Here is a 56,613-nt window from a genome sequence, read left to right on the forward strand (position 1 = left end):
GAGACCGTCACCGATCAGGTGCAGGTCGACGAGACCGTCCGCAAGGAGGAGATCGAGGTCGACGGCCCCGGCACCACGGACCGCCGCAGCTGAGCTCCCCGCCCGGCAGGCCCGGGCACCTGACGGCGGTGGCCGGCCGAGGAGACCGCTCCCGGCCGGCCATCTGCCGTCCCGGGAGCCGGCCCCGATCCGGGCGCCGCCCGACCGGGCAGGGCCGTTCCGCCGGCCCGGGTGGGATGCTCGGGACGTGAGCGAGACCACGGTGCTGCCGGTGCCCGGAGCGGACGGCGCGTTCGGCGGGCCGGACGAGCTGGCCGCGGCGCTCGAGACGACCGGCTACCTGCCCGACGAGGGGCTGGCCACCGCCGCCTTCCTGGCGCTGGCGATGCACCGCCCGCTGTTCCTCGAGGGCGAGGCGGGCGTCGGCAAGACCGCGCTGGCCCGCGCCCTGGCCGAGGTCACGGGGAGGCCGCTGTACCGGCTGCAGTGCTACGAGGGGCTGGAGGCCAGCCAGGCGCTCTACGACTGGGACTTCGGCCGGCAGCTGCTGCACCTGCGCGCCGCCGAGGCCGCGCACGCCACCGCCGACACCGAGACGCTCGAGGCCTCCCTCTACGACCGCCGCTTCCTGCTCGCCCGCCCGCTGCTGCAGGCGCTGGAGGACTCCCCGAGCGTGCTGCTCGTCGACGAGGTCGACCGCGCCGACGACGAGTTCGAGGCCTTCCTGCTCGAGGTCCTCTCCGACTTCACCATCTCCATCCCCGAGCTCGGCACCGTCCGCGCGCAGACACCCCCGCTGGTGGTGCTCACCTCCAACCGCACCCGCGAGGTGCACGACGCGCTCAAGCGGCGCTGCCTGTACCACTGGCTGGCCCACCCCGACTTCGACCGCGAGGTGGCGATCCTGCGTCGCCGGCTGCCCGACGTGACCGAGCGGCTGACCCGCGAGGTGGCCCGCGCGACGGCGAAGCTGCGCACCCTGGACCTGCTCAAGCCCCCCGGCGTGGCCGAGGCGATGGACTGGGCCACCGCGCTGCACACCCTCGGCGCCCGGGACCTGGACCCGGACGTCGCCGCCCGCACGCTGGGTGCGGTCCTCAAGTACCGGGAGGACACCGACCGCGTGCACGCGATGGCGAGGGGGGCGCTGTTCGGTGGCGGCTGAAGCCCCCGGCACAGGAGGCAACACCCACGTCTCGAGGGCCCACAACGTGGGTGTCGCCTCCCATGCCTCACGGCGGCGGGACGTCGTCGACACCGTGCTCGGCTTCGCGCGCACGCTGCGCGTCGCCGGGGTGGGCGCCTCCCCGGACCGGGTCGAGGCGATGCTGGCCGCCGTCGCCGCCCTCGACGTCCTCGACGCCACCGACGTCTACTGGTCCGGCCGGCTGACCCTCTGCGCCGGCCCGGACGACCTGGAGCGCTACGACTCCGCCTTCGCCGCGTACTTCGGCGGCGAGTCGCCGCGGCCGGTGCCCCCCGCGCCGCGGGAGGTCCAGCGGACGGTCACCACCGCCCCGCTGGACCCCGGCCCCGGCGAGGGGGACGGCGACACGCCTCCGGAGATGTCCGGGCAGGCCAGCGCGGACGAGGTGCTGCGGCACCGGGACGTCGCGGAGCTCACCGGCGCCGAGCGCGAGCAGCTGCGCCGGCTGTTCGCGCTGCTCACCCCGGCCGCGCCGATGCGGCTGTCCCGCCGCCGGCGGCCCGGGCCGCACGGCGCCGTCCACGCCTCCCGCACCGTGCGGCGCGCGCTGCGCGACGGTGGCGAGGTCACCCGGCTGCTGCACCGGCGGGCCCGCCCGCGCCCCCGCCGGGTGGTCCTGCTGGTCGACGTGTCCGGCTCGATGAGCCCCTACGCCGACGCGCTGCTGCGCTTCGCGCACGCCGCCGTCCGGGCGCACCCGGCGGTGACCGAGGTGTTCACGGTGGGCACCCGGCTGACCCGGGTGACCCGGGAACTGCGGCTGCGCGACCCGGACAAGGCGCTCGCGGCCAGCGGCTCGGCGATCCCGGACTGGTCCGGCGGCACCCGGCTCGGCGAGGTGCTCAAGGCGTTCCTCGACCGCTGGGGCCAGCGCGGCACGGCCCGCGGCGCGATCGTCGTGGTCTGCAGCGACGGCTGGGAGCGGGGCGGCACCGACGTCCTGGCCGGGCAGATGGAGCGGCTGCAGCGGCTGGCGCACGCGGTCGTGTGGGTCAACCCGCACAAGGGGCGCGAGGGCTACCAGCCGCTCACCGGCGGGATGCAGGCGGCGCTGCCGTCGGTCGACCACTTCGTGGCCGGGCACAGCCTGGCCGCGTTCCAGGAACTGGCAGGGGTGATCCAGCGTGCGTGACGTGCTCGAGGACCTGGTCGGCTGGTGGCAGGCGGGCGAGACCGTCGGGATGGGCACGGTGGTGGCCACCTGGCGCTCGGCCCCTCGCCCGGCCGGCGCGTCGATGCTGGTCGGGCCGGACGGCACCGCGGTCGGCAGCGTGTCCGGCGGCTGCGTCGAGGGCGCGGTGTACGAGGAGGCCAGGGACGTCGTCGAGAGCGGCGTCCCGACCCTCGAGCGGTACGGCGTCAGCGACGACGACGCCTTCGCCGTCGGGCTGACCTGCGGCGGGATCCTCGACGTCTTCGTCGAGTCGGTGTCGCGCGAGTCCTTCCCCGAGCTCGGCGAGGTCGCCGAGTCGGTGGAGTCGCACGAGCCGGTCGCCGTCGTCACCTGCGTCGCCGGCCCGGAGGACCGGGTGGGACGGCGGCTCGTGGTCTGGCCCGACCGCAGCTCCGGCACCCTCGGCCTGCAGCGTCTGGACGACGCCGTGGCCGACGACGCCCGAGGCATGCTGGCCGCCGGCCGCACCGGGATGCTGCACGTCGGGCACGACGGCGAGCGCCGCGGCGACGACCTGTCGCTGTTCGTCAACGCCTTCGCCCCGGCCGCCCGGATGGTCGTGTTCGGCGCCATCGACTTCGCCGCCGCCGTCGCCCGGGTCGGCGCCTTCCTCGGCTACCGCGTGACCGTGTGCGACGCGCGGCCGGTGTTCGCCACGCCCAAGCGCTTCCCCGACGCGCACGAGGTCGTCGTCGAGTGGCCGCACCGCTACCTGCAGGCCGAGGTCGACGCCGGCCGGATCGACGAGCGCACGGTGCTGTGCGTGCTCACCCACGACCCGAAGTTCGACGTCCCGCTGCTGGAGGTCGCGCTGCGGCTGCCGGTCGCCTACGTGGGCGCGATGGGCTCGCGGCGCACGCACGAGGAGCGGCTGGTGCGGCTGGAGGAGGCGGGCCTGACCAAGGAGGAGCTGACCCGGCTGTCCTCGCCGATCGGCCTGGACCTCGGCGCCCGCACCCCGGAGGAGACGGCGGTCTCGATCGCCGCGGAGATCATCGCCGGGCGCTGGGGCGGCTCGGGGGAGCGGCTGACCGGCACCGACGGCCCGATCCACCGGACGGCCGACCGTTAGGCCCCGTCCCGGGCCCCGCCGCGAGCGTGCGAGGGGTGGGGAGGACGGGGTCCTCCTGCGGTACGAGGTGGAGGTCGTCGCGCTGCTCGCCTCGCCGGTGCACCGCTACGACGGGCGGCCCGCCGGGCCGGTGCCCCCGCAGGACGGCGACCGCCGCACGGCGGTCGAGGTGCGCGCCGGGTACGGCGTCGTCGGCGACCGCTACGCCGGCCGTCCCGCCCACCGCGACGCGCAGCTGACCGTGCTCGCCGTCGAGGCGCTGGAGGCGGTGGCCGCCGCGGTCGGTGCCGCGCCGTTCGACCCGCACCTGGCCCGGCGCACCGTCGTCCTGCGCGGTGCGGAGGTCGAGGCGCTGCGCGCGCAGCGGTTCGCCCTGGACTGCGGCGACGGGCCGGTGGTGCTCGGCGGCGGGCGGCCGGCCCACCCGTGCGCCTGGCTGGACGTCGTCCTCGCCCCGGGCGCGCACGCGGCGGCGCGCGGCCGCGGCGGGGTGCGCTGCGCCGCGCTCTCGGACGGCGTGCTGCGGCTCGGACCCGCGGTGCTCAGCAGCGCCGTCCCGCTGGACCCGGCGCGGGCCGGGGACGCCGTGCGGCCGGCCCGGCGGCCCGCCCCGGCCTGACTCGCGGCTCAGCCCAGGACGGTGCGGACGGCGGCCGGCGCGTCGGTGGCCCGCCGCAGCGCCGCCACCCGGCCACCCCCGGCGGTGGCCAGGGCGGCGCAGCCGGCCACCGACTCCAGGTCCTCGGCCAGGGACAGCACGTGCAGCCGGGCGCCCGCGCGGGCCAGGGCCGCGGCCGCCGGCAGCGGGTCGGGGCTCTCGGTGGCCAGCCCGTCGGAGAGCAGCAGCACGTCGCGGGCGGCCGCCCGCGCCCGGGCCAGCTGGGCGGCTGCCGTCCGCAGGCCCAGGTCGAGGTCGGTCGTCCCGCCGCCGCGCAGGTCGAACAGCCGGTCGACGGCGACGTCGGCGCGCGGGTCGGCCGACAGCGGGCGCAGCACCACCGCCTTCGACCAGAACGCGACGACGGCGAGCTCGTCGCCCGGCCGCATCCGCTGCGCCAGCGCCGCGGCGGTCAGCACGGCGACGGCGAGCTCGTCCCCGGCCACCGACCCGGAGGCGTCGACCAGCAGCACGCAGGCCCGGCCGGTGGCCCGCCAGCCGCGGGTGTGCAGGTGGTCGGCGCGCCAGTGCGGCTCGGCGCCGCGGGCGGCCAGCGTGGCGTCCAGGTCGACGTCGCTGCCGGTGTCGTCCCGGCGGGTCACCACCCGGCGGGTGCCCGGCCGGTCGGGGACGCCGGTGCGCGGGGCGGCCACCGGCAGCCGGGCGGCCAGGGCGCGCGCGGCGGCGCGCAGCCCGGGGTCGAACGCGCGGCCCAGCGCGGTGAGCAGCCGGGTGGCGGCCTCCGGGTCCCGCTCGGCGAGGTCGCGCAGCGCCTGCTCGTCCAGCTGGCCGGCCTGCGGGGAGACCTGGTGGAACTCCGGGTGCGCGCGGCTGAGCTCGTCGCGGCCGGCCCGGCGGGCGGCGTGCCGGCGCAGCAGCTGCTCGACGTCGGCGGGGTCCTCGACCGCGGCCGGCTGCGGCGGGCGCCCGCCCGGCGGCGGGGGCGCCGGTGCACCGGGGGAGGGCGGGTCCGCCGCGTCGGCGGTCAGCCTTTTCCCAGCTCCTCACCCGCCCGGCGCCAGATGTCGGCGACGACGTCCTCGACCGGGCGGGCCGCGCCGTCGGCGAGGGTGACCTTGCCGGTGAGCGCGGCGAGGGCGGCGTCCAGGCCGGTGGTGTCCCCGCCGGCGCCCTCCTGCCCCCGGACGACGGCCAGCTCCACCGCGATCAGCACGGTGTCGATCGCGCCGCGCACCGAGGCGCCGATCCGCAGCTCCGGGTGGTCGCGGGTGATCCGCACCGTGCGCACCGCGCGGGCGACCAGCGGCGCGGGGCCCCCGGTCGCGGCGGCCACGACCGCCAGCTCGGCGTCCTCGTCCTGGTAGCCCATGGCGACCCGGCAGGACCGGTCGTACAGGGCGGGGGTGACCCGCGCGGTGCCCACCGCGTCGAACGGGTTCATCGCCGCGACCAGCCGGAAGGTGGGCCGGGCGGCGACCCGGCCGTAGCGGGGCACGTGCATCTCCCGCTCGGACAGCACGCCGAGCAGGACGTTCATCGTCTCCTCGGGCACCCGGTTGAGCTCCTCGACGTAGAGGACGGCGCCGTCGGTCATCGCCCGGGTCAGCGGGCCGGGGACGAAGTTCTCCGGTCGGTAGTCCTCGGTGAGCACCCGGGAGGCGTCGTGGTGTCCGACCAGCCGGGTCGGGGTGAGCTCGGCGTTGCCCTCGACCAGCACGAGCGGCACGCCGGCGCCGTCGGCCAGCGCGCGCAGCAGCGTGGTCTTGCCGGTGCCCGGCGGGCCCTCGAGCAGCACGTTGCGGCCGGCCGACAGGGCGGCGGCGACCACCTCGGCCTCCCGGACGCGCGCGACCACCCGCTCGCGGGCCACCCGGACCATGCCGGTGACGTCCAGCCGCCGTGCGGGGGTGGTGGTCACGCTGCTCCTCGGTGGACACGCGGCCGGGGCGCCCCGGGAAGGGACGCCCCGGCCGCGAGGGGGCTACGAGTGGATGAGCACGCCGCGGATGTTCCTGCCCGCGTGCATGTCCTCGTAGCCCTCGTTGATCGTGTCGAGCGTGTACTGCTTGGTGACCAGCTCGTCGAGCTTGAGCCGCCCCTCCTGGTAGAGCCGCAGCATCTTGAGGATGTCGGCGCTGGGGTTCTGGTCGCCGAACATGGCGCCCTTGATCTCCTTGGCGAAGAGGGTCAGCTCCCCGATGGAGATGGGCAGGCCGACCTGGGTGATGTCGCCGAGCCCGGTGACGACGACGACGCCGGCCTTGCGCACCGACGAGAACGCCTGGGCCACGTGCTCGCCCTTGGTGACGCCGATCGTCACGATGGCCTTGTCCGCGCCCTGGCCGTCGGTGACGCTGCGGGCGAAGTCCGCGGCCTCCTCGACGCCCTCGAACGCGTGGGTCGCCCCGAGCTCCTGGGCCTTCTCCCGCTTGAAGGCCACCGGGTCGACGGCGATGACGTGGCTGGCGCCGGCGAAGGCAGCGCCCTGCACCGCGTTGATGCCGATGCCGCCGATGCCCATGATGATGACCGTCTCACCGGGCTGGACCTCCGCCGCGGTCACCGCCGAGCCCCAGCCGGTGCCGACGCCGCAGCCGGTGAGGCAGGCGACCTCCAGCGGGATGTCCTGGGGGATCTTCACCGTGGAGCGCACGTCGACGGTGGTGACCGCGGCGAAGGTGCCCAGGCCGCACATCTGGGAGACGGGCGTGCCGTCGGGGAGGGCGAACCGGTAGCTCTCCTGGTCGTCCCAGCGGGACCCGTAGAGGAGGTTGGCGCCGGAGTCGCACAGGTACTGCATGCCGCCGGCGCACCAGCGGCACCGGCCGCAGCCGGGCAGGAAGGAGAAGACGACGTGGTCGCCCTCGGCGAAGCCCGGGGTGTTCGGGCCGACCGCGGTGACCACGCCGGAGCCCTCGTGGCCGCCGCACATGGGGTAGTGGCCGGCGGGGATGTCGCCGGTGGCCACGTGGTCGTCGGAGTGGCACAGGCCGGAGGCGGCGAGCTCCACCTGCAACTCGCCCTGCCGCGGGTCGTCGACCACCAGGTCGGTGACCTCGTACTGGCCGGGGGCGGAGCGGATGATCGCCCCGCGGGTGTTGACGGGCACGGAGACCTCCTGTCTCTGGCATGCACCAGCGCATGACCGTGAGCCGCACCGTATGGCGTCTGTCACACCTTGGGTAGGCCGGTGCAACGTCGGGGGCACCTGCGACGCTGTCCGGGTGCCCGGCAGCGCGGTGGTCGTCGTCGGCGCCGGCCCGGTCGGGCTCACCGCGGCGCTGCTGCTCGCCCGCCGCGGGCTCGCCGTCGTCGTCCTCGAGCGGCAGCCGGGGCCCTACGGCCTGCCGCGCGCGGTGCACCTGGACGACGAGGCGCTGCGCGCGCTGTCCGACGCCGGCGTCGCCGAGGACTTCCTGCGGGTCAGCCGGCCGGTGCGCGGGCTGCGCCTGGTCGACGGGGTCGGGCGGGTGCTCGCCGAGTTCGCCCGCGCGCCGTCGTCCGGGCCGCACGGCTGGCCGCAGGCGTCGATGTTCTCCCAGCCGGATCTGGAGGAGCTGCTGCTGGCCGCCGTCCGCCGGGAGCCGCTCGTGGAGCTGCGCGCCGGCTGCGAGGTCGTGGACCTGACGGCGGACGGCGTCGTCACCCTCGACCGGTCGTCCGGGGCGCGGACGCGGGTGCCCGCCGCGGCGGTGCTCGGCTGCGACGGGGCGAACTCCACGGTGCGGCGGCTGGTCGGCGCCCGGATGCGCGACCTCGGCCGGCCCGACCGCTGGCTGGTCGCCGACCTGCGCTCGGCGCGGCCGCTGCCGCTGTGGCCCGGGGTGCAGCAGGTGTGCGACCCGCACCGGCCGGCGACGCTGATGCCGGTGGCCGGCGACCGCTACCGGGCGGAGTTCCGCCTGCTGCCCGGCGAGACGGGGGAGCAGCTGGCCGCCCGGCTGCCGGAGCTGCTGGCCCCGCACGGCGCGGCGGGTGCAGAGGTGGTGCGGGTCGCCGAGTACGCCTACCGGGCGCAGGTGGCCGACCGCTGGCGCTCGGGGCGGGTGCTGCTCGCCGGGGACGCCGCGCACCTCACCCCGCCGTTCATCGGGCAGGGGCTCGGGCTGGGCCTGCGCGACGTGCACCAGCTGGCCTGGAAGCTGGCCGCCGTCCTGGCCGGGACCGCGCCCGAGCGGCTGCTGGACACCCACCGCGCCGAGCGGGCGCCGCACGCGCGGTCGCTGGTGCGGCTCGCGCTGCTCGTCGGCGGGCTGATGACCGGCGGCGGCCGGCCTGCGGCGGTGCTGCGCCGCGCGGTGCTGGCCGGGGTGGACCGGCTGCCCGCCGTCGCCCGGTTCGCCGCCGGCAGCCGCACGCCGCCGCTGCGCCGCGGCCCGCTGGTGGTGCGCCGCGGGCGGGCCGGGCGGCGGCTGGCCGGGACGCTGCTGCCCCGCGCCCCGGTGAGCCTGGACGGCCAGGAGGTGCCGGTGGACGACGTCCTCGGGCCCGGGACCGCGCGGCTGCGGCTGCTCGCCCCCGGGCGGCTGGCGGTCCGGCCGGAGGGCTGCGGGGAGGTCGAGGTGGCCGACGTCTCCGGCGCGCTCACCGGGTGGCTGCGCGGCGGGCGCGCGGCGAGCGTCGTCGTCCGGCCCGACCGGATCGTGCTGGCCGCGTCCTGAGCGGGTGGCGGGCCCGGCTCGGGGTAGGGCCGGGTGCATGCAGATCGACAAGAACCAGATCCTCGACCTCCTCCGCTCCCAGGGCGACGACGCGAAGGCGCAGCAGGCCGACCAGGAGCTGCCCGGCACCGTCGACACCGACCAGCACGCCGGCCTGCTGGAGAAGCTGGGCCTGTCCCCGATGGACCTGGTCACCAAGCTCGGCGGCGGGGGTGGCGGCCTGGGCGGCCTGCTCGGCCGCTGACCTGCCGCGACTGCGCGCTCACCGTGGTCTCGGGCGACCCGGGACCACGATGGGCGGGCACTCGGCGGCGCCGGTCGCCCGACCGGGTGACCGGCCGGCCGGTCCCTGACGCCCCGCCGACCATGGCGCGGTGCGCGAACGCCTGCTGAGGGCCCCGGCCTGGCAGCGTCCTCTACGGAGCCGTGTCCGGTCCACTCCTCGCTCGGGACAGCCGCCGCCTCGTCGAGGCGGCCGGGTACCTCCCGTCCGGCCGGCTCGGTCGGGTCGTCCGGCTGGCGCGTCGCGGTGTGGTGCCCGAGGACCGGGAGCTGCGCCGCGCGGCAGGGGTCCTGATGTCCGGTCCCTGCCGTCGGCCGAGGGCGGAGCCTCCCGGTTGCCGTGGTGGTGGACGCCGCCGGGCTGACCGACACCTCGTGCACGAACCGCGGACCAGGCCGGCCGGAGACCGCAGTTCGTGCACATCCTGCGAAGCGGCATGCTGACGCGGTGAGCTACGACGTCGCCGCCGTCCGCGCCTGCTTCCCCGCCCTGCGCGAGGGAGCCGCCCACTTCGACGGGCCGGGCGGCTCGCAGGTCCCCGAGTCGGTGGCCGCCGCCGTCGCCGCGACCATGACCGCGCCGATGGCCAACCGCGGCCGGACGACGCAGGCCGAGCGGAACGCCGACGACGTCGTCCTCGCCGCCCGCCGGGCGGTCGCCGACCTCGTCGCCGGCGAGCCCGGCGGCGTGGTGTTCGGGCGCAGCATGACCCAGCTGACCCACGACCTCTCCCGCACGCTGGCCGCCGGCTGGGGCCCCGGCGACGAGGTGGTGGTGACCCGGCTGGACCACGACGCCAACGTCCGCCCGTGGGTGCAGGCCGCGCAGGCCCGCGGCGCGACCGTGCGCTGGGCGGACTTCGACCCGGCCACCGGCGAGCTCACCCCCGAGGCGGTGGCCGCCGTCCTGTCCGACCGCACCCGGCTGGTCGCGGTCACCGGCGCCTCCAACCTCATCGGCACCCGGCCGGACGTCGCCGCGATCAGCGCGCTGGCCCACGATGCCGGCGCCCTCGTGCACGTCGACGGGGTGCACCTCACCGCGCACGCCGCGGTCGACGTCGCCGCGCTGGGTGCGGACCTCTACGCCTGCTCGCCGTACAAGTTCCTCGGCCCGCACCTCGGCTGCCTGGTCGCGGCGCCGGCGCTGCTCGAGACGCTGCACCCGGACAAGCTGCTGCCCTCCACCGACGCCGTCCCCGAGCGGTTCGAGCTGGGCACGCTGCCCTACGAGCTGCTCGCCGGCACCACCGCCGCGGTCGACTTCCTCGCCGGGCTGGGCGGTCCGGAGGGGGACCGCCGCGCCCGGCTGGCCGCGGGCATGGCGGGGCTGGAGGCGCACGAGGACCGGCTGCGGGAGCGCGTCGAGGACGGCGTCCGCGCGCTGCCCGGCGTCACGGTGTGGTCCCGGGCCGGGCGCCGGACGCCGACCCTGCTGCTCACCTTCGCCGGCCGGGACGCCGCCGACGCGTACCGGTCCCTGGCCGGCCGCGGGGTGAACGCGCCGGCCGGGTCCTTCTACGCGATCGAGGCGTCCCGCCACCTGGGCCTCGGGGACACCGGCGGCCTGCGCGTCGGGCTGGCGCCGTACAACGACGACGAGGACGTCGACCGCCTGCTGGCCGGCCTGGGGGAGTGGCTCGACACCTGACGAGGAGAAGGACGTCGACGCCGTGGCGCTGGTGGCCGCCATCCGGGCCGTGCGCCGCGGGGAGAGCGCCTTCGGCAGCCACAGCGCCACGATGGTGGTGCGCTCGCTGTCCGCGCCGCCGCCCGCGGCCCGCAGCGGCCCGGACCTCACCGCCCGCGAGCGCCAGGTCCTCACCCTGCTGGCCCGCGGGCTGTCCGACGAGGCGATCGGCCGGGAGCGGTGCATCTCGGCGACCACGGCGGAGTTCCCCGTCGGCAACGTCATGCGCACGCTGGCGGTCAGCCGCCGCGCCGAGGCGGTGTACGTGAGGTCGGAGCTCGGGCTCATCCAGCCGCCGCCTGGCGTGTCGCGGCCCGGCCTGCCTAGCGTGGGTGAGCCGCACCACACCGAGGAGGCAGCCGGTGAGCCGCTCGCGCAGAGGACCGCTGGCGGGGGGCGCGGTGCTGGCCGGGCTGCTCGTCCTCGGCGCCGTCGTCCCCGCCGCCGCTCAGGCGGCGCCTGCCGCACCCGGGTCGCCCGGGCAGGCTGCGGACTGGGTGCCCGGCGACAAGGACGGCTTCGGGACGGCGATCGGCGCCCTGGACAGCACCGTCTGGTACACGCTGCGCGACGGCGTGCTCAGCGAGGTGTTCGCCCCGCGCATCGACACGCCGAGCTCGCGCAGCACCGAGCTGGTCGTCAGCGACGGGCGGACCTTCGCCGAGCGGGAGAGCGAGGCCACCGACTCCGTGGTCGAGCTGCTCGACCCGCGGGCGCTGGTGTACCGGCAGGTCAACACGGCCACCAGCGGCCGGTACCGGGTCACCAAGACCTACACGACCGACCCCGACCGCCCCGCGGTGCTCGTCGACGTCCGGGTGGAGTCCCTCGACGGGCAGCCCTACCAGGTGTACGTGCTGCACGACGTGGGGCTGGGCCTCAACGCCAACGACGACACCGGCCGCTCGGTCGACGGCCGGCTGCTGGCCACCGACGGGGCGCTGAGCAGCGCCGTGGTCGCCTCCGGCGGCCTCACCGACACCTCCAGCGGCTACCTCGAGCGCAGCGACGGCTGGGCCGACCTGCGGGAGGACTCCGTCCTCGACGACACCTGGGACGCCCCCACGCCGGGCAACGTCGTGCAGGTGGGCCGCACCGGGCTCACCGGGCTGGCCGGCGCCCAGCAGCTCACCCTGGCCCTCGGCTTCGGCACGGGCGAGGACGACGCGGCGCGCGCCGCGGACGCCGCGCTGGAGCGGGGCTTCGGGCCGGCGCTGGCCGCCTACACCGAGGGCTGGCACGGCTACCTGGACACGCTCGCCCCGGTGCCGGCCAGCGCGGAGCGGTGGCGCACCGAGTACGACGTCTCGGCGATGGTGCTGGCCGCGGCCGAGGACAAGACCTTCCGCGGCGGGTTCGTCGCCGCCCCCGGCAAGCCGTGGGCCTGGGCGAACGACCTGCAGCACTTCCCCGTCTACCACCAGGTGTGGTCGCGCGACCTCTACCAGATCGCCAGCGGCCTGCGGGCCATGGGCGACGTCGCGGCCGCCGAGCGGGCCCTGGACCACCTGTGGGAGGTGCAGCAGCGCCCCGACGGGTCCTTCCCGCAGAACGCCCGGCTGGACGGGGAGCCGGTGTTCGGCGGGCTGCAGATGGACGAGGTCGCGCTGCCGATCGTGCTGGCCTGGCAGCTGGGCCGCACCGGGCCGGCGGACTGGGAGCGGGTGCGGCTGTCGGCGGACTTCATCGTCGCCGAGGGCCCCGCGAGCGAGCAGGAGCGGTGGGAGAACCTCGGCGGGTACTCGCCGAACACCATCGCCACCGAGATCGCCGGGCTGGTCACCGCCGCCGACATCGCCCGCGCCAACGGCGACACCGGCCGGGCCGACACCTACCTGGCCACCGCCGACAGCTGGCGGGAGCAGCTCGCCGCCTGGACGGTGACCACCACCGGGCCGCTCTCCCCGGAGCCCTACCACCTCCGCATCACCGCCGACGGGGACGCCGACGCCGGCACCGAGATCCAGATCGCCGACGGCGGCCCGCTGGTCGACCAGCGCCGGGTGCTCGACCCGAGCTTCCTGGACCTCGTCCGGCTCGGCGTGGTCGACGCCGCCGACCCGGTGGTGCGGCACACCCTGGAGCTGGTGGACGCGCAGCTGGCCTACGACACCGCCAACGGCCGGTTCTGGCACCGGTCGAGCTTCGACGGCTACGGCGAGCAGGCCGACGGCAGCCAGTGGGAGTCCGTCGACGCCGGCACCGGGCTGACCATCGGCCGGGGCTGGCCGCTGCTGACCGGCGAGCGCGGCGAGTACGAGCTGGCCGCCGGGCTGGCCCCGGCCGAGGGCCCGCAGGAGCGGCTGGACACGATGGCCCGCTCGGCCGACGACCGGTCGCACTTCCTCGCCGAGCAGGTCTGGGACGACCGGCCGCCGTCCGCGCCCGGGTCGGACTACGAGCCCGGCGAGCCGACGGCCGCGGCCACGCCGCTGACCTGGAGCCACGCCGGGTTCATCCGGCTGGCCCACGCGATCGACGCCGGCCGGCCGATCGACACGCCGTCCGTCGTCGCCTGCCGCTACGGGACGTCGCTCTGCCCGGGGTGACCCGGGCCGGACCCGGCGATCCGCGCGATCGCGGCCAGGGTGGCCGGGATGCCCTCGTGCGCGGCGCGGGTGCGGTCGGCCACCTGGCGTTCGGCGTCGTCCCCGTAGCGCTCGGCGAAGCGGGCCAGCCCTGCGGGCAGGAACTCCCAGGACTCGGTCAGCCGGGTGCCGCCCTCGGCCGGCTCCATGCGGAACGCCCAGCGGACCAGCGACTCGCCGACCACCCAGGCGAACTGCCGGCCGCGGTCGGCGGCGACCACCTGGCTGCGGGTCTCCCAGGTGCGGTCCGGCGTCTCGTTGCGCCCGGTGAACCGGGCGCCCACCCGCGGCCCGTCACCGTCGTCCCACCAGCAGGCGCGGCAGACGGGACTCCACTCCCCGGTGCGGGTGACGTCGGACACCAGGTCGTACACCTCCTCGGGGGAGGCGGCGACGACGATCGAGTCCGAGAAGGTCAGGTCCGGGGTCACCGGGGCAGTGTGCGCCACGGTCAGCGCGCCGACGCCCGCGTGACCCGTCGGTCGCCCAGCCCTCCAGCCCCGAGTGGTCGCGGATGACCTCCACCCGGCTGCAGCTCTCGGCGTAGGCGGGCAGGTCGCAGCCGCCCAGCGCCCATGAGTACCGCGGCACCGGGGTCAGCCAGATGGTCTCGCGCACCCGCCGGGCGAGGTCGGCGAACACGTCCAGCCGCGGCGCGTTGCCGTTGCCGTCACGGCAGGGGGAGCGGGGCGGGACCGGCCGACCGGAGGTGCAGGTCGGCCCGGCCGGTGAGGTGCACCTGCCCGACCGGACGGGCGGCCCGCCTGCGGTCAGGAGCCCGGCGGGGGGCGCAGGGCCGGGAAGCCCAGGGCGAGCTGGTCGAAGGCGGCGTGCAGGGCGTGCCCGAGGGTCGTCGTCCCGCCGGCCAGCCACACCTCGAAGGCCGTCGTCGCGGCCGCCCGCGTGCTGGTGGCCACCAGGCGGGGGAGCAGGTCGCCGGGGGCCTGGCCGGTGCGGCGGGCCACGTGCCCGGCCACCACCCGGTCGACGTCGGCGTAGCGCACCTGCGAGTGCGCCTGCAGCGCCGGCTCGCCCAGGATGAGCGCCATGCGCTGGCGCAGGGTCGGCAGGTCCGCGGCCGCGTAGTCGTTGACCTCGACGTAGGCCGCGCAGATGGAGGCCAGCACCGGCTGGTCGCCGTGGGTCGCGGCCAGCAGCCGGTCGAGCCGGGCGACGTGCGCGCCGAACTCGCCCCACACCGCGTCGGCCTTGGTGGGGAAGCAGCGGAAGAACGTGCGCCGGCTGGTGCCCGCGGCGTCGGCGATGTCGTCGGCGGTGACCTGCTCGAACCCGTCCCGGGTGAACAGCTCCAGGGCCGCCCGCTGGAGGCGGGCGCGGGTGTCGGCGCGCACGTCCACGGGCCCCTCGGTCACCGGCCCATCCTGCGCCATCGGCGGGTGGCCGACGGCGCGCCGCGGGGTCCCGGGCCGCTGTTGCCGGGTGGCACTGGGTGTCACTAACGTGCCCGCCACCGCATGACCCGGATCACAGGAGGCGCCGTGCCCGAGACCGTCGACCCCCAGGCCGACCGCAGCCCCGAGGCCGCCCCCGCGGTCGAGGAGACCCTGGTCGAGGAGTCCCTCGTCGAGGAGGTCTCCATCGACGGCATGTGCGGGGTGTACTGATCGACGCCCCCGTCGCGGCGCCGGCCGGGCCCACCGGCGGGGCCGGCGCCGCCTCCCCGTCGGGCTCCGGCGTCCCCGCGCCCGCCCCGTCCCCCGGCTTCGACCCGTCCCTGCCGTGGCGGCGGGCCCGGTCGGTGGCCCTGCGCCCGGAGCCGTTCGGCGCGCTGGTCTACCACTTCGGCAACCGGAAGCTGTCCTTCCTCAAGTCGAAGGCGCTGGTCACCGTCGTCGAGACGCTGGCCGAGCACCCCAGCGCCGACGCCGCCCTGGTCGCGTGCGGCGTCCCCGCGGCGCAGCACGCGGCCTACCGCCGGGCGCTGGCCGACCTCGCCCGTTCCCAGATGATCGAGCCCCGGGAGACCCCGTGACCGCCGTCGTGCCCGAGCGCCCCGTGGGCGGCCGGCTGATCGACCAGTTCGAGTACGGGCTGGACGCGCCGATCTGCCTGACCTGGGAGCTCACCTACGCGTGCAACCTCGCCTGCGCGCACTGCCTGTCCTCCTCCGGACGGCGGGACCCGCGCGAGCTGTCCACCGCCGAGGCCGAGGCGGTCATCGACGAGCTGCAGCGGATGCAGGTCTTCTACGTCAACGTCGGAGGCGGCGAGCCGACCGTCCGGCCGGACTTCTGGCACCTGCTGGACTACGCCATCGGCCACGACGTCGGCGTCAAGTTCTCCACCAACGGCGTGAAGCTGGACCGGGCGCGCGCGCAGCAGCTGGCCGCCACCGACTACGTCGACGTCCAGATCTCCCTGGACGGCGCGACCGCCGAGGTCAACGACCGCGTCCGTGGCACCGGCTCGTACGCCACCGCCGTCCGCGCGCTGGAGAACCTCGCCGAGGCCGGCATGCGCGACTTCAAGGTTTCCGTCGTGGTGACCCGGGAGAACGCCGGGCAGCTCGACGAGTTCCGGGCGCTCACCGACCGCTACGGCGCCCAGCTGCGGATCACCCGGCTGCGCCCCTCCGGCCGCGGCGCCGACGTCTGGGACCAGTTGCACCCCACCCAGGCCCAGCAGCGGGAGCTGTACGCCTGGCTGCTGGCCAACGGCGACCGGGTGCTCACCGGCGACTCGTTCTTCCACCTGTCGGCGTACGGGCAGGCGCTGCCCGGCCTGAACCTCTGCGGCGCCGGCCGGGTGGTCTGCCTGATCGACCCGGTGGGCGACGTCTACGCCTGCCCGTTCGCCATCCACGAGCAGTTCCTCGCCGGCAACGTCCGCTCACCCGGCGGGTTCCAGCGGGTGTGGCAGCACTCCGAGCTCTTCGCCGACCTGCGCAGCCCGCAGACCGGCGGCGCCTGCACGAAGTGCGCGCACTTCGACGCCTGCCGCGGCGGCTGCATGGCCGCGAAGTTCTTCACCGGCCTGCCGCTGGACGGCCCCGACCCGGAGTGCGTGCAGGGCTACGGCGAGACCGCGCTGGCCGCCCGCGACGCGATGACGGTCACCCCGCGCAGCTCCGTCGACCACTCGCACACCGGCCCGGTCCGCGGCCAGCCCACGCTGCTCGGCATGCCGGCCATCCCGGCTCGGCCCACACCCGCACCACCCGCCCGGCCCTGTGACGAGTCGCCGCTGGCCGGCATGCGCTGACCAGGCTCACCGACCCGCTGCCCCTCGCGGACCGGACGGCGCCCTCGCGGGTGCTGTTCGGCCCGCACGAGACCAACCTCGGTCGCGGCCGGGCGCTGTCGGCCCGGCACGTCGCCCACTACGCCCGCCGGGCCGCCGGGGGCTGCGGGGTCGTGGTCACCGAGACGGCGTCGGTGCACGTCTCCGACCACCCCTACGAGCGGGCGCCGCTGGCCGCCGACTGCGGCCCCGGCTGGGCCGACGTCGTCGCCGCGTGCCGCCCGCACGGCTCCCTGGTCCTCGCCGCGCTGGGGCACACCGGGGCCCAGGGCACGTCGGCGCACGCGCAGACCGCACTGTGGGCGCCGTCCGCGGTGCCGGACGTCGTCACCCGCGAGGTGCCCGTGGCCATGGAGCAGCCGGACGTCGACGCGCTGGTCGCCGGCTTCGCGGCCGGCACCCGGGTCGCCGTGGCCGCCGGCGTCGACGGCGTGGAGGTCGACGCCGGCGCGCGCTCGCTGCTGCGCCAGTTCCTCTCCGGCCTGACCAACGCCCGCGCCGACGGGTACGGCGCCGACCGGGCCCGGCTGCTGCGCGAGGTGCTGGCCGCGGTGCGGGGGTCGCTCGGCCCCGGGCGGGTGCTCGCGCTGCGGCTGTCCTGCGACGAGGAGGCGCCGTGGGCCGGCATCACCCCGGCGCTCGCCGTCCGGCACGTGCGCGAGCTCGCGCCGCTGGTCGACCTGCTGGTCGTCGTCCGCGGCAGCGGGCTGGCGCCCTCGGCGTACCGGCCCGACGGGCACGTGCCGCCCGGCTTCAACACCGACCTCACCCGGTCGGTGCGCGCGGCCGCCGGCGGGACGCCGGTCGTGCTCCAGGGCTCGGTCGTGGACGCCGCCGCCGCGCAGCGGGCCCTGGACGGCGGGGTCGCCGACGCCGTGGAGATGACCCGCGCACAGCTCGCCGACGCGGGCCTGGTGCGCGCGGTCCGGGCCGGGAGGCCGGTGCGGCCGTGCACCCTGTGCAACCAGGCCTGCCAGGTGCGCGACGTCCGCAACTCGCCGGTCAGCTGCGTGGCCGACCCGTCCGACGAGGAGCCGCTCCCCGACGGCGCCGGGCGGCGGGTCACGGTGGCCGGCGGCGGCCCGGCCGGGCTGGAGGCGGCGCGGCTGCTGGCGTCCGCGGGGGCCGACGTCCGGCTGGTCGAGCGCGCCGGCCGGCTCGGCGGCGGGTTGCACACGGTCGCCGCGCTGCCCGGCCGGGCGCGGTTCGCCGACCTGGCGGGCTGGCTGGCGGGGGAGGTGGCCCGGCTGGGGGTGCGGGTCGACCTGGGGACCGCCGCCGACGGCGGGGACGTGGTGACCACGGGTGCGCGGGCCCGCGCGGGCGTGACCGCCGCCGCCGTGCTGGCCGGCGCGGAGCTGCCGCCCGGCCCGGTGCTGGTGCACGACCCGGCCGGTGCGCCGGCCGGCGTCGGGGTGGCCGAACTGCTCGCGGCGGCGGGGCGGGAGGTCGTGCTGGTGACCCCGGACGCGGTGGCCGGCGAGCGGCTCGGCGGCGACCTGGGGCCGGCGAACGCCCGGCTGGCGCGGGCGGGGGTGCGCCGGGAGACGTCGTCGGTGCTGCTGTCGGCGGGCGAGGGGGTGGCGGTGCTGGCCGACCGCTGGACCGGGACGGAGCGGTCCGTCCCGTGCGCCGTCGTCGTGGACGCCGGCCCGCCGCTGCCCGGGGACGTCCCGCCGGGAGCGGTCGGGGCGGGCGACGCCGTCGCGCCGCGCACCGTGCTCGAGGCGGTGCTCGAGGGGCGGCGCGCGGCGCGGGCGGTGCTCGCCCGGGCCGCTCCCTGAGGGAGCGGCCCGGCCGTCAGAGGTCGACGACCTTCTTCTCCCCGGTGTCGGGCTTGTCGCCGGTCGCCCGGAACTTGATGAAGCTGAACGCGGTGGCCAGCCGGTTGCCGGGGCTGTCCCAGTACTCCGCGCTGTCCCCGTGGACCTTGACCAGCACCACGGACGGGTCCTCGGGCCCCTGCGGCAGCCAGGCCTCGACCCCGCTGTTCCACAGGTCCTTCTTCTTGGCGACGTCGTCGACGATCGACGCGTGCCCGCTCAGGGAGACCCAGGTGCCGCCGGAGCCGACCCCGACGTTGACCTGCGGCGACTGCGCGATGTGGCCCAGCCAGTCCGAGCTCCGCTCGGTGATGAACCACAGGTCGCCGTCGAACTCCACCTCCTGCAGCGCCATGGGCCGGCTGGTCAGCTTGCCCTCGGGCGACGTCGTCGTCAGGAAGCCGAACTTCTGGCCCTTGAGCAGCTCGGCGACCTTGTGGGTGTCCTCGGCGGTCATGTCGTCCTCTCCGCAGTGCACGATCGGGTGTCGCCCGACTCCTGCCCAGGCCCGCCGATCCCGACACGCGCCTGATCGGCGGTCCGCGACGCCGACCCCCGCCGTGCGGTGCCCGTCCTCGTGCTGCAGCGTGAGGTCGGGCACCCGCCGGTGCGGACGGTGCGCCGAGGTGTGCGGCGGAGGGGCGGGTCAGTCGCCGTCGAGGTACCGCCATGCTCCGTCGACCCGGGTGAAGCGGCTGACCTCGTGCTGGTGGCCGGTCGTCCCGTCGTGCCGGTACCAGGCCCGGAACTCCACCGTGCCGTCGGTGTCGAGCAGCCCGCCGCGCGAGGTGGCGAGCACGTCGAGGCCGGTCCAGCGGACGGCCGGGTCGAGCTCCAGCGCCGGCGGCCGCGTCGAGGGGTGCCAGGTGGCGAGCAGGTACGCGGCGTCGCCCACGGCGAAGGCGCTGTACCGCGAGCGCATCAGCTGCTCCGCGGTCGCCGCCGCCGACGTCCCCCCGTGCAGCCGGCCGCAGCACTCGCCGTGGGGCAGCCCGCTGCCGCAGGGGCAGCGTCGCGGGGCCATGCCTGCCAGTCTCTACGTCCGCAGCACCGGCCCGGCGGGAGGAGGCACGTGCGACACCTCGCCACGCCGCTGCGGGTCGGGCCGGTCACGCTGCCCAACCGCCTCGTGCTGCCCGCGCACCTGACCAACTACGCCGTCGACGGCGCCTTCACCGAGCGGCACGCGGCCTACTACGCGGCCCGGGCCGCCGGCGGCGCCGGGCTGGTCGTCACCGAGGAGGTCTCCACCGACCCCGCCGACCGCCCCTACGAGAAGCTCGTCCACGGCCACGACCCCGCCGTCCTGCCGGGCATGCGGCGGGTCGTGGACGCCGTCCACGCGCACGGCGTGCCGGTGGTCGCCCAGGTCAACCACAACGGCGGGCAGTCGGACTCGCTGCACACGCGGACGCCCGTCCTCGCGCCGTCGCCGGTGCCCGACCCGCTGTTCCGCGAGGTGCCCCGCGAGGCCACCGCCGCCGACCTGGCCCGGCTGGTCGCCGGCTACGCCGACGTCGCCGCCCGCTGCGCCGCGGCCGGCTTCGACGGCGTGGAGGTGCAGGCCGCGCAGTCCTCGCTGGTCCGCCAGTTCCTGTCCGGCGCCACCAACCGGCGCACCGACCGCTACGGCGGCCCGCTGGAGCACCGCGCCCGCTTCCTCGTCGAGGTGCTGGCCGCCGTCCGCGAGGCCCTCGGCCCCGGCCGCGCCCTCGGCGTCCGGCTGGCCGACGAGGAGGGCGGCGGCGGCGGGACGACGCTCGCCGAGGCCGTGGCCACCGCCGGGCTGGTGGCCGGCCTGGTCGACTACGTCAGCACCACCGTCGGCGTCGCGACGGCGACCCTCGACCGCGTCGTCCCGCCCATGACCACCCCGCCCGGCTACGCCCGCCCCGTGTCCGCGGCCGTCCGGGCCGCCGTCGGCGTGCCGGTCGTCGGCGTCGGCCGCTTCCTCACCCCCGCCCAGGCCGAGCGCGCGCTCGCCGACGGCGACTGCGACCTGGTCGGCGCGGTCCGCGCGCAGATCGCCGACCCGGAGTTCGCCGCCAAGGCGCTGGGCGGGCGGGCCGGCGAGGTCCGCCGCTGCCTGGGCTGCAACCAGGACTGCGTGGGCCGGGTGGGCCGCAACCTGCCGCTGGGCTGCGTGGCCAACCCGCGGGCCGGCCGCGAGGCGCCGCTCCCGGTCCCGCGGCGGCGGCGCCGGGTGCTCGTCGTCGGCGGCGGGCCGGCCGGGCTGCGCGCCGCCGCCACCGCCGCCGCCCGCGGCCACGCGGTCACCGTCTGGGAGCAGGCGCCGTGCACCGGCGGCGCGGTCCGGCTCGCGGCGTCCGCCCCCGGCCGGGACGGGCTGCGGCCGCTGGTCGACGACCTCGCCGCCGAGTGCGCGCGGGCCGGCGTCACCGTCCGCACCGGCGTGCGCGCCACCGCCCGGGCCGTGCTCGCCGCGGCCCCGGACGCCGTCGTCCTCGCCACCGGCGCCCGCCCGGCGCGGCCGGCCTGGGCGGGGGGGAGCGGGCTGGTGGTCGACGTCCGGGAGGTGCTCGCCGGGGCGGTCGCGCCGGACGGCGACGTGCTCGTCGTCGACGACCTCGGCACCGCCGCGGCGACCTCGGTCGCCGAGCTGCTCGCCGGCCGCGGCTGCACCGTCGAGGTGGTCACCGCGGCGCTGGTCGTCGGCCAGGACCTGGGCCTCACCCTCGACCGGCCGGCCTGGGAGCGGCGCGCGGTGGCCCTGGGCATCCGCCGGACGACGGAGCGGCTGGTCACCGCCGTCGACGGCCGCACCGTGCGGCTGCTGCACCACCCGACCGGCGCCACCGAGGAGCGCACCGTCGACCGGGTGGTCGCGGTGACCCCGCCGCGCGCCGACGACGCGCTGTGGGCGGCGCTGCGGGACAGCGGCCTGGAGGTGCACCGGGTCGGCGACTGCCTCGCCCCGCGGCGGGCCGGCGACGCCACCCGGGACGGCGACCGGGCCGGCCTCGCGGTCTGACTACCGTGCCCCGGGTGACCACCTTCGCCGGCGCCACCTGGCCGGAGCTGCCCGAGCGCCCGCTGCTGCTCGTGCCGCTCGGCGCGGTCGAGCAGCACGGCCACCACCTGCCGCTGGCCACCGACACCACGGTGGCCTGCGCGGTCGCCGAGGCGGCCGTCGACGCCCTGGACGGCGCACTGCTGGCCCCCGCCCTGGCCTACGGCGCCAGCGGCGAGCACGAGGGCTTCCCCGGCACCGTCTCCCTCGGCACCCCGGCGCTGACCGGGCTGCTCGTCGAGTACGGCCGGTCGGCCTGCCGCTGGGCCGGGCGACTGGTCCTGGTCAACGGGCACGGCGGCAACCTCGACGCGCTGCGCGAGGCCGGGGCGCGGCTGCGGGGCGAGGGCCGCGACGTCGCCTGGTTCCCGTGCGCCCCCGCCGGCGCCGACGCGCACGCCGGCCGCACCGAGACGTCGGTCATGTTGCACGTGGAACCCGACGCCGTCCGCGCGGACCGCGCCGTCGCCGGCGACACCACGCCGGTCGCCGAGCTGCTGCCCCGGCTGCGCGCCGAGGGGGTGCGCGCGGTCAGCCCCACCGGCGTCCTCGGCGACCCGGCCGGCGCGTCGGCGCAGGAGGGCGCGGCGCTGCTCGAGGGCCTGGCCGGGCGGCTGGCCGCCGCCGTCCGGGGCTGGGACGTCGACCCCTCCGGGCGGCTGCGCGGCTGAGCCGGCGGTTATCGTCCGGCGCATGGGGAGCCCGCTCGGCTGGCTGGTCGTCGTCGACTACCAGGAGGTCTTCCGCGACCGCGGGTCGCCGTGGACGACGCCCCGGTTCGACGAGATCCGCCCGCGCATCCGCTCGCTGGTCGAGGTCTTCGGGGAGCGCGTCGTGTTCACCCGCTTCGTCGTCCCCGACGAGCCGGCCGGCGCGTGGGCCGACTACTACGCGAAGTACGACTACTTCACCCAGCCGCACGCCATCCCGCTCCTCCAGCTCGCCGAGGACCCGGGCGGGCACCCCGTGGTCGACGCGCCCACCTTCGGCAAGTGGGTCCCGGAGGTCGCCCGGCTGGTCGGCGACGGCCCGGTCACCGTCGCCGGGGTGGCCACCGACTGCTGCGTGCTGTCCACCGTGCTGCCCGCCGCGGACGCCGGGGTGCGGGTGCGGGTCGTGTCCGACGCGTGCGCCGGCGCCGACGACCGGGCCCACGACGCGACCATGCGCATCCTCGGCTGCTATGCCCCGCTGGTGGAGGTCACGACCACCGCCGAGGTCCTGGCCGCGGGATGACCGGCGGGCCGCGCGTCGCCGTCCCCCCTCCCGACCGGCTCCCCGACGGCACCGCCGTCCGCCTGGACCGGCGGGTCCGGCGCCGGGACGGCGGGACGGCGCTGCTCGGCGGCTCGCCCCTGCGGCTGGTCCGGCTGCAGCCGCGCGCCCGCGACCTGCTGCGCACCGGCCGGCTGGTCGTCACCGACGCGACCACCGCCGCGCTGGCCGGGCGGCTGCTGGACGCCGGCCTGGCGCACCCGGAGCCGGCCGGCGGGGTGCTCCCCGAGCTCACCGTGGTGGTGCCGGTCCGGGACCGCCCGGCGGGGGTGGAGCGCCTGCTGGCCGCGCTGCGCGCCGACCCGGCCACCGCCGGCGTCCCGGTGCTCGTCGTCGACGACGGGTCGGCCGACGCGGCCGCGGTGGCCGCCGCCGCGGCCCGGCACCGCGCCCGGGTCCTGCGGCACGCCACCGCCCGCGGCCCGGCCGCCGCCCGCAACGCCGGCCTGCGGGCGGCCGGCACCGACCTGGTCGCCTTCCTGGACTCCGACTGCGTGCCGCTGCCGGGCTGGACGGTGCCGCTGGCCGGGCACACCACCGACCCGCGGCTGGCGCTGGTCGCCCCGCGGGTCGTGGCGCTGGGCTCGTGCGCCGGGGACACGGCGCTGGGCTCGTGCGCCGGGGACACGGCGCTGGGCTCGTGCGCCGGGGACACGGCACCGACCGCCGGCGGCGGGGGCTGGGTGCAGCCCTACGAGGCCGCGGTCAGCGCGCTGGACATGGGGCCGGACCCGGCACCCGTCGCCCCCGGGACGGCGGTGGCCTACCTGCCCAGCGCGGCCCTGGTGGCCCGCCGCGCGGCGCTCGGCGACGGGTTCGACGAGTCGATGCGGGTGGCCGAGGACGTCGACCTGGTCTGGCGGCTGGTGGCGGCCGGCTGGCGGGTGCGCTACGAGCCGTCGGCCGCGGTCGCCCACGACCACCGGTCGGCGACCGGGGCGTGGCTGCGCCGCCGCGCCTTCTACGGCACCGGCGCGGCGCTGCTGGCCGCCCGGCACGGCCCCGTCGTGGCCCCCGTGGTGGTCTCCCCGTGGTCGGCGGCGGCCTGGGCGCTGGCGCTGCCCGGCCGCCGGTCCGGCGTGCTCGCCGCGGCGGCGGTCCTCGCCGTGGCCACCGGCCGGCTGGCGCCCCGGCTGGCCCGTCCCGGCGGGCCGCCCCCGGTCGGGCTGGCCGCGCTGCTGGTGGTGCGGGGCAGCGCCGCGGCGGGGCGGACGCTGGCGCGCAGCGTCACCCGGCACCACTGGCCGCTCGCGCTGGCCGCCGCCGCGGTCTCCCGCCGCGCCCGCCGGGTCGCGGTCGCGGCCGCCGTCGCCGACGCCGTCCTGGCCTGGTGGCCGCACCGCGCGCGGGTCGGCCCGCTGCGCTTCGCCGCCGGCCGCCGGCTCGAGGACCTCGCCTACGGGGCCGGCCTGTGGTGGGGCGCGCTGCGGGCCCGCGACGCCCGCGCGCTGCTGCCCGCCCGACCTGCCCCGATGCCCGTCCCGCGAGGACGGTTGCGCACGACCGGGTCACTGGTGCAAACGCCTAGCAGCGGTCACGATGGGCGCACGATGGACCCGAAGCCGCGGACGACCCCATGACGACCGAGCCGTGACGACCGAGCCGTGACGTCGGTCAACCCCTGGATCGCGCTGCCCGACGGCCGACCCGACCCCGCGCTCCCCCGGCGGCTGCGCGCCGCGCACGAGGCACTCGTCACCCGCTCCGAACGCGCCACGCCGGATGCCGTGCGCGCCGTCGTCTGGGACTCCTGGCGGCGCAGCCTGGCCGGCGGCGTCGACCCCGACGGGAGCCCGCCGCCGGTCGAGCTGCTCGACGACGAGCTGCTGGCGTACCGCGCCGCGCACCCGCTGGCCGCGGTGCTGCCGGTGATCCGCCGGCTGCTGGTCGAGGACGCCGAGGCCGACCGGATGGTCGTCGCGGTGACCGACGCCGACGGCCGCATGCTGTGGGTCGAGGGCGACGCCGCGCTGCGCCGCCGCGCGGAGACCATGCACTTCGTCGAGGGCGCGCGGTGGGCCGAGGAGGTCGCCGGCACCAACGCCCCGGGCACCGCGCTGGCCCTCGACCACGCCGTGCAGATCTACGGCAGCGAGCACTACCGGCGCCCGGTGCAGTCGTGGAGCTGCTCGGCCGCGCCGGTGCACCACCCGGTCACCGGCGTGCTGCTCGGCGCCATCGACGTCTCCGGCGGCGACCACATGGCCAGCCCGCAGGTGCTCACCCTGGTGCGGGCCACCGTGGCCGCGGTGGAGTCCGAGCTGCGCTGGCTGCACCGCGAGGACGCCGGCCGCCCCGCCCCCGGGCCGGCCGCCCGGCCGGTCCCGCGGCTGGCGGTGCTCGGCCGCGAGCGCGCCCGGCTGGTGCTGCCCTCCGGGTCCGCGGAGCTGTCCCTGCGCCACTCCGAGCTGCTGCTGCTGCTCGCCGAGGCGGCGACCGGCGGCGGCGGGCGCACCGCCGAGCAGCTGGCCGTCGAGCTGCACGCCGGTGAGGCGGCCGCGGTCACCGTGCGGGCCGAGCTGTCCCGGCTGCGCCGGCTGGTCGGCGCCCAGCTGCTCGGCTCGCGCCCCTACCGGCTGACCGGACCGCTGGAGACCGACCTGGACCAGGTGCGCCGGCTGCTGGCCCGCGGCGCCGTCGGCCCGGCGCTGGAGCGCTACCCCGGCGCCCTGCTGCCCCGCTCGTCGGCCCCCGGGGTGGTCGCCGCCCGCCACCGGCTCAGCGCGGCGCTGCGGCAGGCGGTGCTCGCGGCCCGCCGCCCCGAGCTGCTGCTGCGCTTCACCCGGCTGCCGGAGTGCCGGGACGACGTCGCCGTGTGGCAGGCCTGCCTGGACGCGCTGCCCCCCGGCGCGCCCACCCGGCCCGCCGTGGCCGCCCACCTGCACCGGCTGCGCCGCACCCCCCGCGGCCCGCTCCGCCTGCACTGACGAAGGACCCCCGTGCCCCCCGCCGCTCGCAGGCTCGCGGCGGGCCCCTGCACGGGCGCCTGACCCTGGTCCGGTACTCCCGGAATGTGCTGCAGCCCCGCCGCCTTGCCCCTCCCACGTGACCGCACCACCCGACGCCTCCGTGACCGGCACCCGGCGGGTCGTCGCCGCGGTCCTCGCCCTGGCCCTCGGCGGCTTCGCCATCGGCACCACCGAGTTCGTGACCATGGGCGTGCTCCCGGAGATCGCCGACGGCGTGGGCGTCGACATCCCCACCGCCGGGCAGGTCATCTCCGCCTACGCGCTCGGCGTGGTCGTGGGCGCGCCGGTCATCGCCGCGCTCGGCGCCCGGCTGCCGCGGCGCGGGCTGCTGGTCGCCCTCATGGCCGCCTTCCTGCTCGGCAACCTGGGCAGCGCGCTGGCCGCGGGCCACGCCTGGCTGCTGCTCGCCCGCTTCGTCAGCGGCCTGCCGCACGGCGCCTACTTCGGGGTGGCCTCGCTGGTGGCCGCCTCGCTGGTCCGCGCCGAGCTGCGCGGGCGGGCGGTGAGCTCGGTGATGCTGGGCCTGGCGGTGGCCACCGTGGCCGGCGTCCCGGCGGCGACCTGGCTGGGGCAGTCGCTGGGCTGGCGGGCGGCCTACTGGGCGGTCGTCGTCCTGGCCGCCGTCACCGTGGCGGCGGTGCTGGCGGTCGTCCCGGCGACACCGGGCCGCAGCGAGGTCACCGTCGCCACCGAGCTGGCCGCGCTGCGCCGTCCGCAGGTGCTGCTGACCCTGCTGGTGGCCACGGTCGGCTTCGGCGGCATGTTCGCCGTCTACAGCTACATCGCCCCGCTGACCACCGAGGAGGCCGGCCTGCCGCGCGGAGCCGTGCCGTGGGTGCTGCTCGTCTTCGGCGTGGGCGGGGTGCTGGGCACCGTGCTCGGCGGCCGGCTCGCCGACCGCGCGCTGTTCCGCTCGCTGGCCGGCGCGATGGTGACCCTGGGCGGGCTGCTCGCCGTGGTGGCCGTGGCCGGCGGCTGGGCGCCGGGGCTGCTGGTCACCCTGTTCCTGCTCTCGGCCACCGCCTCGGTGCTGGTGGTGACCCTGCAGCTGCGGCTGATGGAGGTCGCCGGGGAGGCGCAGATGCTGGGCGCCGCGCTCAACCACTCCGCGCTCAACGCGGCCAACGCGCTGGGCGCGTGGATCGGCGGCGTGGTGATCGCCGCCGGCCTGGGCTGGACCGCCCCGGCCGCCGTCGGGGCCGGGCTGGCCGCGGTGGGCCTGCTCGCCCTCGCCGCCTCCGCGCTGCTGCGCCGGCGGGACCGGCGGGCCGGGCCGGTGCGGACGGCGCCCGCACCGGCCCGTTGAAGGACCTCCTCGCCCCCCGCCACTCGCGAGCTCGCGGCGGGACCCTGCAAGGAGGCCACAGTCAGGGGGCCAGCGTCTCGGCGAACAGCGGGACGGCCTGGTCCAGCGCGTACCGCGTGCCCAGGGCCGAGCCGCTGGAGAAGGCGTTGGACAGCGTCTGGTCCTCCAGCACCAGCGCGTCGCCCCGCTGCACCGAGGGCAGCGACTGCCACAGCGGGTTGCCGGTGATCTGCGCGGCGTCGACGAAGATCGGGAAGACGACGGTCAGCGGTGCGTCCAGCAGCGGCACCTGCTCCTCGCTGACCGGGACGGAGAAGCTGTCGCCGGCGAGGTCCTGGACGGCCGGTGAGTTCACGAAGCCCAGGGTCTCCATGAAGTCGACGCGGGTGTCGCCGCGCACGTAGGCGCCGAAGCCCTCCGAGGTGTAGGCGCCGACGGCGACCTCGGTGCCCTCGAACTGCGGGTTGGCCGCGGCGGCCTCGGCGAACTGCTGCTCCACCTGGGCCCGCAGGTCCGCGGCCTCCTGCTCGCGGCCCAGCGCCCGGCCGACCAGGTCCAGCTGCTGCTGCCAGGTGGTCAGGTAGGCGCCCACGCCCTCGGGCTGGCCGATGGTCGGGGCGATCACGCTGAGCGCGTCGTACCGCTCCTGGGTGGCGGGGGAGCGGGTGTCCAGGATGAGGTCCGGGTCGAGGGCGGCGACCGCCTCCAGGCTGGGCTCCAGGGTCTCGACGATCTCCGGCGCGTCGTCGTAGAGCCCCTCGGCCCACGGGCCGACGCCCTCGCCGCCGAAGGCCAGCCAGTCGCTGGCGCCGACCGGCTGCACGCCCAGCGCCAGCGCCGTCTCGGCGTCCGACCAGCCGAGGGCGACCACCCGCTCGGGCTCCTCGGGCACCTCGACGGCGCCGAACGCGGTCTCGACGGTCACCGGGAAGGAGCCGGACGGCGCGCCGCCGGTCTCCCCGGACGCCGTGCCCCCGGAGGACGTGCCCCCGGAGGACGTGCCCACGGAGGACGTCGTCCCGGAGGACGTGCTCCCGGCGGAGCCGCACCCGGCGACCAGGGCGGTGGCGGCGAGCAGGGCGGCGCCGCGCAGGACAGGGCGGACAGACATGGGTTCCCCTCCAGTAGGTGAGGCTCACCTAACTACGCCGTCCGGGCGCCGTCCCACCCGGGTCCGGCGGACTCCCCCCCTGCAACACCGCTGCAACGTTGTGCAGGTTCCGCACCCGCGGTCGTCGGGGCTCCTCGAACGGCGCCTCTGCGGCTGACGATCGTGTGATGGAGCCGCGTCCGCGGGACGAGCGGAGTCTGCACGACAGTAGGTAAGCGTGGCCTAAGTCACGTGTCGCTCGACACACTCCGCTCCAGGCGGAGCTGTGTGTCCGCAGCCACACGACCCCTGCAGAGGAGCGGAGGAACCGTGACCCAGATCAACATGCGGGTGGACGGGGTGACGTACACCGACGACGTCGAACCCCGGACCCTCCTGGTGCACTACCTGAGGGAACAGCTGGGCAAGGTCGGCACCGTCGTCGGCTGCGACACCAGCAACTGCGGGTCCTGCACCGTCCACCTCGACGGCGCCGCGGTGAAGTCCTGCACCGTGCTGGCCGTCCAGGCCGACGGCGGCGAGGTCACCACCATCGAGGGGCTCACGCCGCACGGCGGCGGGCTGCACCCGATGCAGAAGGCGTTCCACGAGATGCACGGCCTGCAGTGCGGGTTCTGCACCCCGGGGATGATCATGGCCGCGGTCGACCTGCTCGGGGAGAACCCCGACCCCAGCGAGTCCGAGATCCGCGAGGGCATCGAGGGCAACCTCTGCCGCTGCACCGGCTACCAGAACATCGTCCGCGCGGTGCAGCAGGCCGCCGGCGAGCTGCGCACGACCGGGAACGGCCACGCCGCCCCGGCCGAGGTCGACACCGCCGCCGCTCCGCACGTGGCGGGTCAGGCATGACCGCCGTCGAGGACCGCCCGGCGCAGGCGCCGGAGCGCGAGGTCGGCAAGGCCCGCCGCCGCAAGGAGGACGCCCGGCTGATCACCGGCGCGACGACGTGGACCGACAACATGGTGCTGCCGGGCATGCTGCACCTGGCCGTCGTCCGCAGCCCCGTGGCGCACGGCAAGATCACCGCGATCGACGTCAGCGCGGCCCAGGAGGCGCCGGGCGTCGTCGCCGTCCTGACCGGCCGGGACGTGGCCGACGAGCAGGGCTCGCTGCCCTGCGCCTGGCCGGTGACGCCGGACATGGTCAACCCCGGGCACCCCTCGATCGCCGTGGACGAGGTCAACCACGTCGGCGAGGCCGTCGCGGTCATCGTCGCGCGCAGCAAGGTCGCCGCGCAGGACGCCGTCGAGCTGGTGGACGTCGACTACGACCTGCTGCCCGCCGTGCTGGACATGGAGGCCGCCGTCGCCGAGGGCGCCCGGCTCACCCACGACCACCTGGAGTCCAACCGCAGCTTCCACTTCGTCTTCGACGGCGGGGAGGCCGGCACGGGGAGCGACACCGAGCAGGCCTTCGCCGACGCCGAGGTCGTGGTCAGCCGGCGGTTCGTCCAGCAGCGGCTCATCCCGGCGTTCATGGAGCCCCGCTCGGTCGTCGTGCAGCCGCAGGGCGACAACTACACGATGTGGTCGGCCACCCAGGTGCCGCACATCCTGCGGGTCATGCTGGCCATGGTCACCGGGGTGCCCGAGCACAAGCTGCGCGTGGTCGCCCCCGACGTCGGCGGCGGCTTCGGCGGCAAGCTGCAGGTCACCCCGGAGGAGGTCATCAGCCTGCTGGTGGCCCGCCGGCTGGGCAAGCCGGTCAAGTGGACCGAGAGCCGCAGCGAGTCGCTGATGACCGCCCACCACGGCCGCGACCAGATCCAGTACATCGACATCGCGTCCGACCGCGAGGGCAACGTCAAGGGCCTGCGCTGCCGGATCCTCGCCGACATGGGCGCCTACCTGCGCCTGGTCAGCCCCGGCGTCCCGGTGCTCGGCGCCTTCATGTTCAACGGCATCTACAAGTTCCCGGCCTACCGCTTCGAGTGCGACGGCGTGTTCACCAACAAGGTGCCCACCGACGCCTACCGCGGCGCCGGCCGCCCCGAGGCGACCTTCGCCATCGAGCGGATCATGGACGAGCTCGCCGTCGAGCTCGGCATGGACCCGCTGGAGCTGCGGCGGAGGAACTGGATCAAGGCGGAGGAGTTCCCGTTCACCACGGTGGCCGGGATGACCTACGACAGCGGCGACTACGAGACCGCCACGCAGAAGGCGCTGGAGCTCATCGGCTACGACGAGCTGCGCGCCGAGCAGCAGCACCGCCGGGAGTCCGGCGACCCGGTCCAGCTGGGCATCGGCGTCTCCACCTTCACCGAGATGTGCGGCCTGGCGCCCTCCCGGGTGCTCGGCTCGCTGTCCTACGGCGCCGGCGGCTGGGAGCAGGCCTCCATCCGGATGCTGCCCACCGGCAAGGTCGAGGTGGTCACCGGCTCCACCCCGCACGGCCAGGGCCACGAGACGGCCTGGAGCCAGCTGGTCGCCGACCGGCTCGGCGTCCCCTTCGAGGACGTCGAGGTGCTGCACGGCGACACCTCGGTCGCGCCGCGCGGCATGGACACCTACGGCTCGCGGTCGCTGGTGGTCGGCGGCGCCGCGGTGGTGCAGGCGGCGGAGAAGGTGGTCGCCAAGGCCCGCAAGGTCGCCGCGCACCTGCTGGAGGCCAGCGAGGAGGACCTGGAGTTCACGAACGGGGCGTTCTCCGTCCGCGGCACCCCGGGCGCCCAGCTCGCCATCCAGGAGATCGCGCTGGCCACCTTCGCGGCGCACAACCTGCCCGACGGGATGGAGCCCTCCATCGACGCCGACGCGACGTTCGACCCGGAGAACTTCTCCTTCCCGCACGGCACGCACATCTGTGCCATGGAGGTCGACACCGACACCGGCGCGGTCCGGATCCGCAAGTACGCCTGCGTGGACGACGTCGGCACGATCGTCAACCCGCTCATCGTCGAGGGGCAGATCCACGGCGGGCTGGCGCAGGGCATCGCCCAGGCGTTGTTCGAGGAGGCCGTGTACGACGCCGACGGCAACCTCACCACCGGCACCTTCGTCGACTACCTGGTGCCGTCGGCGGCCGACCTGCCGCACTTCGACACCGGCAACACGGTGCACGAGGCGCCGGGCAACCCGATCGGCGCCAAGGGCGTCGGGGAGGCCGGCACCATCGCCAGCACCCCGGCCGTCGTCAACGCCGCGCTGGACGCCGTCCGGCACCTGGGGGTGCGCGACATCCGGATGCCGCTGACCCCCGAGCGGGTCTGGCGGGCCCTGCACGACGGCGGCGACGGCGGCGACCGCGCCACCGCCGGCAGCAACGCCTACGGCGGTGCCTCCACCGAGAGCACCACCGGCGTCTCCACCCCTGCGTCCTCCCTCGGAGGTGACCGGTGATCCCCGCGTCGTTCGGCTACGCCCGCCCCAGCACCGTCGAGCAGGCCGTGCAGGCCCTCGCCGAGGGCGGCGACGACGTCAAGGTCATGGCCGGGGGGCAGTCGCTGATCCCGGTCATGCGGCTGCGCCTGGCCGCCCCCGAGACGGTGGTCGACCTCAGCCAGGTCGCCGAGCTGCGCGGCGTCCGGGACGACGGCGACGCCATCGTCATCGGCGCCATGACCACCCACCACGACGTCCTCACCGACCCGCTGGTGCGGCAGTTCGCGCCGCTCGTCGCCGAGGCGACCGAGACGGTCGCCGACCGGCAGACCCGGGCCCGGGGCACCTTCGGCGGCGCGCTCGCGCACGCCGACCCGGCCGGCGACCTGCCGGCGGTGGCCCTGGCGCTGGACGCGGAGTTCGTCCTCGCCGGGCCGGGGGGACGGCGGACGGTGCCGGCGGCGGGCTTCTTCGTCGACTACCTCACCACCGCGCTGGAGGAGGGGGAGCTGCTCGTGGAGATCCGCATCCCCAAGCTCTCCGGTGAGTGGGGGGTGCGCTACGAGAAGTTCAACCGGGTCGCGCAGGCCTGGTCGATCGTGGCCGTGGCCGCCGCCGTCCGGCGGGAGGACGGGCACATCGCCGAGGCGCGGATCGGGCTGACCAACATGGGCCCCACGCCGCTGCGGGCCAGCGCGGTCGAGGCCGCCCTGGCCGGCGCCGAGGCCAGCCCGGAGACGATCGCCGCGGCGGCGCGGGCGGCTGCGGAGGGGACGTCCCCGACCAGCGACCTGAACGCCCAGGCCGACTACCGCCAGCACCTCGCCCAGGTGCTCACTCGCCGCGCGGTGACGGCGGCGGCGGGGATGTAGCGTCGATCACCCGCTCCGGAAGCCGCTCGATCGAATCGGCCGGTCCGTCCCCGTCGCGGGGGCGGACCGGCCGAGCCACGCCCCCCAGGAGGTAGCACCGTGCAGTTGGAGAACTCGTTCACCGTCCCCGTGCCGATCGACGAGGCCTGGCGGGTGCTGCTGGACATCGAGCGGATCGCGCCGTGCATGCCCGGCGCGGCGCTGGACTCCGTCACGGGCGACGACTTCACCGGGCGGGTCAAGGTCAAGCTCGGCCCGATCAACCTCACCTACCAGGGCAAGGCCTCCTTCGTGGAGAAGGACGAGGCGGCGCACCGGGCGGTCATCGACGGCCGCGGCAAGGACCAGCGCGGCAACGGCACCGCGGCCGCGCTCATCACCGCCCAGCTCAAGCCCCAGGGCGACAGCACGCGGGTCGACGTCCTCACCGACCTGAACATCACCGGCCGGCCGGCCCAGTTCGGCCGCGGCGTCATGACCGACGTCGGCAACAAGCTGCTCGGCCAGTTCGCCGACAAGCTCGCCGCCCAGCTCACCTCCGGGGACGCCGGCGCCACGGCGGCCGCGACCCCCGCGCCGGCCCAGGCGACCCCGGCCGAGAAGGCCGCGGCCACCGTGGCCGGCGTCGCCGAGGAGGTCGCCGCCTCCGCCGAGCAGGTGCCCGGGGACAACGCGGTGGCCGAGAAGACCCGCTCGACCGCCGCGGCGGCCAAGAAGACCGCCGCGGCCGCCGCCACGCCCGCGGCCGCCGCCACGCCCGCGGCCACCGACAGCGCACCGGCGGCCGCGGACACCGCACCACGGGCGGGCGACACCGCCCCCATCAGGACCGGCACGGCACCGGGGGTCACCGACACCACCCCCATCACGGCCGCCGCGCCGGCGGCCGCCACCACGCCGGCGGCCCCGGCCGCCCGGCCGGCGGTGCCCGCGCAGGACGAGCCCGAGCCGATCGACCTGCTCGAGGTCGCCGGCGGGGCGGCGCTGACCCGCTACGCCGGGCCGCTGGCCGGGGTTGCGGCGCTGCTGCTCATCGTCACGCTGGTCGTCCGGCGCCGGCGCCGCTGACGCCCGCGGGGTCGCCGGGCCACGGCCCGGCGACCCCGCCCAGCCAGTCGGCGGCGGCCAGCGCGACGACGTCCGGGGAGCGGGTCAGCGCGTGGTCGCCGGGGACCGCGTAGAGCGACGCGCCCACCCGGCCGGTGAGCACCGCGGCCAGCTCCCCGGGCCGGCCGGAGGCGTCCCGCTCGCCCTGGACGACGCCCAGCGGCAGGTCGACGGCGGTCAGCTCGCCGGCCCGGCTCCTCTCCGGCCGGCCCGGCGGGTGCAGCGGGAAGGCCAGGCAGAGCACGCCGTCGGCCCCCAGCGCTCCCGCCGTCCGGCAGGCCACCCGGGCCCCGGCGCTACGGCCGCCGAGCACCAGGGGACCGGCCAGCCGGCCGGCGTCCCGCAGGGCGGCGAGCACCGCCGTCCAGGCCTCGTCCAGGCGCGGCGGCGCCGGGGCGATCCGGCGTCCGGCCACCCGCCAGGGCTGCTCCACCCCCAGCACCCGCCACCCGGCTGCCGCCGCGGCGGCGGTGACGGCGACCAGGTCCGCCGACCCCAGGCCCCCTCCGGCGCCGTGGCCCAGCACCAGCGTGCCGAGGGCCCGGCCGGGCGGCTCGGTGGCGGTGACCCGGGCCGGACCGAGCGGCGTCGGCACCCCGGTCACGGGGCGGGCAGGGCCAGCAGCGCCTCCACCGCGCCGGCGAGGTCGCCGGCGACGATCGCGGCCGGGTCGTACACGGCCGGGTAGCTGCGCTCCGCGCGCGGGAACCAGGCGGCGGTCAGCCCGGCCCGCAGCGCCCCGTGCACGTCCCAGCCGTGCGCGGCGACCAGCGCCAGGCGGCCCGGCTCCACGTCGCACACGCCGGCCGCCCAGAGGTAGACCTCGCGAGCCGGCTTCCACGCCCGGATGGCCTCGCTGGACAGCGACCGCTCCACCAGCGGCGCGATGCCCCCGCGGTCCAGCGCCGCCTCGGCGACGCCGGGGGAGCCGTGGGTCAGGGTCACCACCCGGACGCCGGCCCCGACCAGCCGGCGCAGCGCCGGCTCGACGTCGGGGTGCGGGCTGAGCTCGGCGAACGCGCCGGCGACCTGCGCGCGCCGGCCGGCGTCCAGGTCGGTGGTCTGCGCCAGGGCGGCGTCGAAGGCGTCCCGGAAGCGGCACCAGGTGCCGGCCGTGGCGGCGGCGAAGCCGGTGAGCAGGGTGCGGGAGAAGACCGACGGCAGCAGGTCGGCGGGCTGGCCGAGCTCCACCAGCGCGGCGCGCACCGGGCCGAGGTCGAGCAGGGTCTCGTTGACGTCGAAGGCGACCACCTCGGGCCGCACGGCGGTCACGCCGGGCCCCGGTCCACCCGGGCGCGGTGGACCCTGACCTGGCGGCGGACCAGCAGGCCGACGGCGAGCGCCATGGCGGCGTAGATGACGTAGTCGACGTACTGCAGGTACTCGGTGACGACGTCGCCCAGGGCCACGCCGAGGCCGATGAGCACGCTGTTCCAGATCAGGCTGCCGGCGGCGGTGTAGACGACGAACTGGCCGAACGGCATCCGGACGACGCCCGCGGGCACCGAGATGAAGCTGCGCACCAGCGGCACCATCCGGCCGAAGAACACCGCCGAGCGGCCGTGCCGCTCGAACCAGGCGAAGGTGCGGTCGACGTCCTCGGTGTCGACCAGCGGCAGCCGGTCGAGGAAGGCGTGCGAGCGGCGCGGGCCCAGCGCCCGGCCGATGTAGTAGAAGGCGATCGCGCCGAGCACCGAGCCGAGGGTCGCGGCGAGGACGACCGGGACGATCGACATCCGGCCCTCGTTGATGAGCACGCCGGCCAGCCCCAGCACCGCCTCGCTGGGGATCGGCGGGACGACCGTCTCCAGCAGGATCGACAGGCCCACGCCCACCGGTCCCAGCCGCTCCACCAGGTCGAGCAGGAAGCCGGTGATCCCGCCGGAGTCGGAGGAGGCCGCGGCGGCGAGGGACGACATGCGCCCCACGGTAACGGCGCGCTCGCCCGGGGACCGGCCGGCGGCCGGAGTAGCTTCGCCACCCATGCGGCAGCGCTTCACCGCCCGGGCCGTGGTCGTCGGGGACCGCGCCGGCACGGTCGTGCCCGACGCGGTGGTCGACGTCGACGACGGCACGATCGGCTGGGTCGGCCCGGCCGCCGACGCGCCGGACGCCGGGGACGCCGCGGTGGTCGCCGTTCCCGGGGTGCTCGTGCCGGGGCTGGTCAACACCCACTCGCACGCGCCGATGGTGCTGTTCCGCGGCCAGGCCGAGGGGCTGCCGCTGGCCCGCTGGCTGCGCGAGGTGATCTGGCCGCGGGAGGCGCGCCTGACCGCCGACGACCTCGAGGTCGCCATGACCGCGGCGTCGTCGGAGATGCTGCGCGGCGGGGTCACGACCAGCGTGGAGATGTACTTCTCCCCCGAGCGGATCGCCGCCGCCGTCGGCCGCACCGGCGCCCGCGCCGTGGTCGCCACCCCGCTGCTGCCGCTGCCCGGGATGCCGCCGCTGGCCGAGCAGCTGGCCGCCGCCGTCGACCTCGCGGCCGCCGCGCCCCGCGACGGCGCCGTCGAGTACGGCATCGGCCCGCACGCGGCCTACACGCTGCCGCTGCCGGTGCTGCGCGACGCCGCGGCCGCCGCCCGCGAGCACGGCCTGCTGCTGCACCTGCACGTCGCCGAGACCGCCACCGAGGGCGCGGACCTGCTGGCCACCCACGGGCTGTCGGTGCCGGCGCTGCTGGCTGCGCACGACGTGCTGGGCGGGCGGGTGCTCGCCGCGCACTGCGTGCACCTCGACGACGGCGACCTGGAGCTGTGGCGGGAGTACGACGTCGCGGTGGCCCACTGCCCGGCGAGCAACGCCAAGCTGGCCAGCGGCACCGCCCCGGTGCGGGCGATGCTCGACCGCGGCGTCCGGGTCGGGCTGGGCACCGACGGGCCGGCGTCCAACGACGGGCTGGACCTGCTGGCCGACGTCCGGCTGGCCGCGCAGCTGGCCCGGCTGCGGGAGTCCTCGGCCACCGCGCTGACCGCCGCCGAGGCGTTCTGGCTGGCCACCGGCGCCGCCGCGGACGCGATCGGCCGCCCGGACCTCGGCCAGGTCGCCGCCGGCCGGCGCGCCGACCTGGTGCACGTCGACACCCGCGACCTCGCCTTCGAGCCGGTGCTCGACCCGGTCGACCTGCTCACCCACCTGGTCTGGTCGGGCACCTCGCGGCTGGTGCGGGACACCTGGGTCGGGGGTGCGCAGGTGGTGCGCGACGGCGTGTGCACGACGGTGGACGCCGACGCCCTGCGCGCCGACGTCGCCGACCGCGGGCGCCGCCTCGCCGGATGACGGTGGACAGCCGCCCCGCGGGGGTCGTGCCCGGTGGCGGGCTCAGGACCGCAGGGAGATCGTCTCCCCGCGGGTGATCGCCCGGATCTCGCCCGGTGCGCGGCGGGCGGCCACCTCGCGGACGAAGTCGCCCAGCGGCGAGGCGAACCGGTCGTAGTCGTCGTAGTGCACCGGCACGGTCACCGGGGGCTTGAGCAGCTCGACCAGGTCGGCGCCCTGCCGGCCGTCCATGGTGACGGTGAACCCGAGCGCCTTGGTGCCGCCGAGGTGCGGGATGACGACGTCCAGCGGCCCGCAGCGCTGCAGCACCTCGCCGAGCCACGGCTTGAAGACGGTGTCGCCGCTGATGTAGCCCCGCCAGGCCACCCCGCCGTCCCGCACGAGCTCGAGCACGCTGCCCATCACCGGCGGCAGCAGCCGCGCCATCGGACCGGGGCCGTGCACGCCGGGCACCGAGGTGACCCGCAGCGTGACGCCGTCCCGGGTGAGCTCGTGCCGCTGCCACGGCGTGAGGTCGACGGTCGACCGGAACCCGCGGCGCTCCAGCGCCTGCGCGGCGGCCGGCGTGGTGAGCACCGGGGTGCCGCGGTCGAGGGTGCGGGTGGCGATCCGGTCCCAGTGGTCGGCGTGCAGGTGCGACAGCAGGATCGAGTCCAGCGCCGGGAGCCGGTCGGGCAGCAGCGCGGGGTCGGTCAGCCGCTTCGCCCACAGCCCCTTGCCCAGGTAGGCCCGCTGGCCGCGGCGCAGGAAGTTCGGGTCGGTGAGCAGCGTGAACGGCCCCAGCCGCAGCAGCATGGTGGCGTTGCCGCCGAAGGTCAGCGTGACGTCGTCGGCGGGGGACGGCGGGACGGGAGCCATGCGGGTGCCGCTACCCCGTTCGGCCGGGCTTCACCGCTCCCGCAGCCGGCGCAGCGCCGCACGGGCCTCGGGCACCGCGAGCGGCAGGGTGGCCAGCTGGGCCAGCGCGGCCACGGTGCACCACGAGCAGACCCGCCGGTGCCGGGTGACCTGCTCGGCGAACAGGTACACGCCGCCGGCGGCGTCCGCGGCGGTCTTGGCCGCCAGGGCCAGCGGCACCCAGGGGGTGTCCCGGGCCCGGTCGCGGTCGCCCATCCCGGCCAGCGCCAGCGTCACGCCGGCGCTGAGCAGGCCGAGCGCGGCGTCCGGCGTCCGCAGCAGCTGGTAGGCCTCGCCGGAGGCGTCGACGGCGTCCGCGCCGAGGCCCGGCAGCGGCGGCTCGGGCACCCGGCGCAGCACGCCGAACTGGTACAGGCCGACGACGCCCAGCGCCGCCGAGGCCAGCGTCGACAGCCCGGCGATCCACCGGCGCTGCTCCAGGTGCGCCCCGCTGCCGCGCCGCAGGTCGTCGCTGACCCGCTCGGCCGCCGCCGACCCCGGCCGGCCCACGCCCCCCGGCCGGGGTCGCACCGATGCCGCCGGCGGCCCGGACGGCCGCTGCCTCGTCGTCCGCATGCAGCTCGCGTGCCCCGCGGACGCGCCGGTGAACCGCCCTGCGCTGCCGGGGCGGACACCAGCGGTGAGGATGCGTGACATGACGGACGGACGGCGGGGACGCCTGCGGGCGCGGTGGCGGCGGCTGGCCGAGCGCACCCGGCCGGTGCACCCGGAGACCGGGCGGGCGCTGGCCGAGCGGTGGGCGGCGCTGCCGGAGCACGTGCGCACGCCGGCGCAGAGCCTGGGCCGGCACGCGGTCGGCTGCGAGGGCACGCACGGCGTCTTCCCGAAGTGCAACCTGACCTGCACCCCGTGCTACCACTCGGCCGACGCGAACAAGGTGCGGGTGGACGGCGGGCACACCGTGCGCCAGGTGGACGCGCAGATGGCCTACCTGCGCGAGCGCCGCGGCCCCTACGCGCACGCCCAGCTGATCGGCGGCGAGGTGAGCCTGCTGGCGCCCGACGACCACGCCGAGGCGCTGCTGACGATGCGCCGGCACGGCCGCTCGCCGATGTCGATGACCCACGGCGACTTCGATCCCGGCTACCTGCGCGCCCTGGTCACCGGGGACGACGGCCGGCTGCGGCTGCCCCGGGTGAGCTTCGCCGCGCACGTCGACTCGCTGATGCGCGGCCGCCGCGGTGCCGTCCGCCCGCGCACGGAGGCCGAGCTGCACCCGTTCCGGGAGCGCTTCGTGCAGATGTTCCGCGACCTGCGCGCGGAGACCGGCCTGCGCTCCTACCTGGCGCACAACATGACGGTCACGCCGGCCAACCTGGGCCAGGTGGCCGAGGTCGTGCGCGCGGTGGTGCCCATGGGCTACTCGATGATGAGCTTCCAGCCGGCCGCGCACGTCGGCGACGACCGCCGCTGGAAGGAGTCCTACACCGCGGTGGACGTCGACGCGGTGTGGGCGCAGCTGGAGGAGGGCCTGGGCCGTGCCGTCCCGCACCAGGCGATCGAGTTCGGCGACCCGCGGTGCAACCGGCTGGGCTTCGGCTTCCTCGCCGACGGTGCCTGGCACCCGTTCGTCGACCCCGCGCACCCCGCCGAGCTGCGCGCCCGCGACGCCTTCTTCGCCCACTTCGGCGGGGTCGCCTTCAGCAACACCCCGCCGGCGCTGCTGGCGGTGAAGGTGCTGCGGGTGCTGCGCGCCCACCCCGGGGACGTCGCCGTCGCCGCCGGCTGGGCGCGCAGCCTGGTGCGCCGGGCGGGCGGGCTGCGGGCGCTGGCCGGGGCGGCCCGCCGCCGCCGGCTGGGGCTGATGACCTTCGAGGTGCACAGCTTCATGGACGCCGCGCACGTCGGGCCGGCGTGGGACCTGATGCGCCGCGGCGTGGTCGCCGAGGACCCGCAGCTGCGGGCCACCCAGGAGCGGCTGGCGGCCTGCACCTACTCCATGGCCCACCCGGAGACCGGCGAGCTGGTGCCGGCCTGCGCGCAGCACTCGGTGCTCGACCTCGCGGAGAACGCGCAGCTGCGCACGCTCCTGCCGCTGACCGTCGTCTGACCCCGGAGGGCGGACACCCCGTGGACCGTCGGTGGTCGACGTGCCGGAGGGCCGGGCCGGCGTCCACGGTGGGGAGGTGACCACCTCGCACCGCGCGCCCGGCCGCCGCCGCACCCGCCCGCGCGGTGACGCCGGACCTGCGGGTGCGCGTGCTGGTCCTGGACGGCACCAACCCGGCCGAGGTGACGCCGCCGCTCGTGCCGCGGGTGGCCGCGCTGCGGGCCGAGGCGGCGTGGTTCGCACCGGCGCCTTCACCACCCGCGAGCCGCTGGTGCCCGCACCGGCCTGACCGCCCGGGGCGGCGAGATCGGCGATCTCGCACGGTCGGGGCTCCTCAGCCGTGCGAGATCGCCGATCTCGCCGGGTCCGGGGCGGACGCCGGGCCGGCCGGCGGCACCACCGTGCGGGCGCCGACCGGCAGCACCAGCCCCACGGGCCGGCCGGCGGGCAGCTCCTCGCCGGCGGCGAGCTCGGCCTCGACCGCCGTCCCGACGGGCCCGGGCACCTGCACGACGACCAGCGCGCGCAGGCCGCGCCGCCGCACCCGGACGACCGTGCCGGTCACGTCGGCGGCCGGGTCACCCGGCGCGGTCACCCGCACCGCCTCGGGGCGGACGACGAGCACCCCCGGCCCGTCCGGAACCGGCCCGGGGAGTGCGAGGGGCCCGAGCGCGGAGGTGTGCACGCCGTCCCGCACCGTCCCGGGCACCTCGGTGCGCCCGCCCAGCAGCCGGCTCACGGCCAGGGACGCCGGCCGCGCGTAGAGCTCGCCCAGCGGCCCGGCCTGCTGCAGCCGGCCGCCGTCGAGCACCGCGACGGCGTCGGCCAGCGCGTCGGCCTCGGCGGGGTCGTGGGTGACCAGCAGCACGGTGGGGTCCAGCCGCAGCCGCAGGTCGGCCAGCAGGTCGTGCATCTCGGCGCGCAGCGCGGTGTCCAGGGCGCTGAACGGCTCGTCGAGCAGCAGCACCCGCGGCTCGGCGGCCAGCGCGCGGGCCAGGGCCACCCGCTGCTCCTGCCCGCCGGACAGCGCCCGCGCCGGCCGGTCGCCGTAACCGGCCAGCTGCACCAGGCCCAGGTACTCCTCGGCGCGCTCCCGGGCCCGCCGCCGCGGCACGCCGCGCACCCGGTCGGCGAAGGCCACGTTGTCGCGGACCGACAGGTGCGGGAACAGCAGCGGCCGCTGGAAGACCATCGCCATGCCGCGCCGCTCGGGCGGCACGCCGGCCAGGTCGCGGCCGTCCAGGCGCACGCTGCCGGCGGTGGGCTCGTCGAGGCCGGCGGTCAGCCGCAGCACCGTGCTCTTCCCCGAGCCCGACGGGCCGAGCACGGCCACGCAGGAGCCGGCGGGCACGTCGAGGGTGAAGCCGTCCAGCGCGGGCGCGGAGCCGCTCGCGTGCACCCGGGTCAGCCCCTCCAGATCCAGCGCGGCGCTCACCGGCGCCGCCCGAGCAGCCCGACCGCCACCAGCAGCGCCAGCGGCGGCAGCACCGAGCCCAGCGACAGCACGGCCACCTGCGCCTCGTTGCCGACGCTGGACGCCGCCGACGCGACCAGCAGCGGCAGCGTCACCAGCTGCCCGCCGCCGACGAGCAGGGTGACCACGTAGTCGCTCCAGCCCACCAGGAAGGCCAGGAACGCCGCGCCGGCCAGCGCGGGGGCCAGCATCGGCAGCTGCACGGCGAGCACCGCCCGGCGGGCGGTCGCGCCCAGGGTGCGCGCCTCCTCCTCGAAGCCGGGGTCGTGGGCGGCGTAGGCGGTGCGCATCAGCACGGTCGTGTACGGCAGCGCGGCCACGGTGAGCAGCAGGACCACACCGACCGACGCCGGCACCCGCAGCCGCAGCAGCAGCACGTCCAGCCCCAGCGCGACGGCGAAGGGCGGGAGCACCAGCGGGGAGAGCAGGGCGGCGAGCACCGCGCCGCCCGCCGGCACCCCGGAGCCGGCCAGCGCCCGCCCGGCCATTGCGCCGAGCGGGGTGGCCAGCGCCGCGACGACCAGCCCCAGCACCGTCGAGCGCAGGGAGGCCGTCCCGGCTCCGGAGTCGACGGCGTCGCGCAGCCCCGCCGTCCCCCACGCCTGGGGCAGCACCGCCGGGGCGGTCCACCGGTCGGCGGCCGCCCACAGGACGAGGGGGACGAGGGGGAGCAGCAGCCAGACCGCCAGCGCCGCCCGGCCCAGGCGGGTGCCTAGTGCCATGCCGACAGCCTCCGCAGCGCGCGCAGCGCCAGCAGCACGACGGCCAGGGCGAGCACCGCGGTGGTCACGGCCACCGCGGCCGCCTGGGGGCGCACGGCCAGGTCGATGGAGCCGGCCAGCCGCACGGCCATCACCGGCAGCGGCTCGGGGTAGGGGCGGCCGAGCAGCGCGGCGACCTCGTAGGAGCCCAGCGTGTAGACGAAGGTGACCGCCGACGCCCCGCCCAGCGCCGGGGCGGCCAGCGGGAGCGTCACGAACCGGAACCGCGCCCACCGGCCGGCACCCAGCAGCGCCGCCGTCTCGCCGTAGGAGCGCGCCCGCGAGGCCAGCACGCCGCCCACCACGAGGGCCACGAACGCCGACTCCTTCCACGCGTACTCCGCGACGACGGCCACCCACCACGGCCCGCCCACCAGCGACGGCCAGGCGTCCGGGGACACCCCCAGCCAGCGGGCGAGCACGCCGGTGTCGGCCAGCAGCAGCCCCATCGCGGCCGCACCCACCAGGTGCGGGACCGGGATGGTGAGCGCGGCCAGGGCCCCGAGCAGCCGGCTGCGGCGGACGGCGGCGGTCGCGGCCAGCGCGAGCGCCAGCCCGACGGCGGCGGCGAGGACGGTCGAGGCCGCGGCGATGCCCAGCGACAGCCGGGTCGCCGTCCCCAGGTCCCCGGCCGCGGCCCGCCAGGCGTCCAGCGACAGCTCCGGCCGCCCGACCAGCGGGGTCAGGCCCAGGCTGAGCAGGACGGCGGAGACCAGCGCCGCACCGACCACGGCCGCGACCGGCACCAGGGCGGGGAGGACGAGCAGCACCGCCCGCCGCCGGGGGGTCACGGGGCCGTGCTCACGGGGCCGTGCTCACGGGGCCGTGCTCACGGGGCCAGGACCGACCGGCGCCACCCCTCGTCCAGCGGCGAGACCCAGTCCGCCGACAGCTCGGGCTGGGCGTTGCGCGACAGCTCCGCGTAGGGCGGCACGACGGGGGAGGCGGGCAGCTCCTCGAAGGCGGCGCGGTCGGCGTCCTCCAGGCGGCCGGTGTCGAGGACGGTGAACTGCCCCCAGGTGCCCGGGTCGGCCTTGGCGGCCTGCTGCTCCGGGGACAGCGCCAGGTCGGCGACGACCTGCGCGCCGGCGGAGTCGCCGGAGGTGGAGGGCAGGGCCAGGAAGCTGGCGTTGCCGAAGGTGCCCTCCTCCAGCGTCAGCACCCGCGTCGTCTCCGGGAAGGTGCCGTCGGCGACCAGGTCGGCCAGCGTGGCCGGCCCGTAGGTCATCGTCATGTCCACCTCCCCGTCGGCGAACAGCCGGTCGAGCTCCTGCTGCGACTGCGGGTACGTCTCCCCGCCGCGCCACAGCGCCGGGGACAGCGTGGCCAGCCGCTCGAACAGCGCCGGCGCGTACTCGTCGTAGGCCTCCTGCGAGAACTCCAGCGGCACCTCACCGGGGCCGCCGACCACGCTGGTGAGGACCTGGCGGACGAACACCGAGCCGGTGAAGTCCGGCGGGGCGGGGTGGGTGAACCGGCCCGGGTTGGCCTGCGCCCAGTCCAGCACGCCGGCCAGCGTCGTCGGCGGCTCGGGCACCCGCGCGGAGTCGTAGACGAGGGTGAACTGGGCCTTGTGCCAGGGCGACTCGCACCCCTCCACCGGGACGCCGAAGTCGTCGGTGAGCAGCGGGTCGGCGGGGTCGGTGTACCGCCGGTTGGGCAGGTCCAGCGCCCAGTCGCACAGCCAGGCGCCGGCCTGCCGCCCCGCGGCGTAGTTCTCGCCGTTGACCCACACCAGGTCGACCTCGCCGTCGGTCACGCCGGCCTGCCGCTCGGACAGCACCCGGTCCAGCGCGTCGCCGGTGTCGGCCACCGGCACGCGGCGCAGGGTCACCCCGAGCTCGGCGGCGGCCGGCGCGAGGACGTCGTCGACGTAGGCGTTGCCGGCCTCCTCGCCGCCGTACATCCACAGGTCGACGGTCTGCCCGTCGGCCTCGGCCAGCACGTCGTCCCACGGCCGGTCGGCGGCCACCGGCGCCTCGGCGGCGGGTGCGGCGCAGCCGGCGAGGGCGAGCAGCGCGGCCGCCGCCGCGATCGGACGACGACGTGCTGCGGCCACCGGACCCGCCTTCCACTCGGGGACGGCGGAGGGGGGTCCGCCGCTGGGGGTGTTCGCCGCGGGCACGGGGTCGGGTGCCGGGTGCGGCCTGTGCAGGATCGTGCACGATCGGGTCGGGTCCCGCTGAGCCGGGCCCGGTCAGGAGGTGCCGTGCTCGACCCGACCGCCCGGGCACTGCTGGACGCGCCGCTGGCCCGCACGGCGGCGCTGCTGGACCGCCCGGGCATCACGCCGGACCGGCTCACCGGGGCCAACCTGGTGCTCGGCCTGGCCAGCGCCGCGGCGGCCGCGGCCCAGCTGTGGCTGCCCGCCCTGGTGCTCTGGCTGGCCTGCCGGCTGGCCGACGGCCTGGACGGCCCGCTGGCCCGCCGCCGCCGGGCGATGGCCTCCCCGCCCGCCCCACCCGGGGACGCCGGGGCCGGCGGGTTCTTCGACATCACCGCCGACTTCGTCGTCTACGGCGCCGGCGTGGTCGGGGTCGCGGTCGGGGCCACGGCCGGCTCCGGCGCCTCGTGGCTGCCGTTCCTGGCCGTCCTGCTGGCCTACTACGTCAACGGCGCGGCGTTCCTGGCGTTCTCCTCGATCGCCGAGCGGGCCGGCCGGCGGCTCGACGACGGCCGCTCGCTGTCCTTCCTCGGCGGGCTGGCCGAGGGCACCGAGACGGTGCTGGTGCACGCGCTGTGGCTGCTGTTCCCCGCGTACGCCGGGCCGGTCGCGTGGGCGTGGGCGGCGCTGGTGGGGGTGAGCGCCGCGCACCGGATGTGGGCGGGCTACCGCGCGCTGCGCTGAGCGCGCAGCCGGACGGCGGCCCGCAGCACCCGCCCGAGCACCGGCCCGGCCAGCCGCGCGCGGACGTCGTCCACCGCGGCGTCCCAGGCCGCCCCGCTGTAGGTGGGGTAGGCGTGCGTGGTGCCGGCCAGGTCGGTGGTGGTCAGCCGCTCGCGGACGGCGAGGGTGAGCTCGCCGAGCACCTCCCCGGCGCGCGGGCCGACCGCGGTGGCGCCGACGACGCGGCGGCGCCGGTCGAGGACGAGCGTGGTGAACCCGTCGGTCGCCCCGTCGGTGACCGCCCGGTCGACGTGCCCGTGGCCGACCCGGCGCACGGTGACGCCCCGCTCGGGCGGGAGGCCGACCGAGGCGACCTCGGGGGAGGTGTAGGTGACCCGCGGCACCACCGGGTCGACCTGCCGGGACAGGCCGAGCAGCGCGTTGGTGGCGGCCAGGCTGCCGTGGACGCCGGCGGTGTGGGTGAACTGCGGGTGCCCGGTGAGGTCGCCGGCGGCCCAGATGCGCGGGTTCGTCGTCCGCAGGGCGCCGTCCACCACGACGGTGCCGTCCCCGCGCAGCTCGACCCCGGCGGCCGCGCAGCCGAGGTCCGCGGTGCGGGGCCGCCGACCGACGGCGACCAGCAGCCGGTCGAAGGGGACGGCGGACCCGTCGGCCAGCCGCAGCGCACCGTCGCGGACGGCCGTGACGCCCGAGCCGGTGCACACCGTCACGCCGTCCCGCCGCAGCGCCGCCGTCACGACGGCGGAGGCCTCCGCGGGCTCCTCGGTGAGCAGCCGGTCGGCGCCGTCGACCACGGTGACCGCGGAGCCGAGGCGGGCGAACGCCTGCCCGAGCTCGCAGCCGATCGGGCCGCCACCGAGGACGGCCAGGCGCGCGGGCAGCTCGGTGAGGTCGTCCCACACGGTCTCGCTGGTGAGCGGGCGGGCCTCGGCCAGCCCGTCGACCGGCGGCAGCGCGGGGGCGGCGCCGGTGGCCAGCAGGGCGCGCCCGAAGCGGACGCCGCGGCCGCCGACCGTGGCCGTGCCGGGGCCGGTGAGCACCGCCTCGGCGGCCTCCACCTGGACACCGGCGGCCTCCAGCGCCTCGCGGGAGTCGACCGGGCGGATGTGCTCGATGGCGGCCCGCACGTGCGCGCGCACCCGGCCGAAGTCCACGGTGACCTCGCCGGCGTCCACGCCGAACCGACCGGCGGTGCGGGCGCCCGCCGCGGCGTCGGCGGCGGCGAGCAGCGCCTTGGACGGGACGCAGCCGGTCCACAGGCAGTCGCCGCCGGTGCGGTCGCGCTCGGCCAGCAGCACGCGGGCCCCGAGGCTCGCGGCGGTCCTGGCGCCCACCATCCCCGCCGTCCCGCCGCCGATGACCAGCAGGTCCACCACGCCGTCGTCCCGTCGCCCGCGCACGGCCCGACGGTAGGCGCTGCGGGCGGCCGCACCGGCCGGTCAGGCCGCGGGCGGCTCCCAGCCGTGGTCGGAGCAGGCGCGGAGGAAGGCGCCCCCGGCCTCGGCGACGGCGGCGTCGTCGAGCTCGTCGCTGGCCACCGTGTCGCGGAACCGCCGGTAGGGGTCGGTCAGCACGTCGCTGCCGGACCGCCCGACGAGCTCGCCGAGGCGGGCGACGAGCGCGTCGCGCTGGTCGGCGGGCCGGCCGGACACCGCCCAGGCCGACACGGCCCCGCACGCCTCGGTGGACGTCGCGTCCAGGGGCTCGCCGCCGCAGGAGGCGAGCGCCAGGGCCGCCGCCAGGAGCGCCCAGCTGCGCCGACCGGTCATGCCGCGACGGTATCGGGGCCCGCGGGGGACGATCGGTGGGTGCTGTCCACCCCCGACGTCCTCGTCATCGGCGCCGGGCAGGCCGGTCTCGGGACCGCGTACCACCTGCACCGCCTCGGCGTCCGCGACGTGCTGGTCCTCGAGGCGCGCGGCATCGGCCAGAGCTGGCTGGAGCGCTGGGACTCCCTGCGGCTGTTCACCCCGCGCCGGTACTCCACGCTGCCCGGGCTGCCGTTCCCGCCCGGCCCGACGCCGACGCCGTCGCGGGAGGAGATGGCCGGCTACCTGCGCGAGTACGCCCGCCGGTGGGGGCTGCGGGTGCGCACCGGCACGCCCGTGCGGCGGCTCACCCGCGACGGCGGCGGCTTCTGCGCCGACACGCCGGCCGGCCCGGTGCGCGCCCGGCACGTGGTGGTCGCCTCGGGGGCGTTCCGCCGCCCGTCCGTCCCCGCGGCCGCCCGCGACCTCGCCGTCCCCCAGCTGCACTCCGCGGACTACCGGCGTCCGGACGACGTCCCGCCGGGGCGCGTGCTGGTCGTCGGCGGCGGCAACTCCGCCGCCCAGCTGGCCGTCGAGCTGGCCGCGACCCACGACGTCACGGTCGCCAGCGCCCGCGAGCCGCGCTACGTGCCCGAGCGGGCGCTCGGGGTGGGCCTGTTCGACTGGCTCCGGCTCACCCGGGTGCTCGACGCCGACCGGGACGCCTGGGTGTCCCGGCGCATCCGGGCCCGCGGCGACGCGGTCGTCGGCCGGGACCTGGACCGGCTGCGCCGCCGCGGGGTGGTCCGGGTGCTCCCGCACCGGGTGGTCTCCGCCGACGGCGACCGGGTCGGGCTGTCCGACGGCTCGGTCGAGGAGGTGGCGAGCGTGTTGTGGTGCACCGGTTTCGCGCCCGACACCGGCTGGGTCGACGTCCCCGGCGCCCTGGACGGGGACGGCGCACCCCGCCACGACCGCGGCGCCTCGCCGGTGCCCGGGCTGCACTGGATGGGGCTGCCCTGGCAGACCCGGGTGAACTCCGGGCTGGTCGACGGCGTGGACCGGGACGCCCGCCGGACGGCCGCCCGGGTGCGCCGCGCGCTGTCACCGGCCCCTGGTAGACAGGGGCGGTGGCTGCCTCCCGCGACGTGGACGCGTCCTTCCTCGCCCTCCCGCTCTCCGCGCTGACCGACGCCGCGCTCACCCGCGCGGTCGACCTGGGCTGCGCGCACGCCGACATCCGGGTGGAGCGGATCCGCACCCAGTCGATCAGCCTGCGCGACGCCCGGCTGGAGGTGCTGGCCGACGGCGAGGACCTCGGCCTGGCCGTGCGGGTGGTGCACGAGGGCACCTGGGGCTTCGCGGCGGGCGTCGTCCTCACCGCCGCCGAGGCCGTCCGGCTGGCCGAGGAGGCCGTCGCGGTGGCGCAGGTGTCGGCGGCGGTGAACAGCGACCGCGTCGAGCTGGCGCCCGAGCCGGTGTACCCGGACGGCGTGTGGGTGTCCGACTACGACGTCGACCCGTTCGCGGTGCCCGACGGCGAGAAGACCGCGCTGCTCACCGAGCTGTCCGAGCAGCTGCTGGCCGCCGACGGTGTCGAGCACGTGCAGACCGGCTGCCAGTCGGTCAAGGAGCAGAAGTACTACGCCGACACCGCCGGCACCCGGACCCGCCAGCAGCGGGTGCGCATCCACCCCGACCTCACCGCGCTCACCGTCGACCGCACCACCGGCGCCTTCGAGAGCATGCGCACCCTCGCCCCGCCGGCCGGCCGCGGCTGGGAGTACCTGACCGGCACCGGCTGGGACTGGCGCGCCGAGATCGCGGAGATCCCCGAGCTGCTCCGCGAGAAGACCAAGGCGCCGTCGGTGCAGCCCGGCCGCTACGACCTCGTCGTCGACCCGTCGAACCTGTGGCTGACCATCCACGAGTCCATCGGGCACGCCACCGAGCTGGACCGCGCGCTGGGCTACGAAGCCGCCTACGCGGGCACCTCCTTCGCCACCCCAGACAAGCTCGGCACGCTGCAGTACGGGTCGCCGGTCATGGACGTCACCGGGGACCGGACGGCCGCGCACGGGCTGTCCACGGTCGGCTGGGACGACGAGGGGGTGGCCGCCCAGCGGTGGGACATCGTCCGCGACGGCGTGCTGGTCGGCTACCAGGTCGACCGCAACACCGCGCGGCTGGGCGGCATGGCGCGCTCCAACGGCTGCGCGTTCGCCGACTCCCCGCAGCACACGCCCGTGCAGCGCATGGCCAACGTGTCGCTGCAGCCGGCACCCGACGGCCCCTCGACCGCGGAGGTCATCGCCGGCGTCGAGCACGGCGTCTACGTCGTCGGCGACAAGAGCTGGTCGATCGACATGCAACGCTACAACTTCCAGTTCACCGGCCAGCGCTTCTACCGGATCGAGGGCGGCCGCCTCGCCGGCCAGCTGCGCGACGTGGCCTACCAGGCGACGACGACGGACTTCTGGGGTTCCATGCGGGTCGTCGGCGGCCCGCAGACCTACGTCCTCGGCGGCGCGTTCAACTGCGGGAAGGCCCAGCCCGGGCAGGTCGCCCCGGTCAGCCACGGCTGCCCGGTGGCGCTGTTCGAGGGCGTGGCCATCCTCAACACGGTGCAGGAGGCCGGTCGATGAGTTCCGGTGCGAGCGTCAGCGAGCGGGCTGTGAGCATCGCAGCGAGCGCCAGCGAGCGAGGAGCGGGACGATGAGTTGGCTGCGTCCGCAGGACGTCGTCGAGAAGGCGCTGGCCGCCTCCACCGCCGACGGGCAGGTCGCCTTCGTCGTGGAGAGCTCGGAGGCCAACCTCCGCTGGGCCAACAACAGCCTGACCACCAACGGCGCGATGCGCTCCCGGCAGGTCGTCGTCGTCTCCTTCGTCGACGGCGGCGCCGGGGTGGCGGCCGGCACCGTCGCCCGCACCGGCAACCCCGACGTCGCAGAGCTGGTGGCCGCCAGCGAGCAGGCCGCCCGCGACGCCGGCCCGGCCGAGGACGCCGTCCCGCTGGTCAGCGAGACCCCGCCCGGCGCCGGCGACTGGGACGCCGACCCCGCGGAGACCTCGATCGCCGTCTTCCGCGACGTCGCGCCGGCGCTCGGGGAGGCCTTCGGCGGCGCCCGCGACCGCGGCGAGCGGCTGTTCGGCTACGCCGAGCACGGCATGTCCACCACCTACCTCGGGACGTCGACCGGGCTGCGGCTGCGGCACGACCAGCCCGGCGGCCGGGTGGAGCTCAACGGCAAGAGCGACGACATGAGCCGCTCGGTGTGGGCCGGCGTCGGCACCCGCGACTTCACCGACGTGTCGGTGGCCGGCCTGGTCGCCGACGTGCAGCGCGGGCTCGGCTGGTCGCAGCGGCGGGTCGAGCTGCCCGCCGGCCGGCACGAGACGCTGCTCCCGCCCTCGGCGGTCGCCGACCTGATGATCTACGCCTACTGGACGATGCAGGCCCGCGACGCCGACGAGGGACGCAACGTCTACGCCCGGCCCGGCGGCGGGAACCGGGTCGGCGAGCGGCTGGCCACGCTGCCGCTCACGCTGCGCAGCGACCCGTTCGAGCCCGGCCTGGAGGCCAGCCCGTTCCAGGTGGTGAGCGCCTCGTCGGGGGCGGCGTCGGTCTTCGACAACGGCATGGCGATCCCGGCGGTCGACTGGGTCTCCGGCGGTGTGCTGACCAATCTCATCCGGCCCCGGGCCTGGGCGCTCAGGACCACCGCACCGGCCACCGCCGCCGTCGACAACCTCGTCCTGGAGCAGCCGGGCGCGACCGCGTCCCTGGAGGACATGGTCGCCGCCACCGACCGCGGGCTGCTGCTGACCACGCTCTGGTACATCCGCGAGGTCGACCCGCAGACGCTGCTGCTCACCGGTCTGACCCGCGACGGCGTGTTCCTCGTCGAGGGCGGGGAGGTGGTGGGCGCGGTGAACAACTTCCGGTTCAACGAGTCGCCGGTGGACCTGCTCGGCCGCATCACCGAGGCCGGCCGCACCGAGCGCACGCTGCCGCGGGAGTGGAACGACTGGTTCACCCGGACCGCGATGCCCGCCGTCCGCGTGCCGGACTTCAACATGAGCTCGGTGTCCCCGGCCAGCTGAGGCCGCCCGCACAGGCGGGGTCCGTGTGACGGATGGTGCGTGCCGACCGGTCCGTCCCACGTTTGGGGGATGGCGTACGTGACGTTGTGCGTCCGGGCACCTACCGTCTGTGTCGTAACAGTGGTCGTCCCGAGCATCGACGCACCACCCGCTGCACGCCCCGGCGAGCAGCGGATGGGGTCTCCTCGCCCGGCCGCAGACGGGCTCCGGCACAGCCGGATCGGTGAGGGGAGCACTCCGTGACGAGGGGTCAGAAGCCGTCGGTCCTCCAGATCGGCAGGGTGTGGGACGACGGGAACACCGTCGTCGTGTCCGGCTGGGGCCTGGGCCTGTGCGCCGCCGCGTGCGCGTGCCACCGCCACCCCGTCGCCGGCAGCCTGGCCATCGCCGAGGACCAGGTCCGCGGCCTCATCGGTCTGGTCAGCTACCGCCACGACTGCGACTGCTGCGAGCCGTGGACCGCCGAGGAGCTCACCGCCATCGTCCGCGACCTGGAGATGGTCTCCGCCCTCGACGCCCAGGAGCCCCTCGCCGGCTGATCGAGGGCCCGGGTCGGTGATGTGCGTCCGTGGCGCACGTTCCGTCGCGGGACCCGCCACCGGCGCACACCGCTGTGACCGAGCACGGCCGCGGTGCGTGGTACCCCGGGCCGCCGTCCGGGTAGGGGTGCGGCCATGCTCGGACGCGCTGCCCTGCGGGGTGCCCTCGCCGGCCTGGCCGGCACCGCGGCGATGACGCTCGCCGAGAAGGCCGAGCAGTCGGTGACCCACCGGCCGGACTCCTCCGTGCCCGCGCGCACCCTGACCGCCCTGACCACCGGGCGCCGGCTGCCCGGGTCCGCGCGCCCTCCGGTGCGCAACCACCTCATGCACTGGGGCACCGGCGCGGCCGTCGGCGCGCTGCGCGGCGTCTGGTCGGCCAGCGGGCTGCGTGGCTGGCGCGCCTCGGCCTGGTACACCTCGGTGCGGCTGGCCACCGACCAGACCCTGGAGAACGCCACCGGCGTGGGCGCGCCGCCGTGGACGTGGTCCCGCCGCGACCAGGTCGTCGACCTCTGCGGCAAGGCCGTCTACTCGTTCGTGACCGGCGCGGTGGCCGACCTGCTGGTCCCGCTCGCCCCGGACCGCACCCCTGCGGGCTCCGCCCCGCCGCGCCGTCGCTGACCTGCCCGCTGCGGCTCCTGGGACCCCCGCGCCGGACGGGGGCCGTGGGACGGACGGGGCCGGACCGGCACCCGGCGGCCCGCGCGCCGTCGCCTACCCCTCGACGCGACTTCCTTACCGTGCGTGTTCACGCGCTCGGAACTCCGCCCCCTCCCCGGGGCGGGGCGCGGCGAGAGGAAGCCGGTCATGGGCCGCAACCGGACGACGAGCCGACGCTGGTCGCGCGCCACGCTGGGCGCCGCACCCCTGTCCGTCGCCGTGGCCGTCGGGTTGCTGCTGGCACCGGGCACCGCAGGGGCCACCCCCGCCACTCCCGCCCCGGCCACCCCCGCCGCCCCGGCCACCCCGGACGACGCCGCGCGCCTCGTCGCCGAGGCCAACCAGCAGCTGGCCGTCCTCGACGAACAGGTGCACGAGGCCCAGCTGACCGTCACGCAGCACCAGGAGAGCGCAGCGGCCGCGGCCGCGACCGCCGCGCAGGCCGACGCCGTCCTGGCCGGCTACGCCCCGCAGCTGGCCGCCATCGCCCAGACCTCCGGCACGTCGCAGTCCCGGATGGCCGCCTTCCTCACCGGGGACTCCGCGGCTGACGTCGTCCAGCAGATGACCACCCTGGACCTCATCGCCGCGCACACCGAGGGGCTGCTCGCCGAGGTCTCGGTCGCCCAGCGCGCCGCCGAGCAGGCCCGCGCCGAGGCCGACGCCGCCGCCGCGCAGGCCACCACCGCCCTCGCCGAGCTGGAGCGCCAGCAGGCCGAGGTGCAGACCCGCCAGGAGCAGTACGAGCGGGACTACGCCAGCCTGTCGGCCGCCGCGCAGGCCGCCGTCCGGACCTCCGTCGCCGGCCCCTCGCTGGCCGCGCCGGACACCGACGCGGTCGTGGCCGCCGCACCCAGCGGGGACGTCGGCGCCGTCCTCGAGGCCGCGCTGGCCCAGGTGGGCGACGACTACGTGTGGGGCGGGACGGGCCCGGACGGGTTCGACTGCTCGGGCCTGACCGGCTTCGCCTACCGGGCGGCCGGGGTGTCCCTGCCGCACTCCAGCCGGGCGCAGTCCCGCCTGGGCGTGGCCGTCTCCCGCGACGAGCTGCAGCCCGGCGACCTGGTGTACTTCGGCTCGCCCGTCTACCACGTGGGCATCTACGTCGGGAACGGGAAGATGGTGCACGCCCGCACCTTCGGCATGCCGGTCGCGGTGACCAGCGTGGACATCGGCGACTACGCCGGAGCGCGCCGCGTCCTGTAGCCGCCCGGCCGGGGGCTACGGACGGCGGCCCTCGGCGAGCTGCCGCACGAGCGCGGCGATCCGCCTGGCCCGGGTCTGCGGCGTGGCCGCGGTCGCCACCCGGAACAGGACCGCGTACCGGTCGGTGCCCCCCAGGGCGTCGAAGGCCTCCCGCGCCGCGGGCTCGGCGGCCAGCGCGGCGGCCAGGTCGTCGGGCACGGTGGCCGTCGCGGGGCCGGCGTAGGCCCGGTCCCAGCGCCCGTCGGCCCGCGCCGCCTCGACCGCGGCCAGCCCGGCCGGGCGCATCCGGCCGGCCGCGGTGAGCTCCGCGACCGTGGCCACGTTCTTCCGCGACCAGACGCTGCGCGGCCGCCGCGGGGTGATCCGCACCAGGTAGGACGTGTCGTCGAGGCCGTTGGACCGGCCGTCGATCCAGCCGAAGCAGAGCACCGACTCGACCAGCTCCGGGTAGGTCACCGAGGGGACGCCGGACCCCTTCTTCGCGACCTGCACGTACAGCCCGGGCGCGGTCGCGTGCTCGGCCTCCAGCCACTCCTCCAGGGCCGCCTGGGTGGGGAAGGCCCTCGTCGGCAGGTCGTCCGGCACGGTCACGGCGGTCATCCTGGTGGCGGCCGTACGGCCAGTCCACGGGGCGTCCCGGCAGTCCGCCCCCGGTGCGGGGCCGGTGGGCGTGTGCTGTGCTGTCGCCCGTGGCCGAGAACTTCATCGCCGAGTTGCCGTTCGGGTCCCCGCAGATCGACGAGGAGGCGTTCGTCGCGCCCACCGCCGTCGTCGTCGGGGCCGTGACGATGGGCCCCCGGTCCAGCATCTGGTACGGGGCGGTCGCCCGGGCCGACGCCGAGGTCATCGAGATCGGCGCGGACTCCAACATCCAGGACGGCTGCACCCTGCACTCCGACCCCGGCTTCCCGCTGGTCGTCGGCCGCGGGGTCACCGTCGGGCACCGGGTCGTCCTGCACGGCGCCCGCGTGGACGACGACGTGCTGGTCGGCATGGGCAGCGTGGTGATGAACGGCGCGCACATCGGCTCGGGGTCGATCGTCGCCGCCGGCGCCGTCGTCACCCAGGGCACCCAGGTGCCCCCGGGTTCCCTGGTCGCCGGCGTGCCGGCCAAGGTCATCCGGCAGGCGTCGGAGACCGACGGCGAGCACATCCGCGGCAACGCGGCCAGCTACACCGGCCGGCTGGCCGACGCCCGCCGGGTGCGCCCGCTCGGCTGACGCGTCAGGTGCCGAGCAGCTCGCGGACCAGCGCGCCGACGGCGTCGACCTCGATGAGGAAGCCGTCGTGCCCGTACGGCGAGGAGATGACCCGCAGCGGCACGCCGAGGGCGTCGGCCACCTCCTGCTGCAGGGCCAGCGGGTAGAGCCGGTCGCTGTCCACGCCGGCGACGACCGACCGGGCGGTGACCCGGGACAGCGCCGCCTGCACGCCCCCGCGGTCGCGGCCGACGTCCCAGGAGTTCATCGCCTCGGTGAGCACCACGTAGCTGCCGGCGTCGAACCGGCGGGCCAGCTTGTCCGCGTGGTGGTCCAGGTAGGAGGCGACGGCGTACCGGCCGTCGTCCTGCACCTCGGTGCCGAACCGCTCGTCGAGCTCCCGCGCGCTGCGGTAGGTGAGGTGCGCGATCCGCCGTGCCACGCCCAGGCCGGCGACCGGTCCCGGCCCGGGCAGGTAGTCGCCGCCGGCCCACGCGGCGTCGGCGCGGATCGCCGCCTGCTGGGTGGTCTGGGTGCCCAGCTGGTCGGCGGTCGCGGCGGCGCCCGCGGCGAGGAAGAACAGCGCGTCCACCCGGTCGGGCAGCGCGACCGCCCACTCCAGCGCCCGCATGCCGCCCATCGAGCCGCCGAGCACCGCCGCCCAGCGGCCGACGCCCAGCGCGTCGGCCAGCGCCGCCTCGACGCGGACCTGGTCGGCGACGGTGACGACCGGGAACCGCGACCCCCACGGCCCGCCGTCCGGGGCGGCGGACGACGGCCCGGTGGTCCCCTGGCAGCCGCCGAGCACGTTGGCGCAGACGACGAACAGGCGGTCGGTGTCCAGCGGCGCCCCGGGCCCGACCAGCCCCTCCCACCAGCCCGGGGTGGGGTGCCCGGGCCCGGCGGGGCCGGCGACGTGGCTGTCGCCGGTCAGCGCGTGCTCGACCAGGACGGCGTTCCCGCCGCCCGGGGCGAGCGAGCCCCAGGTCTCGTAGGCCACCCGTACCCCCGGGAGCGAGCCGCCGCGCGCGAGGTCGAACGGTCCGGCCAGGTCCAGGAAGCGCCGGTCCCCGACCGGGTCGCCGTCGGTCCAGCCGCCGGGGCGCGGCGGGGCCCAGGGTGCCACCCGGGCCCCGCCCACCTCAGGCGCCCTTCGCGGCGCGGAAGCCGGCCTCCAGGTCGGCGAGGATGTCGTCGATGCCCTCGAGGCCCACGGCCAGCCGGACCAGCCCCGGGGTGACGCCGGTGGTCAGCTGCTCCTCCGGCGTGAGCTGCGAGTGGGTCGTGGACGCCGGGTGGATGACCAGGCTGCGGACGTCCCCGATGTTGGCCACGTGGCTGTGCAGCTCCAGGGCCTCCACGAAGCTCTTGCCGGCGTCGACGCCGCCGTGCAGGTCGAAGGTCAGGACGGCGCCGGTGCCGCGCGGCGCGTACTTCTGCTGCGCCGCGTGCCACGGCGACGCGGGCAGGCCCGGGTAGTTCACCCGGTCGACCGCGTCGTGCGCCTGGAGGAACTCCGCGACCTGCTGGGCGTTGGCGACGTGCCGCTCCATGCGCAGCGACAGCGTCTCGATGCCCTGGACGACGAGGAACGCGTTGAACGGGGAGATCGCCGGGCCGAGGTCGCGGAGCAGCTGGACCCGCGCCTTGAGCGCGAAGGCGGGCGCGCCCAGGTCGGCGTAGACCACGCCGTGGTAGGTCGGGTCCGGCTCGGTGAAGCCGCTGAACCGGCCGCTGCGCCAGTCGAACCGGCCGCCGTCGACGATCACCCCGGCGATGGCGGTGCCGTGGCCGCCCAGGTACTTCGTGGCCGAGTGGACGACGACGTCGGCCCCGAACTCGAACGGCCGGATGAGGTACGGCGTGGCCACGGTGTTGTCCACGATGAGCGGGACGCCGTTGCGGTGCGCGACCCCGGCGACGGTCTCGATGTCGAGGACGTCGCCCTTCGGGTTGCCGACCGACTCGCCGTAGAAGGCCTTGGTGTTCTCGCGCACCAGGGACTGCCAGTTCTCCGGGTCGTCGGGGTCCTCGACGAAGGACACGGTGATGCCGAGCTTCGGCAGCGAGTGGTGCAGCAGGTTGTACGTGCCGCCGTAGAGCGAGGCCGAGGCGACGACGTGGTCGCCGGCCTCCGCGACGTTGAGCAGCGCCAGGGTGGTCGCCGACTGCCCGCTGGCCACGGCGAGGGCGGCGACGCCGCCCTCCAGCGACGCGACCCGCTGCTCCAGCGCGTCCTGCGTCGGGTTCATGATCCGGGTGTAGATGTTGCCCATCTCGGCCAGCGAGAACAGGTCGGCGGCGTGCTGGGTGTCGCGGAACTGGTAGGCCGTCGTGGCGTAGATCGGCAGCGCCCGGGCGCCGGTCGCCGGGTCGGGGCTGGTGCCGGCGTGGATCTGCCGGGTCTCGAAGCTCCAGCTCTGGGGGTCGGTCATGCGCCGTCTCCTCTCGGTCGC

At 77.1% G+C, this 56,613-nt stretch carries 54 protein-coding genes and 1 pseudogene; 33 read left to right on the forward strand and 22 right to left on the reverse strand.

Annotated features, from left to right (window positions below; all coding sequences use genetic code 11):
* The first annotated feature begins 247 nt into the window (after window positions 1-247).
* From CHB98_RS16665 to CHB98_RS16680, 4 genes are all read left to right on the forward strand, one after another.
* Window positions 248-1,165, forward strand: coding sequence for an AAA family ATPase (locus CHB98_RS16665; RefSeq protein WP_089306731.1), 918 nt, complete (start codon window positions 248-250; stop codon window positions 1,163-1,165).
* Between the two features lie 46 nt (window positions 1,166-1,211).
* Entirely contained in the window at window positions 1,212-2,339 is a 1,128-nt protein-coding gene (locus CHB98_RS16670; RefSeq protein WP_089306732.1) for a vWA domain-containing protein, read from the forward strand.
* Window positions 2,332-3,453 (forward strand): XdhC family protein, encoded by a 1,122-nt coding sequence (locus CHB98_RS16675; protein WP_089306733.1) that lies wholly within the window; start codon window positions 2,332-2,334, stop codon window positions 3,451-3,453. The genes CHB98_RS16670 and CHB98_RS16675 overlap by 8 nt, the downstream gene beginning before the upstream one ends.
* A gap of 67 nt (window positions 3,454-3,520) precedes the next feature.
* Entirely contained in the window at window positions 3,521-4,072 is a 552-nt protein-coding gene (locus CHB98_RS16680) for a molybdenum cofactor biosysynthesis protein (protein ID WP_245821272.1), read from the forward strand.
* An 8-nt stretch (window positions 4,073-4,080) separates the two neighbouring features.
* Here the strand turns inward: CHB98_RS16680 and CHB98_RS16685 are convergent, their stop codons facing one another.
* The 3 genes from CHB98_RS16685 to CHB98_RS16695 form a co-directional block, all read right to left on the reverse strand.
* Window positions 4,081-4,764, reverse strand: coding sequence for a vWA domain-containing protein (locus CHB98_RS16685; protein ID WP_245821273.1), 684 nt, complete (start codon window positions 4,762-4,764; stop codon window positions 4,081-4,083).
* A 332-nt stretch (window positions 4,765-5,096) separates the two neighbouring features.
* The gene (locus CHB98_RS16690) at window positions 5,097-5,990 is read right to left on the reverse strand and encodes an AAA family ATPase (RefSeq protein WP_245821274.1); all 894 of its coding nucleotides are present in this window, start codon (window positions 5,988-5,990) and stop codon (window positions 5,097-5,099) included.
* Window positions 5,991-6,053: 63 nt separating this feature from the next.
* Window positions 6,054-7,181 (reverse strand): NDMA-dependent alcohol dehydrogenase, encoded by a 1,128-nt coding sequence (locus CHB98_RS16695; RefSeq protein ID WP_089306736.1) that lies wholly within the window; start codon window positions 7,179-7,181, stop codon window positions 6,054-6,056.
* 115 nt (window positions 7,182-7,296) lie between these two features.
* Here CHB98_RS16695 and CHB98_RS16700 point away from each other — a divergent pair, with 115 nt between their 5' ends.
* From CHB98_RS16700 to CHB98_RS16720, 5 genes and pseudogenes are all read left to right on the forward strand, one after another.
* Window positions 7,297-8,733: a bifunctional 3-(3-hydroxy-phenyl)propionate/3-hydroxycinnamic acid hydroxylase gene (locus CHB98_RS16700; protein WP_089306737.1), complete on the forward strand. Its 1,437-nt coding sequence runs from the start codon at window positions 7,297-7,299 to the stop codon at window positions 8,731-8,733.
* Between the two features lie 37 nt (window positions 8,734-8,770).
* On the forward strand, window positions 8,771-8,977 hold the full coding sequence (locus CHB98_RS16705; RefSeq protein ID WP_089306738.1) for a hypothetical protein: 207 nt from the start codon (window positions 8,771-8,773) through the stop codon (window positions 8,975-8,977).
* Between the two features lie 486 nt (window positions 8,978-9,463).
* Entirely contained in the window at window positions 9,464-10,666 is a 1,203-nt protein-coding gene (locus CHB98_RS16710) for a cysteine desulfurase-like protein (protein ID WP_089306739.1), read from the forward strand.
* Between the two features lie 91 nt (window positions 10,667-10,757).
* Window positions 10,758-10,955: pseudogene (locus CHB98_RS22795) on the forward strand (helix-turn-helix domain-containing protein); the annotation flags it as partial.
* Window positions 10,956-11,067: 112 nt separating this feature from the next.
* A complete protein-coding gene (locus CHB98_RS16720; protein WP_089306740.1) occupies window positions 11,068-13,254 on the forward strand; it encodes a glycoside hydrolase family 15 protein in 2,187 nt (728 codons plus the stop codon).
* Here the strand turns inward: CHB98_RS16720 and CHB98_RS16725 are convergent.
* Both CHB98_RS16725 and mftR read right to left on the reverse strand, forming a co-directional pair.
* Window positions 13,227-13,724 (reverse strand): SRPBCC family protein, encoded by a 498-nt coding sequence (locus tag CHB98_RS16725; RefSeq protein ID WP_089306741.1) that lies wholly within the window; start codon window positions 13,722-13,724, stop codon window positions 13,227-13,229. The two genes, CHB98_RS16720 and CHB98_RS16725, sit on opposite strands and share 28 nt — an antisense overlap.
* 339 nt (window positions 13,725-14,063) lie before the next feature.
* A complete protein-coding gene (gene mftR / locus CHB98_RS16735) occupies window positions 14,064-14,666 on the reverse strand; it encodes a mycofactocin system transcriptional regulator (RefSeq protein ID WP_245821275.1) in 603 nt (200 codons plus the stop codon).
* A 126-nt stretch (window positions 14,667-14,792) separates the two neighbouring features.
* Here mftR and mftA point away from each other — a divergent pair, with 126 nt between their 5' ends.
* Genes mftA through CHB98_RS16755 form a run of 4 tightly spaced genes read left to right on the forward strand, consistent with a single transcriptional unit; the run spans window position 14,793 to window position 18,338 of the window.
* Complete coding sequence (mftA, locus tag CHB98_RS16740; protein WP_089306742.1) at window positions 14,793-14,918, forward strand: mycofactocin precursor MftA; 126 nt, start codon at window positions 14,793-14,795, stop codon at window positions 14,916-14,918.
* Complete coding sequence (gene mftB, locus CHB98_RS16745) at window positions 14,903-15,286, forward strand: mycofactocin biosynthesis chaperone MftB (protein ID WP_245821277.1); 384 nt, start codon at window positions 14,903-14,905, stop codon at window positions 15,284-15,286. The genes mftA and mftB overlap by 16 nt, the downstream gene beginning before the upstream one ends.
* Window positions 15,283-16,515, forward strand: coding sequence for a mycofactocin radical SAM maturase (mftC, locus tag CHB98_RS16750; RefSeq protein WP_089306743.1), 1,233 nt, complete (start codon window positions 15,283-15,285; stop codon window positions 16,513-16,515). The genes mftB and mftC overlap by 4 nt, the downstream gene beginning before the upstream one ends.
* Window positions 16,512-18,338: a mycofactocin system FadH/OYE family oxidoreductase 1 gene (locus tag CHB98_RS16755; RefSeq protein ID WP_089306744.1), complete on the forward strand. Its 1,827-nt coding sequence runs from the start codon at window positions 16,512-16,514 to the stop codon at window positions 18,336-18,338. The genes mftC and CHB98_RS16755 overlap by 4 nt, the downstream gene beginning before the upstream one ends.
* A gap of 16 nt (window positions 18,339-18,354) precedes the next feature.
* On the opposite strand, the gene CHB98_RS16760 is transcribed toward CHB98_RS16755, so the two are convergent.
* Together CHB98_RS16760 and CHB98_RS16765 are read right to left on the reverse strand one after the other, a co-directional pair.
* The gene (locus CHB98_RS16760; protein WP_089306745.1) at window positions 18,355-18,834 is read right to left on the reverse strand and encodes a pyridoxamine 5'-phosphate oxidase family protein; all 480 of its coding nucleotides are present in this window, start codon (window positions 18,832-18,834) and stop codon (window positions 18,355-18,357) included.
* Window positions 18,835-19,023: 189 nt separating this feature from the next.
* The gene (locus CHB98_RS16765; protein ID WP_089306746.1) at window positions 19,024-19,401 is read right to left on the reverse strand and encodes a YchJ family protein; all 378 of its coding nucleotides are present in this window, start codon (window positions 19,399-19,401) and stop codon (window positions 19,024-19,026) included.
* Between the two features lie 48 nt (window positions 19,402-19,449).
* On the opposite strand from CHB98_RS16765, the gene CHB98_RS16770 reads away from it, so the two are divergent.
* The 6 genes from CHB98_RS16770 (at window position 19,450) to CHB98_RS16795 (ending at window position 26,958) form a co-directional block, all read left to right on the forward strand.
* Entirely contained in the window at window positions 19,450-21,369 is a 1,920-nt protein-coding gene (locus CHB98_RS16770; RefSeq protein WP_089306747.1) for a mycofactocin system FadH/OYE family oxidoreductase 2, read from the forward strand.
* 14 nt (window positions 21,370-21,383) lie between these two features.
* Complete coding sequence (gene mftE / locus CHB98_RS16775) at window positions 21,384-22,079, forward strand: mycofactocin biosynthesis peptidyl-dipeptidase MftE (protein ID WP_089306880.1); 696 nt, start codon at window positions 21,384-21,386, stop codon at window positions 22,077-22,079.
* 22 nt (window positions 22,080-22,101) lie between these two features.
* A complete protein-coding gene (locus tag CHB98_RS16780) occupies window positions 22,102-22,644 on the forward strand; it encodes a cysteine hydrolase family protein (RefSeq protein WP_089306748.1) in 543 nt (180 codons plus the stop codon).
* Window positions 22,641-24,263, forward strand: coding sequence for a mycofactocin biosynthesis glycosyltransferase MftF (mftF, locus tag CHB98_RS16785; RefSeq protein ID WP_089306749.1), 1,623 nt, complete (start codon window positions 22,641-22,643; stop codon window positions 24,261-24,263). Before CHB98_RS16780 ends, mftF begins: the two co-directional genes overlap by 4 nt.
* Before the next feature lie 24 nt (window positions 24,264-24,287).
* Window positions 24,288-25,610: a GAF domain-containing protein gene (locus tag CHB98_RS16790; RefSeq protein WP_089306750.1), complete on the forward strand. Its 1,323-nt coding sequence runs from the start codon at window positions 24,288-24,290 to the stop codon at window positions 25,608-25,610.
* Between the two features lie 118 nt (window positions 25,611-25,728).
* Entirely contained in the window at window positions 25,729-26,958 is a 1,230-nt protein-coding gene (locus CHB98_RS16795) for an MFS transporter (protein WP_089306751.1), read from the forward strand.
* 61 nt (window positions 26,959-27,019) lie between these two features.
* Here CHB98_RS16795 and CHB98_RS16800 read toward each other — a convergent pair whose 3' ends face one another.
* Window positions 27,020-28,069, reverse strand: a complete 1,050-nt coding sequence (locus CHB98_RS16800) for an iron-siderophore ABC transporter substrate-binding protein (RefSeq protein ID WP_089306752.1) — start codon at window positions 28,067-28,069, stop codon at window positions 27,020-27,022.
* A gap of 309 nt (window positions 28,070-28,378) precedes the next feature.
* On the opposite strand from CHB98_RS16800, the gene CHB98_RS16805 reads away from it, so the two are divergent.
* From CHB98_RS16805 to CHB98_RS16820, 4 genes are all read left to right on the forward strand, one after another.
* On the forward strand, window positions 28,379-28,918 hold the full coding sequence (locus tag CHB98_RS16805; protein ID WP_089306753.1) for a (2Fe-2S)-binding protein: 540 nt from the start codon (window positions 28,379-28,381) through the stop codon (window positions 28,916-28,918).
* A complete protein-coding gene (locus tag CHB98_RS16810) occupies window positions 28,915-31,407 on the forward strand; it encodes a xanthine dehydrogenase family protein molybdopterin-binding subunit (RefSeq protein ID WP_089306754.1) in 2,493 nt (830 codons plus the stop codon). The genes CHB98_RS16805 and CHB98_RS16810 overlap by 4 nt, the downstream gene beginning before the upstream one ends.
* Window positions 31,404-32,261, forward strand: a complete 858-nt coding sequence (locus tag CHB98_RS16815) for an FAD binding domain-containing protein (protein WP_089306755.1) — start codon at window positions 31,404-31,406, stop codon at window positions 32,259-32,261. Before CHB98_RS16810 ends, CHB98_RS16815 begins: the two co-directional genes overlap by 4 nt.
* A 99-nt stretch (window positions 32,262-32,360) precedes the next feature.
* Window positions 32,361-33,329, forward strand: coding sequence for an SRPBCC family protein (locus CHB98_RS16820; protein WP_089306756.1), 969 nt, complete (start codon window positions 32,361-32,363; stop codon window positions 33,327-33,329).
* Here the strand turns inward: CHB98_RS16820 and CHB98_RS16825 are convergent.
* Genes CHB98_RS16825 through CHB98_RS16835 form a run of 3 tightly spaced genes read right to left on the reverse strand, consistent with a single transcriptional unit; the run spans window position 33,298 to window position 35,287 of the window.
* Window positions 33,298-33,963, reverse strand: a complete 666-nt coding sequence (locus tag CHB98_RS16825) for an alpha/beta hydrolase family protein (RefSeq protein ID WP_245821281.1) — start codon at window positions 33,961-33,963, stop codon at window positions 33,298-33,300. The two genes, CHB98_RS16820 and CHB98_RS16825, sit on opposite strands and share 32 nt — an antisense overlap.
* Before the next feature lie 5 nt (window positions 33,964-33,968).
* On the reverse strand, window positions 33,969-34,640 hold the full coding sequence (locus tag CHB98_RS16830; protein WP_089306758.1) for an HAD-IA family hydrolase: 672 nt from the start codon (window positions 34,638-34,640) through the stop codon (window positions 33,969-33,971).
* Complete coding sequence (locus CHB98_RS16835) at window positions 34,637-35,287, reverse strand: DedA family protein (RefSeq protein WP_089306881.1); 651 nt, start codon at window positions 35,285-35,287, stop codon at window positions 34,637-34,639. Before CHB98_RS16835 ends, CHB98_RS16830 begins: the two co-directional genes overlap by 4 nt.
* 64 nt (window positions 35,288-35,351) lie before the next feature.
* Here CHB98_RS16835 and CHB98_RS16840 point away from each other — a divergent pair, with 64 nt between their 5' ends.
* Window positions 35,352-36,647 (forward strand): amidohydrolase family protein, encoded by a 1,296-nt coding sequence (locus CHB98_RS16840; RefSeq protein WP_089306759.1) that lies wholly within the window; start codon window positions 35,352-35,354, stop codon window positions 36,645-36,647.
* 42 nt (window positions 36,648-36,689) lie between these two features.
* Here CHB98_RS16840 and CHB98_RS16845 read toward each other — a convergent pair whose 3' ends face one another.
* A complete protein-coding gene (locus tag CHB98_RS16845) occupies window positions 36,690-37,505 on the reverse strand; it encodes an MBL fold metallo-hydrolase (RefSeq protein WP_089306760.1) in 816 nt (271 codons plus the stop codon).
* Window positions 37,506-37,535: 30 nt separating this feature from the next.
* Window positions 37,536-38,075, reverse strand: coding sequence for a vitamin K epoxide reductase family protein (locus CHB98_RS16850; protein WP_218822403.1), 540 nt, complete (start codon window positions 38,073-38,075; stop codon window positions 37,536-37,538).
* Between the two features lie 124 nt (window positions 38,076-38,199).
* On the opposite strand from CHB98_RS16850, the gene CHB98_RS16855 reads away from it, so the two are divergent.
* Window positions 38,200-39,615, forward strand: a complete 1,416-nt coding sequence (locus CHB98_RS16855; protein WP_089306762.1) for a radical SAM domain-containing protein — start codon at window positions 38,200-38,202, stop codon at window positions 39,613-39,615.
* 334 nt (window positions 39,616-39,949) lie between these two features.
* Here the strand turns inward: CHB98_RS16855 and CHB98_RS16860 are convergent, their stop codons facing one another.
* Genes CHB98_RS16860 through CHB98_RS16875 form a run of 4 tightly spaced genes read right to left on the reverse strand, consistent with a single transcriptional unit; the run spans window position 39,950 to window position 43,909 of the window.
* Window positions 39,950-41,050, reverse strand: a complete 1,101-nt coding sequence (locus tag CHB98_RS16860) for an ABC transporter ATP-binding protein (protein WP_089306763.1) — start codon at window positions 41,048-41,050, stop codon at window positions 39,950-39,952.
* A complete protein-coding gene (locus CHB98_RS16865; protein WP_089306764.1) occupies window positions 41,047-41,811 on the reverse strand; it encodes an ABC transporter permease in 765 nt (254 codons plus the stop codon). Before CHB98_RS16865 ends, CHB98_RS16860 begins: the two co-directional genes overlap by 4 nt.
* Complete coding sequence (locus tag CHB98_RS16870; RefSeq protein WP_245821283.1) at window positions 41,802-42,641, reverse strand: ABC transporter permease subunit; 840 nt, start codon at window positions 42,639-42,641, stop codon at window positions 41,802-41,804. Before CHB98_RS16870 ends, CHB98_RS16865 begins: the two co-directional genes overlap by 10 nt.
* 38 nt (window positions 42,642-42,679) lie before the next feature.
* Entirely contained in the window at window positions 42,680-43,909 is a 1,230-nt protein-coding gene (locus CHB98_RS16875) for an ABC transporter substrate-binding protein (protein WP_089306883.1), read from the reverse strand.
* Between the two features lie 150 nt (window positions 43,910-44,059).
* Here CHB98_RS16875 and CHB98_RS21215 point away from each other — a divergent pair, with 150 nt between their 5' ends.
* Window positions 44,060-44,698: a CDP-alcohol phosphatidyltransferase family protein gene (locus CHB98_RS21215; protein WP_143425119.1), complete on the forward strand. Its 639-nt coding sequence runs from the start codon at window positions 44,060-44,062 to the stop codon at window positions 44,696-44,698.
* Here the strand turns inward: CHB98_RS21215 and CHB98_RS16880 are convergent.
* Both CHB98_RS16880 and CHB98_RS16885 read right to left on the reverse strand, forming a co-directional pair.
* Complete coding sequence (locus CHB98_RS16880) at window positions 44,680-46,098, reverse strand: dihydrolipoyl dehydrogenase family protein (RefSeq protein WP_245821284.1); 1,419 nt, start codon at window positions 46,096-46,098, stop codon at window positions 44,680-44,682. The genes CHB98_RS21215 and CHB98_RS16880 overlap by 19 nt on opposite strands.
* Before the next feature lie 39 nt (window positions 46,099-46,137).
* Window positions 46,138-46,467: a hypothetical protein gene (locus CHB98_RS16885; protein ID WP_089306765.1), complete on the reverse strand. Its 330-nt coding sequence runs from the start codon at window positions 46,465-46,467 to the stop codon at window positions 46,138-46,140.
* 39 nt (window positions 46,468-46,506) lie between these two features.
* Between CHB98_RS16885 and CHB98_RS16890 the strand changes: the two genes are divergently transcribed.
* The 6 genes from CHB98_RS16890 (at window position 46,507) to CHB98_RS22800 (ending at window position 52,958) form a co-directional block, all read left to right on the forward strand.
* Window positions 46,507-47,634 (forward strand): flavin-containing monooxygenase, encoded by a 1,128-nt coding sequence (locus tag CHB98_RS16890; RefSeq protein ID WP_089306766.1) that lies wholly within the window; start codon window positions 46,507-46,509, stop codon window positions 47,632-47,634.
* Entirely contained in the window at window positions 47,577-49,091 is a 1,515-nt protein-coding gene (locus CHB98_RS16895; RefSeq protein ID WP_089306767.1) for a TldD/PmbA family protein, read from the forward strand. The genes CHB98_RS16890 and CHB98_RS16895 overlap by 58 nt, the downstream gene beginning before the upstream one ends.
* A 70-nt stretch (window positions 49,092-49,161) precedes the next feature.
* The gene (locus tag CHB98_RS16900; RefSeq protein WP_089306768.1) at window positions 49,162-50,550 is read left to right on the forward strand and encodes a metallopeptidase TldD-related protein; all 1,389 of its coding nucleotides are present in this window, start codon (window positions 49,162-49,164) and stop codon (window positions 50,548-50,550) included.
* A 239-nt stretch (window positions 50,551-50,789) separates the two neighbouring features.
* Window positions 50,790-51,089 carry a hypothetical protein gene (locus tag CHB98_RS16905; RefSeq protein WP_089306769.1) on the forward strand — a complete coding sequence of 100 codons (300 nt, stop codon included), beginning with the start codon at window positions 50,790-50,792 and terminating at the stop codon, window positions 51,087-51,089.
* 135 nt (window positions 51,090-51,224) lie between these two features.
* The gene (locus tag CHB98_RS16910) at window positions 51,225-51,713 is read left to right on the forward strand and encodes a hypothetical protein (protein ID WP_089306770.1); all 489 of its coding nucleotides are present in this window, start codon (window positions 51,225-51,227) and stop codon (window positions 51,711-51,713) included.
* A 186-nt stretch (window positions 51,714-51,899) separates the two neighbouring features.
* Window positions 51,900-52,958 carry a C40 family peptidase gene (locus CHB98_RS22800; RefSeq protein ID WP_089306771.1) on the forward strand — a complete coding sequence of 353 codons (1,059 nt, stop codon included), beginning with the start codon at window positions 51,900-51,902 and terminating at the stop codon, window positions 52,956-52,958.
* Window positions 52,959-52,973: 15 nt separating this feature from the next.
* Here the strand turns inward: CHB98_RS22800 and CHB98_RS16920 are convergent, their stop codons facing one another.
* Window positions 52,974-53,549, reverse strand: a complete 576-nt coding sequence (locus CHB98_RS16920; protein WP_089306884.1) for a YdeI/OmpD-associated family protein — start codon at window positions 53,547-53,549, stop codon at window positions 52,974-52,976.
* A 98-nt stretch (window positions 53,550-53,647) separates the two neighbouring features.
* Here CHB98_RS16920 and CHB98_RS16925 point away from each other — a divergent pair, with 98 nt between their 5' ends.
* On the forward strand, window positions 53,648-54,178 hold the full coding sequence (locus CHB98_RS16925; protein ID WP_245821285.1) for a gamma carbonic anhydrase family protein: 531 nt from the start codon (window positions 53,648-53,650) through the stop codon (window positions 54,176-54,178).
* A gap of 4 nt (window positions 54,179-54,182) precedes the next feature.
* Here the strand turns inward: CHB98_RS16925 and metX are convergent, their stop codons facing one another.
* Together metX and CHB98_RS16935 are read right to left on the reverse strand one after the other, a co-directional pair.
* The gene (gene metX / locus CHB98_RS16930; RefSeq protein ID WP_245821286.1) at window positions 54,183-55,283 is read right to left on the reverse strand and encodes a homoserine O-acetyltransferase MetX; all 1,101 of its coding nucleotides are present in this window, start codon (window positions 55,281-55,283) and stop codon (window positions 54,183-54,185) included.
* Window positions 55,284-55,299: 16 nt separating this feature from the next.
* Entirely contained in the window at window positions 55,300-56,592 is a 1,293-nt protein-coding gene (locus tag CHB98_RS16935) for a bifunctional o-acetylhomoserine/o-acetylserine sulfhydrylase (RefSeq protein WP_089306774.1), read from the reverse strand.
* Between the last annotated feature and the right edge of the window lie 21 nt (window positions 56,593-56,613).

Origin of the sequence: Geodermatophilus pulveris (genome assembly GCF_900188375.1) — a bacterium.
GTDB classification, from domain to species: domain Bacteria; phylum Actinomycetota; class Actinomycetes; order Mycobacteriales; family Geodermatophilaceae; genus Geodermatophilus; species Geodermatophilus pulveris.

Coding starts and splice junctions, on each gene's coding strand:
- CHB98_RS16705 (WP_089306738.1), top strand. CDS start 8,771: ATGCAGATCGACAAGAACCAGATCCTCGACCTCCTCCGCTCCCAGGGC.
- CHB98_RS16760 (WP_089306745.1), bottom strand. CDS start 18,834: ATGACCGCCGAGGACACCCACAAGGTCGCCGAGCTGCTCAAGGGCCAG.
- CHB98_RS16765 (WP_089306746.1), bottom strand. CDS start 19,401: ATGGCCCCGCGACGCTGCCCCTGCGGCAGCGGGCTGCCCCACGGCGAG.
- CHB98_RS16780 (WP_089306748.1), top strand. CDS start 22,102: ATGGGGAGCCCGCTCGGCTGGCTGGTCGTCGTCGACTACCAGGAGGTC.
- mftF (WP_089306749.1), top strand. CDS start 22,641: ATGACCGGCGGGCCGCGCGTCGCCGTCCCCCCTCCCGACCGGCTCCCC.
- CHB98_RS16800 (WP_089306752.1), bottom strand. CDS start 28,069: ATGTCTGTCCGCCCTGTCCTGCGCGGCGCCGCCCTGCTCGCCGCCACC.
- CHB98_RS16810 (WP_089306754.1), top strand. CDS start 28,915: ATGACCGCCGTCGAGGACCGCCCGGCGCAGGCGCCGGAGCGCGAGGTC.
- CHB98_RS16835 (WP_089306881.1), bottom strand. CDS start 35,287: ATGTCGTCCCTCGCCGCCGCGGCCTCCTCCGACTCCGGCGGGATCACC.
- CHB98_RS16840 (WP_089306759.1), top strand. CDS start 35,352: ATGCGGCAGCGCTTCACCGCCCGGGCCGTGGTCGTCGGGGACCGCGCC.
- CHB98_RS16845 (WP_089306760.1), bottom strand. CDS start 37,505: ATGGCTCCCGTCCCGCCGTCCCCCGCCGACGACGTCACGCTGACCTTC.
- CHB98_RS16855 (WP_089306762.1), top strand. CDS start 38,200: ATGACGGACGGACGGCGGGGACGCCTGCGGGCGCGGTGGCGGCGGCTG.
- CHB98_RS16865 (WP_089306764.1), bottom strand. CDS start 41,811: ATGGCACTAGGCACCCGCCTGGGCCGGGCGGCGCTGGCGGTCTGGCTG.
- CHB98_RS16885 (WP_089306765.1), bottom strand. CDS start 46,467: ATGACCGGTCGGCGCAGCTGGGCGCTCCTGGCGGCGGCCCTGGCGCTC.
- CHB98_RS16900 (WP_089306768.1), top strand. CDS start 49,162: ATGAGTTGGCTGCGTCCGCAGGACGTCGTCGAGAAGGCGCTGGCCGCC.
- CHB98_RS16910 (WP_089306770.1), top strand. CDS start 51,225: ATGCTCGGACGCGCTGCCCTGCGGGGTGCCCTCGCCGGCCTGGCCGGC.
- CHB98_RS22800 (WP_089306771.1), top strand. CDS start 51,900: ATGGGCCGCAACCGGACGACGAGCCGACGCTGGTCGCGCGCCACGCTG.
- CHB98_RS16935 (WP_089306774.1), bottom strand. CDS start 56,592: ATGACCGACCCCCAGAGCTGGAGCTTCGAGACCCGGCAGATCCACGCC.